Origin of the sequence: Helicobacter sp. 12S02634-8 (genome assembly GCF_002272865.1) — a bacterium.
Lineage (GTDB): Bacteria > Campylobacterota > Campylobacteria > Campylobacterales > Helicobacteraceae > Helicobacter_J.
The window spans coordinates 1-57,671 of sequence record NZ_MLAP01000010.1 but is presented as its reverse complement, the minus strand read 5'-3'; the positions used below and the strand labels follow the sequence as shown (position 1 = coordinate 57,671).

General features: G+C 41.6%; 53 protein-coding genes, 5 tRNA genes and 2 pseudogenes (1 of these 60 running past the window's edge). 30 read left to right on the top strand and 30 right to left on the bottom strand.

Features of this window, described 5'->3' with window-relative positions:
• From BKH46_RS07285 to BKH46_RS07265, 5 genes are all read left to right on the top strand, one after another.
• Positions 1–253: the final stretch of an RluA family pseudouridine synthase gene (locus tag BKH46_RS07285; protein WP_095226175.1), read on the top strand. Its footprint begins 473 nt before the window's first position; the window shows 253 of its 726 coding nt (coding positions 474–726); its start codon lies beyond the left edge, outside the window; it ends in the stop codon at positions 251–253.
• Positions 254–413: 160 nt separating this feature from the next.
• Positions 414–743, top strand: a complete 330-nt coding sequence (locus tag BKH46_RS07280; RefSeq protein ID WP_095226174.1) for a hypothetical protein — start codon at positions 414–416, stop codon at positions 741–743.
• Between the two features lie 12 nt (positions 744–755).
• Positions 756–1,601: a prolipoprotein diacylglyceryl transferase gene (lgt, locus tag BKH46_RS07275; RefSeq protein ID WP_095226173.1), complete on the top strand. Its 846-nt coding sequence runs from the start codon at positions 756–758 to the stop codon at positions 1,599–1,601.
• Positions 1,598–1,954 carry an SMR family transporter gene (locus BKH46_RS07270; protein WP_095226172.1) on the top strand — a complete coding sequence of 119 codons (357 nt, stop codon included), beginning with the start codon at positions 1,598–1,600 and terminating at the stop codon, positions 1,952–1,954. Before lgt ends, BKH46_RS07270 begins: the two co-directional genes overlap by 4 nt.
• Positions 1,955–1,956: 2 nt before the next feature.
• Positions 1,957–2,265, top strand: a complete 309-nt coding sequence (locus BKH46_RS07265) for an SMR family transporter (protein ID WP_253248332.1) — start codon at positions 1,957–1,959, stop codon at positions 2,263–2,265.
• A gap of 63 nt (positions 2,266–2,328) precedes the next feature.
• On the opposite strand, the gene BKH46_RS07260 is transcribed toward BKH46_RS07265, so the two are convergent.
• Complete coding sequence (locus BKH46_RS07260) at positions 2,329–3,153, bottom strand: DUF5718 family protein (protein ID WP_095226170.1); 825 nt, start codon at positions 3,151–3,153, stop codon at positions 2,329–2,331.
• A 141-nt stretch (positions 3,154–3,294) separates the two neighbouring features.
• Between BKH46_RS07260 and BKH46_RS07255 the strand changes: the two genes are divergently transcribed.
• Positions 3,295–5,235: an acetate--CoA ligase family protein gene (locus tag BKH46_RS07255; protein ID WP_343286601.1), complete on the top strand. Its 1,941-nt coding sequence runs from the start codon at positions 3,295–3,297 to the stop codon at positions 5,233–5,235.
• Between the two features lie 67 nt (positions 5,236–5,302).
• Here BKH46_RS07255 and BKH46_RS07250 read toward each other — a convergent pair whose 3' ends face one another.
• From BKH46_RS07250 to BKH46_RS07240, 3 genes are read right to left on the bottom strand one after another with little or no spacing between them, the layout of a single operon-like run.
• The gene (locus BKH46_RS07250) at positions 5,303–5,494 is read right to left on the bottom strand and encodes a hypothetical protein (protein WP_095226168.1); all 192 of its coding nucleotides are present in this window, start codon (positions 5,492–5,494) and stop codon (positions 5,303–5,305) included.
• On the bottom strand, positions 5,495–6,739 hold the full coding sequence (locus BKH46_RS07245; protein ID WP_095226167.1) for a HAMP domain-containing sensor histidine kinase: 1,245 nt from the start codon (positions 6,737–6,739) through the stop codon (positions 5,495–5,497).
• Complete coding sequence (locus BKH46_RS07240; RefSeq protein ID WP_095226166.1) at positions 6,714–7,385, bottom strand: response regulator transcription factor; 672 nt, start codon at positions 7,383–7,385, stop codon at positions 6,714–6,716. Before BKH46_RS07240 ends, BKH46_RS07245 begins: the two co-directional genes overlap by 26 nt.
• A 113-nt stretch (positions 7,386–7,498) precedes the next feature.
• Between BKH46_RS07240 and hisH the strand changes: the two genes are divergently transcribed.
• Both hisH and BKH46_RS07230 read left to right on the top strand, forming a co-directional pair.
• The gene (gene hisH, locus BKH46_RS07235) at positions 7,499–8,116 is read left to right on the top strand and encodes an imidazole glycerol phosphate synthase subunit HisH (protein WP_095226165.1); all 618 of its coding nucleotides are present in this window, start codon (positions 7,499–7,501) and stop codon (positions 8,114–8,116) included.
• A gap of 144 nt (positions 8,117–8,260) precedes the next feature.
• A complete protein-coding gene (locus tag BKH46_RS07230) occupies positions 8,261–9,541 on the top strand; it encodes an MFS transporter (protein ID WP_095226164.1) in 1,281 nt (426 codons plus the stop codon).
• Positions 9,542–9,602: 61 nt separating this feature from the next.
• Here BKH46_RS07230 and dnaG read toward each other — a convergent pair whose 3' ends face one another.
• Entirely contained in the window at positions 9,603–11,294 is a 1,692-nt protein-coding gene (dnaG, locus tag BKH46_RS07225) for a DNA primase (RefSeq protein WP_095226163.1), read from the bottom strand.
• A gap of 229 nt (positions 11,295–11,523) precedes the next feature.
• Between dnaG and groES the strand changes: the two are divergent.
• Together groES and groL are read left to right on the top strand one after the other, a co-directional pair.
• Positions 11,524–11,793 (top strand): annotated as a pseudogene (gene groES, locus BKH46_RS07220) (co-chaperone GroES); the annotation flags it as partial.
• A 36-nt stretch (positions 11,794–11,829) separates the two neighbouring features.
• Positions 11,830–13,473, top strand: coding sequence for a chaperonin GroEL (gene groL, locus BKH46_RS07215; RefSeq protein WP_095226161.1), 1,644 nt, complete (start codon positions 11,830–11,832; stop codon positions 13,471–13,473).
• Between the two features lie 191 nt (positions 13,474–13,664).
• On the opposite strand, the gene BKH46_RS07210 is transcribed toward groL, so the two are convergent.
• From BKH46_RS07210 to pstS, 8 genes are all read right to left on the bottom strand, one after another.
• Entirely contained in the window at positions 13,665–14,993 is a 1,329-nt protein-coding gene (locus tag BKH46_RS07210) for a sodium-dependent transporter (RefSeq protein WP_095226160.1), read from the bottom strand.
• 9 nt (positions 14,994–15,002) lie between these two features.
• Entirely contained in the window at positions 15,003–16,343 is a 1,341-nt protein-coding gene (locus tag BKH46_RS07205) for a sodium-dependent transporter (protein WP_095226159.1), read from the bottom strand.
• Positions 16,344–16,549: 206 nt separating this feature from the next.
• Positions 16,550–18,433 carry a site-specific DNA-methyltransferase gene (locus BKH46_RS07200; RefSeq protein WP_095226158.1) on the bottom strand — a complete coding sequence of 628 codons (1,884 nt, stop codon included), beginning with the start codon at positions 18,431–18,433 and terminating at the stop codon, positions 16,550–16,552.
• Positions 18,426–19,592 carry a hypothetical protein gene (locus BKH46_RS09830; protein ID WP_343286599.1) on the bottom strand — a complete coding sequence of 389 codons (1,167 nt, stop codon included), beginning with the start codon at positions 19,590–19,592 and terminating at the stop codon, positions 18,426–18,428. The genes BKH46_RS07200 and BKH46_RS09830 overlap by 8 nt, the downstream gene beginning before the upstream one ends.
• Positions 19,501–21,411 (bottom strand): DEAD/DEAH box helicase family protein, encoded by a 1,911-nt coding sequence (locus tag BKH46_RS09825; protein WP_343286598.1) that lies wholly within the window; start codon positions 21,409–21,411, stop codon positions 19,501–19,503. Before BKH46_RS09825 ends, BKH46_RS09830 begins: the two co-directional genes overlap by 92 nt.
• Positions 21,401–21,529, bottom strand: a complete 129-nt coding sequence (locus tag BKH46_RS09785) for a hypothetical protein (RefSeq protein WP_275542185.1) — start codon at positions 21,527–21,529, stop codon at positions 21,401–21,403. Before BKH46_RS09785 ends, BKH46_RS09825 begins: the two co-directional genes overlap by 11 nt.
• A 933-nt stretch (positions 21,530–22,462) precedes the next feature.
• Positions 22,463–22,636, bottom strand: a complete 174-nt coding sequence (locus tag BKH46_RS09520) for a hypothetical protein (RefSeq protein ID WP_172402594.1) — start codon at positions 22,634–22,636, stop codon at positions 22,463–22,465.
• A gap of 98 nt (positions 22,637–22,734) precedes the next feature.
• Positions 22,735–23,724 carry a phosphate ABC transporter substrate-binding protein PstS gene (pstS, locus tag BKH46_RS07190; protein ID WP_095226157.1) on the bottom strand — a complete coding sequence of 330 codons (990 nt, stop codon included), beginning with the start codon at positions 23,722–23,724 and terminating at the stop codon, positions 22,735–22,737.
• A gap of 146 nt (positions 23,725–23,870) precedes the next feature.
• Here pstS and BKH46_RS07185 point away from each other — a divergent pair, with 146 nt between their 5' ends.
• Positions 23,871–24,539 carry a response regulator transcription factor gene (locus tag BKH46_RS07185; protein ID WP_095226156.1) on the top strand — a complete coding sequence of 223 codons (669 nt, stop codon included), beginning with the start codon at positions 23,871–23,873 and terminating at the stop codon, positions 24,537–24,539.
• Positions 24,540–24,585: 46 nt separating this feature from the next.
• Positions 24,586–25,887: a HAMP domain-containing sensor histidine kinase gene (locus BKH46_RS07180; protein ID WP_172402593.1), complete on the top strand. Its 1,302-nt coding sequence runs from the start codon at positions 24,586–24,588 to the stop codon at positions 25,885–25,887.
• 23 nt (positions 25,888–25,910) lie between these two features.
• Here BKH46_RS07180 and pstB read toward each other — a convergent pair whose 3' ends face one another.
• The 3 genes from pstB to pstC are packed head-to-tail and all read right to left on the bottom strand — an operon-like array spanning position 25,911 to position 28,368.
• A complete protein-coding gene (gene pstB / locus BKH46_RS07175) occupies positions 25,911–26,675 on the bottom strand; it encodes a phosphate ABC transporter ATP-binding protein PstB (protein WP_095226154.1) in 765 nt (254 codons plus the stop codon).
• Entirely contained in the window at positions 26,672–27,514 is an 843-nt protein-coding gene (pstA, locus tag BKH46_RS07170) for a phosphate ABC transporter permease PstA (protein ID WP_095226153.1), read from the bottom strand. Before pstA ends, pstB begins: the two co-directional genes overlap by 4 nt.
• Positions 27,511–28,368 carry a phosphate ABC transporter permease subunit PstC gene (gene pstC, locus BKH46_RS07165; protein WP_095226152.1) on the bottom strand — a complete coding sequence of 286 codons (858 nt, stop codon included), beginning with the start codon at positions 28,366–28,368 and terminating at the stop codon, positions 27,511–27,513. The genes pstA and pstC overlap by 4 nt, the downstream gene beginning before the upstream one ends.
• A 163-nt stretch (positions 28,369–28,531) precedes the next feature.
• Here pstC and purM point away from each other — a divergent pair, with 163 nt between their 5' ends.
• The 8 genes from purM to rpsR all read left to right on the top strand — a co-directional run bounded on the left by purM (position 28,532) and on the right by rpsR (position 35,398).
• Positions 28,532–29,530: a phosphoribosylformylglycinamidine cyclo-ligase gene (gene purM / locus BKH46_RS07160; protein ID WP_095226151.1), complete on the top strand. Its 999-nt coding sequence runs from the start codon at positions 28,532–28,534 to the stop codon at positions 29,528–29,530.
• A 19-nt stretch (positions 29,531–29,549) separates the two neighbouring features.
• Entirely contained in the window at positions 29,550–30,350 is an 801-nt protein-coding gene (locus BKH46_RS07155; protein ID WP_095226150.1) for an SH3 domain-containing protein, read from the top strand.
• The gene (locus BKH46_RS07150; RefSeq protein ID WP_095226149.1) at positions 30,347–31,141 is read left to right on the top strand and encodes a shikimate dehydrogenase; all 795 of its coding nucleotides are present in this window, start codon (positions 30,347–30,349) and stop codon (positions 31,139–31,141) included. Before BKH46_RS07155 ends, BKH46_RS07150 begins: the two co-directional genes overlap by 4 nt.
• Complete coding sequence (locus BKH46_RS07145) at positions 31,142–33,094, top strand: ribonuclease R family protein (protein WP_095226148.1); 1,953 nt, start codon at positions 31,142–31,144, stop codon at positions 33,092–33,094. It abuts the gene before it with no gap.
• Entirely contained in the window at positions 33,095–34,129 is a 1,035-nt protein-coding gene (gene holA / locus BKH46_RS07140; RefSeq protein WP_095226147.1) for a DNA polymerase III subunit delta, read from the top strand.
• A 75-nt stretch (positions 34,130–34,204) separates the two neighbouring features.
• Positions 34,205–34,624: a 30S ribosomal protein S6 gene (gene rpsF, locus BKH46_RS07135; RefSeq protein WP_095226146.1), complete on the top strand. Its 420-nt coding sequence runs from the start codon at positions 34,205–34,207 to the stop codon at positions 34,622–34,624.
• 15 nt (positions 34,625–34,639) lie between these two features.
• Positions 34,640–35,134, top strand: coding sequence for a single-stranded DNA-binding protein (locus BKH46_RS07130; protein WP_095226145.1), 495 nt, complete (start codon positions 34,640–34,642; stop codon positions 35,132–35,134).
• 9 nt (positions 35,135–35,143) lie between these two features.
• Positions 35,144–35,398: a 30S ribosomal protein S18 gene (rpsR, locus tag BKH46_RS07125; RefSeq protein ID WP_095226144.1), complete on the top strand. Its 255-nt coding sequence runs from the start codon at positions 35,144–35,146 to the stop codon at positions 35,396–35,398.
• A gap of 324 nt (positions 35,399–35,722) precedes the next feature.
• Here rpsR and BKH46_RS07120 read toward each other — a convergent pair whose 3' ends face one another.
• From BKH46_RS07120 to uvrB, 3 genes and pseudogenes are all read right to left on the bottom strand, one after another.
• The gene (locus BKH46_RS07120; RefSeq protein ID WP_172402592.1) at positions 35,723–38,407 is read right to left on the bottom strand and encodes a DEAD/DEAH box helicase family protein; all 2,685 of its coding nucleotides are present in this window, start codon (positions 38,405–38,407) and stop codon (positions 35,723–35,725) included.
• A pseudogene (locus BKH46_RS09750) lies at positions 38,407–40,236 on the bottom strand (site-specific DNA-methyltransferase); the annotation flags it as partial. The pseudogene BKH46_RS09750 and the gene BKH46_RS07120, both read right to left, overlap by 1 nt.
• A gap of 253 nt (positions 40,237–40,489) precedes the next feature.
• A complete protein-coding gene (gene uvrB, locus BKH46_RS07105) occupies positions 40,490–42,472 on the bottom strand; it encodes an excinuclease ABC subunit UvrB (RefSeq protein WP_095226140.1) in 1,983 nt (660 codons plus the stop codon).
• A 95-nt stretch (positions 42,473–42,567) separates the two neighbouring features.
• Here uvrB and BKH46_RS07100 point away from each other — a divergent pair, with 95 nt between their 5' ends.
• Genes BKH46_RS07100 through BKH46_RS07090 form a run of 3 tightly spaced genes read left to right on the top strand, consistent with a single transcriptional unit; the run spans position 42,568 to position 44,872 of the window.
• Positions 42,568–42,789 (top strand): DUF904 domain-containing protein, encoded by a 222-nt coding sequence (locus tag BKH46_RS07100; RefSeq protein ID WP_095226139.1) that lies wholly within the window; start codon positions 42,568–42,570, stop codon positions 42,787–42,789.
• Positions 42,786–43,016 carry a hypothetical protein gene (locus BKH46_RS07095; RefSeq protein ID WP_095226138.1) on the top strand — a complete coding sequence of 77 codons (231 nt, stop codon included), beginning with the start codon at positions 42,786–42,788 and terminating at the stop codon, positions 43,014–43,016. The genes BKH46_RS07100 and BKH46_RS07095 overlap by 4 nt, the downstream gene beginning before the upstream one ends.
• Positions 42,998–44,872 carry a primosomal protein N' gene (locus tag BKH46_RS07090; protein ID WP_095226137.1) on the top strand — a complete coding sequence of 625 codons (1,875 nt, stop codon included), beginning with the start codon at positions 42,998–43,000 and terminating at the stop codon, positions 44,870–44,872. The genes BKH46_RS07095 and BKH46_RS07090 overlap by 19 nt, the downstream gene beginning before the upstream one ends.
• Before the next feature lie 16 nt (positions 44,873–44,888).
• On the opposite strand, the gene BKH46_RS07085 is transcribed toward BKH46_RS07090, so the two are convergent.
• The 4 genes from BKH46_RS07085 to der form a co-directional block, all read right to left on the bottom strand.
• On the bottom strand, positions 44,889–45,887 hold the full coding sequence (locus BKH46_RS07085; RefSeq protein WP_253248330.1) for a c-type cytochrome: 999 nt from the start codon (positions 45,885–45,887) through the stop codon (positions 44,889–44,891).
• Between the two features lie 103 nt (positions 45,888–45,990).
• On the bottom strand, positions 45,991–47,724 hold the full coding sequence (locus tag BKH46_RS07080; RefSeq protein WP_095226136.1) for an ATP-binding protein: 1,734 nt from the start codon (positions 47,722–47,724) through the stop codon (positions 45,991–45,993).
• Positions 47,721–48,695, bottom strand: coding sequence for a cation diffusion facilitator family transporter (locus BKH46_RS07075; protein ID WP_095226135.1), 975 nt, complete (start codon positions 48,693–48,695; stop codon positions 47,721–47,723). Before BKH46_RS07075 ends, BKH46_RS07080 begins: the two co-directional genes overlap by 4 nt.
• A gap of 87 nt (positions 48,696–48,782) precedes the next feature.
• On the bottom strand, positions 48,783–50,201 hold the full coding sequence (gene der / locus BKH46_RS07070; protein ID WP_095226134.1) for a ribosome biogenesis GTPase Der: 1,419 nt from the start codon (positions 50,199–50,201) through the stop codon (positions 48,783–48,785).
• Between the two features lie 109 nt (positions 50,202–50,310).
• On the opposite strand from der, the gene BKH46_RS07065 reads away from it, so the two are divergent.
• Entirely contained in the window at positions 50,311–51,048 is a 738-nt protein-coding gene (locus BKH46_RS07065; protein ID WP_095226133.1) for a cell surface protein, read from the top strand.
• On the opposite strand, the gene BKH46_RS07060 is transcribed toward BKH46_RS07065, so the two are convergent.
• From BKH46_RS07060 to BKH46_RS07035, 6 genes are all read right to left on the bottom strand, one after another.
• Positions 51,049–51,124: transfer RNA gene (locus tag BKH46_RS07060), tRNA-Glu, on the bottom strand.
• 64 nt (positions 51,125–51,188) lie between these two features.
• Positions 51,189–51,265: transfer RNA gene (locus tag BKH46_RS07055), tRNA-Asp, on the bottom strand.
• 11 nt (positions 51,266–51,276) lie between these two features.
• Positions 51,277–51,352: transfer RNA gene (locus BKH46_RS07050), tRNA-Val, on the bottom strand.
• Positions 51,353–51,396: 44 nt separating this feature from the next.
• A tRNA-Glu gene (locus tag BKH46_RS07045) sits at positions 51,397–51,471 on the bottom strand.
• Positions 51,472–51,490: 19 nt separating this feature from the next.
• A tRNA-Lys gene (locus BKH46_RS07040) sits at positions 51,491–51,566 on the bottom strand.
• Between the two features lie 106 nt (positions 51,567–51,672).
• Positions 51,673–52,164: a CinA family protein gene (locus BKH46_RS07035; RefSeq protein WP_253248329.1), complete on the bottom strand. Its 492-nt coding sequence runs from the start codon at positions 52,162–52,164 to the stop codon at positions 51,673–51,675.
• A 63-nt stretch (positions 52,165–52,227) separates the two neighbouring features.
• Between BKH46_RS07035 and ppk2 the strand changes: the two genes are divergently transcribed.
• Complete coding sequence (gene ppk2, locus BKH46_RS07030; RefSeq protein WP_095226132.1) at positions 52,228–53,067, top strand: polyphosphate kinase 2; 840 nt, start codon at positions 52,228–52,230, stop codon at positions 53,065–53,067.
• Here the strand turns inward: ppk2 and recO are convergent.
• A complete protein-coding gene (gene recO, locus BKH46_RS07025; protein WP_095226131.1) occupies positions 53,051–53,746 on the bottom strand; it encodes a recombination protein RecO in 696 nt (231 codons plus the stop codon). The genes ppk2 and recO overlap by 17 nt on opposite strands.
• An 84-nt stretch (positions 53,747–53,830) precedes the next feature.
• Here recO and BKH46_RS07020 point away from each other — a divergent pair, with 84 nt between their 5' ends.
• From BKH46_RS07020 to BKH46_RS07000, 5 genes are read left to right on the top strand one after another with little or no spacing between them, the layout of a single operon-like run.
• Positions 53,831–54,556: an inositol monophosphatase family protein gene (locus BKH46_RS07020; protein WP_095226130.1), complete on the top strand. Its 726-nt coding sequence runs from the start codon at positions 53,831–53,833 to the stop codon at positions 54,554–54,556.
• A gap of 2 nt (positions 54,557–54,558) precedes the next feature.
• Positions 54,559–55,434: an acetyl-CoA carboxylase, carboxyltransferase subunit beta gene (gene accD / locus BKH46_RS07015; protein WP_095226129.1), complete on the top strand. Its 876-nt coding sequence runs from the start codon at positions 54,559–54,561 to the stop codon at positions 55,432–55,434.
• On the top strand, positions 55,406–55,861 hold the full coding sequence (locus BKH46_RS07010) for a 23S rRNA (pseudouridine(1915)-N(3))-methyltransferase RlmH (protein ID WP_095226128.1): 456 nt from the start codon (positions 55,406–55,408) through the stop codon (positions 55,859–55,861). Before accD ends, BKH46_RS07010 begins: the two co-directional genes overlap by 29 nt.
• A 10-nt stretch (positions 55,862–55,871) precedes the next feature.
• Positions 55,872–56,237: an RNA polymerase-binding protein DksA gene (gene dksA, locus BKH46_RS07005; RefSeq protein WP_253248328.1), complete on the top strand. Its 366-nt coding sequence runs from the start codon at positions 55,872–55,874 to the stop codon at positions 56,235–56,237.
• Complete coding sequence (locus BKH46_RS07000) at positions 56,234–57,259, top strand: hypothetical protein (protein ID WP_095226127.1); 1,026 nt, start codon at positions 56,234–56,236, stop codon at positions 57,257–57,259. The genes dksA and BKH46_RS07000 overlap by 4 nt, the downstream gene beginning before the upstream one ends.
• The last annotated feature ends 412 nt before the right edge of the window (positions 57,260–57,671 follow it).

Here is a 57,671-nt window from a genome sequence, read left to right as displayed (position 1 = left end):
TGAGGGGCTTTATGCCCTCACAATAATCAAGCCTTTGAGTATCATCGGTAAAAAGACCTTGCTCCAAGCCATCATCAAAACAGGCCGCACCCATCAAATCCGAGTCCATCTCAAAAGCATTGGGTATCCCATCATCGGTGATACGCTCTATGGTGGCGCAAAAGCTAAGCGCTTGATGTTGCACGCACACAAGATTTCTCTACTCGGCTATGACTTCACCTCGCCTTTACCCAATGACTTCCCCGCCTATTGATTTTAGCCCCTTGACTCAAGCCCCCTTGATTCGACCTTGGGCTAATGCTTAGTGGGCGTTTATCACAATGCAAGCAAGACTTTGATGACAAATACTTCAGACTCAAAAGGTATAATAACCAATCAACTCTAAGCAGAACAAGCAATACCAAGGAGGGCTGATGGCACATATTGAAATTTCACAAACTCCCAAAAATGAGCCCTTTATCCGATGTGTGGGTAAAGTCAAGACAGATGATGAGTTTTTAGAATTCAAAGAAAAAATACGCCCCACAATCCAAGCCCTCAAAAATACCAACGGAGATAAAACGATTTTTATTTTTTTGATTGATTCCTACCCCATCAGCTTACCGATGATAGGCTACCTCCTCAAGCTCAAAGAAAACGATGGGCTAGACTTAAAACTCTATACCAACAGTATCAAACTTTTTGGGTTTTTTCAAACACTTGAGCTCAATGAAAAAATCGAAATTTCTATCAAAAATCTATAAAGGACTCTCTCAATGCCCCAGCTCAGCCAATGGAACGAAATCTACACACACTTTAATCCCATCGCTTTCCATCTCTTTGGACTCCCGATACATTGGTATGGGATTGCTTATGTGCTTTCCTTACTCACTGCCCTTTATATGGCAAAATATTTCATCAAATCCGACCCCAAACGATTCCCCATCACCACTAAAAACCTCGATAGCTATTTTATCTGGGTAGAGATTGGCGTGATTTTAGGGGCTAGGATTGGCTATATCGTGATTTATGAACCCAATAGCTGGTATTATCTCAGCCACCCTTGGCAGATATTCAATCCCTTTGATGCACAAGGCGCGTTCATAGGTATCCGTGGTATGAGCTACCACGGCGCATTGGTGGGATTTTTGATTGCTTCAATCATTTTTGCTTACAAAAAACACCAAAATTTCTTGCTCTATATGGATCTTGTAGCCCTTAGCGTGCCACTGGGCTATGTCTTTGGGCGTGTGGGGAATTTCTTGAATCAAGAGCTTTATGGTCGCGTGATCCCCTCTGATGATGCATGGGGGCAAAAAATCGGTATTGTCGTTGATGGGGCTTTGCGATACCCCAGCCAGCTCATTGAAGCGTTTTTGGAGGGCGTGGTGGTCTTTGTGGTGGTGTGGGGTGCTAAGAAAATCTTTAGGGCACAAGGTGCTTTGATTGTTGTCTATGGTATCGCATATGGGCTCATGCGCTTTCTTGCAGAGTTTTGGCGAGAGCCTGACCCGCAAATGGGCTATTATGTCTTTAGCTTGAGTATGGGACAGATTCTTAGCCTTGTGATGATAGGGTTTTCTTTGGGGCTTTGGGCTTTTATCTGGAGAAAAAGCAAATGATACCTTTGCGGGCATATATATTTTTATCCATCGCTATTTTTGCTGAACTCATCGCTACAATTTCGCTCAAAGCAAGCCTTGGGGCGCTATGGGGATATGGAGTGATGGGGGGCTTTATTATTGGATCGTATTATTTTATGGGGCTTTGCGTGCGGCATATGCCTATAGGGCTAGCTTATGCGATTTGGGAAGTTTTGGGACTTTTGGGGATTGCTGTGGTGGGAGTGTTTGTATTTGACGAAGTCTTGAGTGCGTATCAAAAAATAGGCATTGCATTGGGTATTCTTGGGATTATTCTTATCAACATAGGCACACACACAACGCATACAAAAACACAAGAAGAAATCAAATGAGTGTGTATCTTGTCTTTGTCATCTTAGCTGCGCTTTTAGATATCCTTGCTAATCTTGTGCTCAAAAAATCTGATGGCTTTAAAAATAAATTTCTTGGGATTTTGTGTATGGCTTTGGTGCTGTGTGCGTTTGTCTGCTTAGGTCTAGCGCTCAAAGAAATCCCTTTATCCATTGCTTATTCTACTTGGGGAGCGATTGGGGTGATAGGCACGATACTTGGGGGGTATTATTTCTTTGGAGAGCGTCTGAATCTCTTGGGTAAGCTCGGAGCGATACTTGTGGTGGTAGCTGTAGTTTTGCTCCATATTTGATTTGAGATTTACAAATCCATATCAAAGCCCTTTAAGGGCAAGGGAGTGCAAAAAGGGAGGGGATTATTTGACTGCTTGCTTGATGAGTGAGATACCCTCTAAATGTGCAGGGACACAATCTTGTGTGATGAGCTTTTGAATATCTGAAAGAGTGTATTTTTTGTGGTTATATACCACGATAGCGACCACATCGCCCTTTTGTAAAAATCTCGTTTCTGCAAGATGTGTATAACGCGTAGCGCCGATGGCTACGATGAGCTTAGTGGGATAGCCTGATTCTTTGAGGACATTAGGGAGGTCTTCTAAAACTTGGTGTTCTTTTTGAGTATTGAGCTTGTTTTTTATCCAATCGATGAGTTTTTGATAAAAATAACTATAGCCAACCAACTCGCTATGTTCGCCATATGCCTCTGCCTTGCCATTGATGATAAGAAAAGAAGCGATAGAATAATCATCACAGACCCCCCCTGCGTTGAAATAATCAATAGCAATCTTTTTACCCATTGCCTTAGAGCCGATAGAAAAATTTTTCTTTGCAGAGAGTTTTTTAGCATTTTTATCATTGCGCACTGAAGCGTCATTGAAAGCCATAAAATAATGCGGCACAACAGAAACAACCTTGCCATCTTTGTATTCTAAATCACACTCTAGCGCTACTTCTGGCTCAGCTTGCACCCACAAACTCGTATCTTGAGGCAAAATAATCGACTGATTATCAACACAATAGCGCCCCAATGGTGTCGAGCTCTTAGGAATATAAAAAGGAAAAATCCCCTTAGGGGCGTCTTTTTCCTCACCTACAATATCAGCAAAATCATTGGATTCCCCTGCTTGCTCTAAGTGGTTGGCAAAATTCCCTGCAACACCAAGCCCTAAATAATCTTTCATTATATATTCCTTCACACTTCCTTGAAATTTTGATGGAAATCATAGCAAATTAAAAATAAAATTTGATAAAAAAACGAATTTGATACAGCCAAACTTAAAACTTAATCTATAATATAAAGACACAAAACAAAACAAGGAGATATCATGACAGAGAGCGAACTTTATCAATGGCTTGCACAATATGGGATCCAAACTCCTGCATACAAGGTTGTGGGAATGGAAGAGGAGATTTGTGTGGATTTTTTCCCTGCAGTTTTAAAGATCCAATCCCCCAAAATCGTCCATAAAAGTGATGTAGGTGGAGTGCGGTTACATCTAGGGTCTAATGAAGAACTCACAAAAGCCAGAGAAGAAATGAAAAAAGAAATCCAAGAAGTCCATAAAATCCCTCTGGATCATCACGATTGTTTCATAATTACCCAAATGGTCAATGGAGAGGAATTATACATCGGTTCAGTCGAAGATCCTGCTTTTGGAAGTGTGATACTCTTTGGAAAAGGAGGGATTTATTTAGAGCTTTATAAAGATATTTGCTATATCGACTCACAAGCCAAAGAAGCAGAGATTATTCGTGCATTTGAAACGACCAAAATCTCCAAACTCTTTGCAGGCTATCGAGGGAGCAAGCACCCAATGAGCGAGGTTGTCAATTTAGTCCAAAATATCCAAAGGCTCATCTGTGAAAATCCCGATATCAAAGAGCTAGATATCAATCCATTAAAGCTCACTCCTAAAGGGCTTGTAGCTGTAGATGCTCGTATCAAAAGAGAAAGCACCCCCATCAGCAAACCCCACACCTCAAAACGCCCTGATTTTCTCACCAACCATCGTGTCGCTATCATCGGGGCTAGCACAGATAAAACCAAAGCTGGCTATGTGGTAGCAAAAAACTCTCTGGGCTTTAAGGGCGAATTATTTTTTGTCAACCAAAAAGGAGGCGAGCTCTTTGGCAAGCCTTTATTAAAAAGTATCGATGCAATATCTGGCGATATCGATACAGCTGTGCTAGCTATCCCCGCAAAATATGTAATCCCCACAATCCATGACCTCATCAAGCGCAAGCTCAAAAATCTCATTGTCATCACCGCAGGATTCAAAGAAAGTGGCCACGGAGATGAAGAAGAAGAAATCGGCAAACTAGCCTTAGCAAACAATTTCAATGTCCTAGGCCCTAACTGCTTGGGGTATTTCAACGATACCACAAACCTCAATCTCACATTTGGAACAGGCAATCTCAAAAGTGGCTCTTTGGCCTTTATCTCACAATCTGGGGCTGTGTTGGCTGCTTTGATGGATAGTGCTAATGCTTTGGGTATTGGATTTTCCCATATTTTCAGCACAGGCAATGCGATCGATTTAGAGAGCTCTGATCTCATCGCTATGCTCCAAAAAGCCCCTGAAGCCAAGAGTATCTCTATCTATCTTGAGGGTATCAGCAAGGGCAAAGAGCTACTCACACATATTCGCAACTCCCAAAAGCCGATATTTCTTTTCAAATCAGGCAAGAGCGCTGAAGCGGCCAAAGCGGCCTTTTCACATACAGGCAATCTGAGCGGGAATTATGAAATGTTTGCAGGTCTGATGAAAAGCCTTGATGTGCGTGTGGTCGATAATATCGAAGCCTTGATTTTAAAGCCGATATTCCATAATCACAGACAGATTGCTATCATCACCAACGCTGGAGGGCCAGGGACTGTGCTTACAGACGCTATCATCACAAAAGGCAAACAACTCTACACCCTAAAACCCCACGAAATCCAAGCCCTCAATGCAATCCTCCCTGAGCATTGGTCACACAACAATCCCATTGATATCATCGGAGACGCCCTCGCAGATCGCTATCAAGCCGCTTTAGATGTTGTTGATACTTTTGAGGGGATTGATTTTATTTATATGCTCATCACGCCCCAAGATATGACAGAACCCCTCCAAAGCGTGCAAATCCTTGCCCAAAATACCTATAAGCACAAAGTCATACCTATATTGATCGGTGGAGAGATGGTCGAAGAGGCTAAAAAATTCTGCAGAGAAAATAAAATTCTATACTTTGCAAGTATCACAGAAGCAACATCTTTCCTATGATATGCCCCCAATCACCCCAATAAGCCCCAAAGAAGCCCCCCCCCTAGAGAAGCTATAGAGAAGCCCTCTAGAGCCCCAAAGGCTCTAAGGCTTTAATTCTGAAAAACAAAAAATAGGGGCGTGGCGTGGCAAGCCCAAACAACGCCCCCCAAACCCTCATACCCCCACATATTCCCCAAATTCCCATTTGAACCACACTCGCCCAAACCCACATATTCCCACACTTGCCCAAATCCACATACTCGCCCAAATCCCCCATTTAAGCCCCGCTCCCATCAAAGTCCAAAATAAATGTGCTCCCAATACCTAGCTTGCTCACACAAGTGATCTTGATACCATAACGCGCGCACAGCTCTCCGACCAATGCCAAGCCGATACCAAACCCCCCTTGAGAGGTATCACAACGTCGATAACGATCAAAAATCTTATCTATCTCCCTTCCATCAATCCCCACCCCACTATCGCTGATACGCAGGCTTGAAGCTTGGAGTGTTACTTGGATTTTCCCGCCTTTTTTGTTGTATTTGATTGCATTACTCAAAAGATTATCGATAATACATCGGAGCGCGTCTTTGCTCGCATAAATACTTGCAGGCTTTAAGTCTGTGAGTAGCTCTAAGTTTTTATGCACAAGCAATGGCGTGAAAAACTCCAATCTCTGCTCTAAAATCTCTTTGAGGTCTATGTGCGTGTCTTGTCCGATATTTTTAGAAAAACTATAGAGCACGAGATTTTGATAGATATTAGCAATGGTTTTAGCTGCGATATGGATGCGTTCGATTTTTTTGAGATCATCGCTCTTTAGCCCCTCCTTACCCAAACGCTCAATACTCATCAAAATCACGCTTACAGGGGTATTGATCTCGTGTGTGCTGTCTTTGATGAAACGATTGAGCATAGTGATTTTATCTTTCAGCGGGCGCAAAGAAAGCCAGAGCAAGAAATAAGCGACCACGCCCACGCACAACAAGCACAATAAAAGCAATCCCGCAGTCATCAAGCGCAAACTCCAAATCTCAGGGACAATATAAGCGCCTTTCATCACGATCTGATAATCAAAAGATGGCGGGGGCGTGAAAGGATAGATATTTTTATGGTGTTTGTATCGGATCAGAGGATTAAAATCAATCAGCACATAGCCATCAACGACATATGCACCATTTTTACGGATCTTTTTGAATTTCTTTTTATCGAGCTTGAGCCCTAGCCCATCATAAAGCACCTTGCCCGATTTATCATAAATGATAAATTCTAAATTCAAGCCCAATGCCTGCACCTTTTTAAACACAGCCGTATCAAACTTACCACTCCGATCAATAATCCTTGTAAGCCCCACAAAATCCTCACGCAAGTCATTGGCCTTATCGTGGATAATCCCATCATACCCTTTGTTGTAATACAGCCCAAAAAGAATACTCAGAAAAATAAAAGTTGTCAGCAGATAAAGACTCAATATCTTAGTGATGACAGATCGTTCTTCAGCATTTGACATAACAATACCCATTGCCCCTTTGATTGATGATTTTATCCTTGCCAATTAAAAAACGTAAGTTTTTGATATACACACGCAAACTCATATCGCTAGGCTCTTCGCCATACTCCCAAAGCCGCTCAAAAATCTCTTGTTGGCTGATGAATTGATTGGGCTTTTGGAGCAAGATATTCAAAAGCTCGATTTCTTTTTTAGGCAAAAACACAATATCCTTGCCCCTATAGACAAGCTTAGTATGCAGCTCAAAGCGCACGCCATTTCCAAAGTCTTCAAAATCTTCACTGATATGGGCAAATTTGCGTTTCAAAAGCGCATAAATACGCAACAAAAGCTCATTGAGTTCAAAAGGCTTACGGATATAATCATCACAACCACTCTGATAGCCTGCTTGCAGATCTTGCATACTTGAGAGCGAAGTGATAAAAATCGCTGGCGTTTTCTTGCCCGCTTTACGCAGCATATCTAAGACTTCAAAACCATCACCCCCATCAACCATCACATCAAACAAATAAAGATCAAAGTTATTTTCATATCCCAAATCCAAAGCCTCCTTAGCCCCCTCACAATGGCAAACTTCAAGCTGATGTTCGCACAAAAACTCCCGAACAATCTCAGAAAGCAAAAAATCATCTTCCAACAAAAGTATCTTATGCCCCATCACAACCCCTCATCATAGACTCCATACAGACTCAATGATAGACTCAATATAGAAAATTATAGTAATTTACCTTATAATACACAAAAATCATCACAAATTTTAAAGTAAAACAAATGCAAATTGGTATCATCAACTACAATATGGGGAATCTCGCTAGTGTCCAAAACGCCTTCAATGCTGTCGGTGTCCAAGCACAAATCCAAGCCGATGCTGACAAAATCTCTCGATATGACAAACTCATCTTACCGGGTGTGGGGGCTTTTGGCGATGCGATGACAAATCTCAAAACCACAGGTATGCAAGAAGCTATCAAAGACTTTGCTGCTAAGGGGGGCTATATGATGGGGATTTGTCTGGGTATGCAGCTGCTTTTTGAAAAGAGCTTTGAATTTGGCGAACATCAAGGCTTAGGGCTTGTGCGGGGTGAGGTCATCAAATTTAGCGAGCAAAAAAACTTAAAAATCCCCCACATGGGGTGGAACACCTGCCATTTCTCCCCTCAAGGCAAAACACACCCCCTCTTAGCCCATATCCCTGATGGGAGCTATCTCTACTTTGTCCATAGCTATCACGCACTCTGTGCTGACCCAAAAGATCTACTAGCAACTTGCACATATGGCGACCCCTTCCCTGCTATCATCGCTAAAGACAATATCTTAGGACTCCAGCCCCACCCCGAAAAATCCCACCACATAGGCCTAAAAATCTTGAGTCAATTTGCTGCACTTTAGGGGTTAGTTTGAGAGTAAAAATGTTACTTTTTTACAAATAGAGCAATAAATTAGAATAAATTTACTCCTATCAGAAATATTTTTATGTAATAATCTCTGACTATTCAACCAACAAACTACCAAATCTATCAAAAAAGGTCTTCAATGCCATCACAAACTTTAAGCAAAAAACAAAAAATCACTTCTATCATCGCTGCGTCTTCAGGGAATCTCGTAGAGTGGTATGATTTTTATATCTATGCGTTCAGCGCGCATTATTTTGCCCACCATTTTTCTGCATCTTCTAACCCAACCATTGCACTCATTGCAGCGTTTGCTATCTTTGCACTGGGCTTTTTAATGCGGCCGATTGGGAGCTGGCTCTTTGGCTCGCTCGCTGATAAAATCGGTCGCAAAAAATCTATGTTATATTCGATCATCTTAATGGCTATCGGCTCTTTTCTCATCGCTGCCCTACCCACTAAAGCCACACTCGGTGATGGAGCGATTATCCTTTTGCTACTAGCTAGGCTGATTCAAGGCTTGAGTGTCGGAGGAGAATACGGTATCGCAGCGACTTATCTCTCTGAGCTAGGGAGCAAGGGTCATCGGGGATTTTATTCTTCATTTCAATATGTAACGCTCATCGGCGGACAACTGCTTGCTGTTTTTTCTGCTGTGGTGATGGAAATCATCTTTACTCCTGAAGAGCTCGGCGATTATGCTTGGCGGATTCTTTTTGTGTTTGGTGGTGTGTTAGCACTGCTCTCGCTGCTAGTCAGAAAAAATATGCACGAGAGCGCAAATGTGTATGAGGGCGCTCAAAATATCCAAAAGCACAAAGACAGAGGGAGTCTTAGGGCTTTATGGAAATATAAAAAGCCCTTTTTGATGATCTTGGGCTTTACAGCTGGTGGCTCGCTTTGTTTTTATACCTTCACAACCTACACAAAAACTTTTATGATCAACACAGCAGGTCTGCACTCTCAAACAGCAAATTATATTATGCTTGGTGCGCTCTTTTGCTATATGCTTTTCCAGCCACTTTTTGGCGCTTTAGGCGATAAAATCGGTCGCAAAAACTCTCTGATTTTATTCTCTGCATTGGGTATCATCGCTACCTATCCAATCTTAAGCACATTAGCAAATATCCAATCCCCTATGGGTGCGTTTTTAATCATCACACTTTCTTTGGTGATTTTGAGTTTTTATACTTCAGTCGCAGGGGTGATTAAAGCTGAGCTTTTCCCTGTGGAAGTGCGGGCTTTAGGGACGGGGCTTTCTTATGCTATTGGCAATACGCTCTTTGGCGGGACTGCGCCTTATTTTGCCCTGCAGTTCAAAAGCCACGGCATAGAAAATGGATTTTTCATCTATATCATCATCATGCTAGTGCTTTGCTTTGCCATCGCTTGGTGCTTGCCCAAAAAGACCCAACTCGATTGAGTATCGAGGGCTTTCAAAGCACAAGCCATCAAAGCCTTTTTATAAGGTTTTGATAAGGGTTTTATATCGGGATTAGCTCGCCTTTGCGTAAGCGTATGATATTGTCTTTAGTTTTTTGGATCCAAAAGCTCTTTTCTTCAAAGCTCAAATGAGTTTCTTGCAAGAAACTCGAGAGTTTGCGCTGCTGATAGGCCAGTAAAAGCAACAAAAGCTCTTGTTCAAACCCATCTTCTCGCAGCAATAACCCCTCATCAAGGGCAATGCCAATCAAGCCCTCATACTCAAAATCCCCTCTGCAAAGCGCGTCAAACTCTTTGCCCTTATGCACAAAAGCCCGCACATCAACATATTCTATTGCCCGATCTAAAAGCATTCTATCCTCTAAGATATATTTGATCACTAAGCTCTCAAGCCTTGAATCATCTTGCCTTAAAGGATAAGAAGACAAGGGGGATAGGGGTTTGCTAGAGGGTTTGATAGAGGGCTTGCGATAAGCTAGAGATTTAGCATTGCCTTTGTAATGTGTGGTGATAAGATGGGGAGGGACTTTGAGGATTTGGGCTATAAAGCCCTTATATTCTTCTTGCAAAAGTGGCGTGAGTGTGTGCAAAAATTTCAACGCCTCTTGGAGGGCATTTTGCTTTTGCAAAGGATCGTTCAAATCATACCTCTGACCGAGCTGAGTGAGCACAAACTCGATAAAAGGCATAGGCTTGGAAAAAAGTGCTTGGAGGACATCGGTCTTTTTTTGCACAACCATATCAGCAGGATCCAACCCACCCTCAAAAATCACCACACCTCCTGTCTTGCTTTCTTTAGCCAACATCTCTGAAGCCCTCAAGGCCGCATTTATCCCTGCCTTATCCCCATCATAGCTCAAAATAATCTTTGGAGAGCCTTTAGCCAAAAGAGGGAGATGTTCAGAAGTGAGCGCTGTGCCGAGTGTAGCCACTGCTGTATTGAAGCCTGCTTGATGGAGCAAAATCACATCTAAATACCCCTCAGTGATGATGATTTGATTGTATTTATAGATATGCTCTTTAGCGATATGATAGCCATAAAGGAGCTTAGATTTATTGAATTGCTTGCTTTGGGGGGAGTTGATATATTTTGCTAGCCCCTCTTTGAGCGTCCGACCACCAAAGCCCACAACCTTGCCATTGGGCGAGTGGATAGGGAACATAATCCTCTCAGCAAAACGCGCATACACCCGCGCTTGATCCTCACCAAGCACGCCTAATGCGACCAACTCATCTTTAGAAAGCCCATTATCTTGCACAAACCGCACACTCTCAAAACTAGCCCCGCAAAAACCCAAGGTAAATTTTTCAATCGAAGCCTCGCTCACACCCCTTTGCAAAAGATACTCCCTATAAGGTGCTAGCTCCAAAAGGCGTTTGTGATAAAACCTCGCCATTGCTTCTAATAACTTCGAATCATCTTTGCGTAAAATCGTGCTTTTTTCATACTCTAGGGGGTAGTTGCATATTTCAGCAATCTTTTCAACAGCTTCAGCAAAGCTTATTTTTTCATATTCCATCACAAACTTGATCGCATCTCCACCAACCCCGCAGCCATAGCAATGATACAGCCCTTTGGTGCGATTGACAATAAAACTAGGGGTTTTTTCATCGTGGAAAGGACAGCAAGCACTGAAATTACTCCCCACTCTTTTGAGCTCGATATACCCACCGATCACATCGATAATATCGATCACTTGTTTCAAGCCCTCTATAGATAATTGCGTGATCATTTTGTCCCTAGTTTTTTGGTCTAATTTTACCAAGAAATTCCCCTGCTTGCACGCAAAAACTTATCAGATATTGATATATTAATATTTAGTCATATAGACTAATGTTATTTTATATACTTGTTATAACATATTGACTTATTGGATAAAATCTATTATAATAATGGCACTTAAATTTTTTAAGTGCTAATTTCTGGATAAACTTAAATCTTGAATACACAAGGAGAAACACATGAAATTCAAACCATTGGGTGAAAGAATCTTGGTCGAAAGGCTTGAGGAAGAGAACAAAACAAGCTCTGGAATCATTATTCCTGACAATGCTAAAGAAAAACCTCTTATGGGCGTTGTCAAAGCTCTTAGCAAGAAAGTTAGCGATGAGTGCAAGTGCGTGCGTGAGGGCGATACAATTGTTTTTGGCAAATACAAAGGCAGTGAAATCAAACTCGACAACAAAGAATATATTGTGCTCGACTTAGAAGATGTCTTGGGCGTTTTGAGTAAATAAATCTAAAATTCAAATATTAAGGAGTAAAAAATGGCTAGCAAAGAAATCAAATTTTCAGATTCTGCAAGGAATAAACTTTTTGAAGGTGTGAAGCAACTCAGCGACGCTGTCAAGGTAACTATGGGGCCTAGAGGTCGCAATGTCTTGATCCAAAAAAGCTATGGTGCTCCTGCGATCACAAAAGATGGCGTGAGCGTGGCTAAAGAAATCGAATTGGCTGATCCTATCGCTAATATGGGTGCGCAACTTGTCAAAGAAGTTGCTAGTAAAACAGCTGATGCAGCCGGAGATGGCACAACTACAGCTACGGTATTGGCTTATAGTATCTTCAAAGAGGGCTTGCGAAACATCACTGCAGGGGCTAACCCCATCGAAGTCAAAAGAGGTATGGACAAAGCAAGCGAAGCTATCATTGCTGAGCTCAAAAAAGCCAGCAAAAAAGTTGGTGGTAAATCAGAAATCGCTCAAGTCGCTACGATCTCAGCAAACTCTGATGAAAAAATTGGTGCTTTGATTGCTGAAGCAATGGAAAAAGTCGGCAAAGATGGCGTGATCACAGTTGAAGAAGCTAAAGGTATCAATGATGAACTCAGCGTTGTAGAGGGTATGCAGTTTGATCGTGGGTATCTCTCTCCTTATTTTGTCACCAACCCAGAGAAGATGACTACTCAGCTTGAAAATGCCTATGTCCTTTTAACAGACAAAAAAATCTCAAGTATGAAAGATATTCTGCCTTTGCTTGAAGCGACAATGAAAGGGGGCAAGCCACTACTGATTATCGCTGAAGATATCGAGGGTGAAGCACTCACCACACTTGTAGTCAATAAACTTCGAGGTGTCTTAAATGTCGCAGCTATCAAGGCTCCGGGTTTTGGTGACAGACGCAAAGAAATGCTCAAAGATATTGCTGTCCTCACAGGCGGTCAAGTCATCTCTGAAGAGCTTGGCAAAACTCTAGAAAACGCACAAATCAGCGATCTTGGTCAAGCTGCGCGTATCGTTATCGACAAAGACAATACAACTATCGTCGATGGCAAAGGCAGCAAAAACGAAGTCAAAGATCGTGTCGCACAGATCAAAACTCAAATCGAAGCCACTACCAGTGATTATGACAGAGAAAAACTCCAAGAAAGACTTGCAAAGCTTAGCGGTGGGGTTGCTGTTATCAAAGTAGGTGCGGCCTCTGAAGTAGAAATGAAAGAGAAAAAAGATCGTGTCGATGATGCCCTCTCAGCAACTAAAGCTGCTGTAGAAGAAGGGATCGTTATCGGTGGGGGTGCAGCGCTTATCCGTGCAGCACAAAAAGTCAAGCTCAAACTCACAGATGATGAGCTCATTGGCTATGAAATCATCAAACGCGCTATCAAAGCTCCCCTTGCACAAATCGCTTCTAATGCGGGCTATGACGCAGGTGTTGTGGTCAATGAAGTGGAAAAAGGCAAAGAATCTTTTGGTTTCAACGCAAGCAATGGCGAATATGTCGATATGTTTAAAGTCGGTATTATCGACCCACTCAAAGTCGCTAGAGTAGCACTCCAAAATGCTGTATCTGTATCGAGCTTGCTCTTGACAACTGAAGCAACTGTCAATGAAATCAAAGAAGACAAGCCAGCCCCAGCAATGCCTGATATGGGTGGAATGGGCGGTATGGGTGGCATGGGTGGCATGATGTAATACCCCCTTGCTTACAAGCAAAACCACGCTCTTTTCAAACAAGTAGCACTCAAAGCTAGATACAAACTAGCCTTTGGGGCTGCTTTTCACTTCTTTTGATGACTCTTTTATTCCTCTGATTTGAATCTTTTTAATCTCTTATTTTATGCTTGTATCGTGGCTTGTCTATTGTTTATATATGTCTGAGATATTCACTGAAGATGTAAGAGCAAAATCGCTAAAATCACTATCGGAGCGATATAACGAACGATAAAAAACCATAATGCAAATAACCTTGGGGATAAAAAATGCTTACAAAAGCTATACGCCCTCTTCTTGCCTATCACCCAGCTAACAAAAACCATAGAAAACAACCCACCTAAAGGCATGAGCACAGAAGAAGTGATGAAATCTATCCAGCCAAATATATCGCGTCCCCAAAAGCTCAGCACACTCGCATACTGCGCATTGAGTGAAATAATCACCAAAAGCCCAATCACATACACGCCCAAGCTCACCCAAAAAGTCGCTCGAACACGGCTAAAACCAAAGCGATTGATGAGATACATCACAAAAGGCTCAAGCAAAGAAACCGTTGAAGTGATCCCTGCAAATATCAACGCAGCCAAAAACAGCACAGAAATAACATTACCCGCTAATCCCATGGCCGCAAACACCAAAGGCAGCGAAATAAACACAAGCCCCGCACCCTCTTGAGGTGTCCCACCATATTCAAAGATAAAAGTAAATATCATCAAGCCCGCAATCAATGAAATCAAAATCCCTGGCACGACCACCCATAGAGAGCTTTTTAAGAGGTTTTCATCAGATCGCGTGCAAGATGCGTAAGTGATAATAGTCCCAACACCAAGGCTGAGCGAGAAAAATACCTGCCCCAAAGAAGCAATCAAAACATTGAGCGTGATTTTTTCAGGCTGGAAGGCAAACATAAAATCAAAAGCCTTGCCAAATGAGGGCATACCCATCGCATACACCAGCAAACCGATAAAAATCACAAAAAGCAAGGGCATGAGCACAAAATTGAGCTTTTCAATGCCATCTTTGATACCTTTTGATACAATCCACGCCGTTACAAACAAGCACACGCTAAAGCCCCCCACCTGCCAAGCGATACTCTGGTCTTTGAGTGTGCTAAATTGCGCTTGTGATTGCTCCAAGCTCACAGGCAGGTTGAAACTCACGATAAAAAGATAATACAGCACCCAGCCTAGCACCACAGCATAAAACGATAAAACAAGAGGCCCACCTATCAAAAAAATCCCGCTGATCCTCCAGCATTGATAAGGGCTTGTATCGAGCTTTTTATAGCAACTCACAGCGTCTTTTCGCCCTTGATTGCCAATCATCATATCAGCTAAAAGCATCGATACGCCCACTGAGAGAGTCAAGAACAAATACAGCACCACAAAGGCACTCCCACCATTGCTCCCAGCCATATACGGAAAACGCCAGATATGCCCTAAGCCAATCGAGCTACCCAAAGTCGCTAAGATAAAACCAAATTTTGAAAAATTAGCCAAAACAGACCTTTATGCAAATATCTCTAAGATTTTAGCAAGCCAAATCACAAGCACCACCAAAGGCGCAATATAACGCAAGATAAAATACCACAACGCAAACATCTTCGGGGATAAAAAATGCGCACTCAAAGCATACACCCTCTCTCTGCCTATCACCCAGCCGACAAATACCACAGACAAGAACCCACCTAAGGGCATTACGATTGCTGAAGAAGAAAAATCCACCCAATCAAACAAGCTTTTATGGAAATATGTCAGAGAAGGCGCATAATCTTTATTGAGCGATAATATCAAAAGCAAGCCGCAGATATAAATCGCTAGCACCACAAGCCAAGTCGCACTAAATCGCTTGATTTTGAATCTATCGATGATATACATCACAGAGGGCTCTAGCAGAGAGATTGTTGAAGTGATCCCTGCAAAGCCCAAGGCACACAAAAACAGCACAGAAATGACATTACCCACCAAGCCCATCTTTCCAAACACCAAAGGCAGCGAAACAAAGACAAGCCCTGGTCCTTGAGAAACTTGTGCACCATATTCAAAAACAAAGGTAAATATCATCAAGCCCGCAATCAATGAAATCAAAATCCCAGGCACGACCACCCATATCGCACTTTTGAGGAGGTTTTGCTTTTTGTGTGTGGAGGCTGCATAAGTGATGATAATCCCCACACCAAGGCTGAGCGAGAAAAATACCTGCCCCAAAGAGGCGACCAAAACATTTGTCGTGATGTCTTCTAAGCGGAAAGCAAACATAAAATCAAAAGCCTTGCCAAATGAGGGCATACCCATCGCATACACCAGCAAACCGATAAAAATCACAAAAAGCAAGGGCATGAGCACAAAATTGAGCTTTTCAATGCCATCTTTGATACCTCTTGATACGACCCAGCCCGTAATCGCTAGCACGCCAGAAAAGCCCAAAATCTGCGACCAAAGCCCATCGCTCAAAAGATGATTGAAACGCATTTCAGACGCACTGATTTCTTGAGGCAAGTCAAAACTCACGACAAAAAGATAATACAGCACCCAGCCGAGCACGATCGAATAAAATGTCAAAATAAAAGGCCCACCAATGAGCGTGATACCCGCATAGCCCCATCGCTTTTTAGGGCTAGGATCTAGGGCTTTGAAGGCTTCTGTTGTGTTTGTCTTTGTGCTATGGCCAATCACCATCTCTGCAACCAACATCGCCACCCCGATACTCAAAGAGAGGAACAAAAACAAAATCACAAAGCCCCCGCCCCCACTCACACCAGCCATATACGGAAAGCGCCAGATATGCCCTAAGCCAATCGAGCTGCCTAAAGTCGCTAAGATAAAACCAAATTTTGAAAAATTACTCATTGTTGCTGCCCTAGATAAAATATCGTGAAAATAAAGTATAGTGAAAATGAAACAAATAGTATACAAAATTATGCGTGAAAACTCAGCATAATAGGCAAAAAATCAAAAACAAATGAGTAAAAACAACACAAATCCCATCAATGCGACTCTGTGCTTAGATTTATCCAACACAAAAGCCTTGTATCCCTCCTAAAAATTCAAACCCTTCAATACACAACTTGAACGCCCCCAGAGCCCATAGCGTGCAGATTCAAAAAGTCTTGGAGGTCAATATCCCCATAGCCATCGATATAAATCATCTGTTTGATTGACTCTAAATGCTCCCAAACAAGTGTATCCACACCCAAAAGATAATACGCACCATCACAAAAATATAATTTATCTTTGCATATCTCATCAAGTGGGGCGCTCAAAGGCTTGCCCGTGCCTAAAGCAAGATTTCTAGCGATGTCTTTTTTACTCAGACCTTGCCTTTGAGAAAAAAGTGCTAGCTGGTGTTCTCCTGATTGGATCAAATGGGGCTTAGGGGTCATCGCATAGACTTCAAAGCCCATATCCCCCACGCCCTCAAAAAGGCTAGATTTGCTTGTTTCAGAGAGCTTTTGGCTTGCGCGTCTAATGCGTTCGATCGTGATATCACTGATCACAGGGCGAGCTGATTTTAGCTCGTTTTTAAGAAAATCATAGGCTGTTTTAGACTTTTTCTCACAGATGGGCTCATCGAGCTGGACTAAGATAAACTGGCGATTTCCCCCATCAGCGATATTTTGCTCCATCACAGCCTGAGCTGTCGTCCCTGAGCCTGCAAAAAAGTCTAGGATAATATCAGTATCTTCTTTGTTTGTAGCGTGATTAATGATTTCACGCATAAAATTAACACCCTTTGGATATGTAAAATATTCACCTATACCCAATTCTAAAAGCTCTTTTGTGGCATTTTGATTCATGAATTCATTTTGCGTAAATTTCAGAGAATCAAAGGTAGTTAAAGTCGTTTTCAAATCCTTTAAATAGCGTTTATAAATAAATCCACGCTCATTTTCATTATGCTCTTTTTTAAAGCAAATCCGACCTTCATCGATATGTTTTTGGATTGTATTTTGTGAAAAAAGCCAAAAACGCCCTTCTGGGGGATAATCTACTTTTCCAGTATAAGGATTTTTGACTGCAAAATAACCATTTTCCATAGTTCCACTCTTGGCACTCGGATCACTTAATACCCACTCGCCATTTGGATCATTATCAGGATTTTTATATTTATCTAAATCTTTTTGACCACCAAGTAAATTTACATTTTCTTTATTTTTGGCATAACACAGCAAAAATTCGTGTTGATAATTAACGCCCGTTTTTGCATCATTTGTGGTGCTTTTTGTCTTACGGATAAAATCCCCCACAAAATTCCCCTCACCAAAAATTTCATCACAAAGTAGCTTCAAATTGGCCTGTTCGTTATCATCAATGCTGATAAAAATCACGCCATCATCTTTGAGCAAATCCCTTGCGAGCTTGAGCCGTGGGAGCATGAAAGCAAGCCAACCGCTATGACTCCTAGAGCCTGTGATATTTCTGAAAAACTTCAATGTTTCACTTTCGCGCTCCACCCCATCTTCAGAAATCTCTAATAACCCCACTCCGCGCAATATCTCTTGATAGTCTTCTCTGAAATTATCCGGATAGATGAAATCTTCATTTTTGGTGTTATAAGGAGGGTCGATATAAATCATCTTGATAGATTCGCTATAGGCTGATTTGAGGAGTTTGAGGGCATCGAGATTATCCCCGATGATAAGAGTGTTGCTACTTGTGCTGTTTTTGGGGTTTAAAGAGAGCTTGGGGCAGTGCTTGAGCTCTAGGGCAGTGGGGAGAGAATACAAAGCATTTGCCAAACCTTTGCCCGTGAAAGTCAGTTCATAACCTTGGTGGTTTGCCCTCTTGTTGATACCAAGAAGTGTAGCAATCGCAGACAAATCGGGCTTACCCTCTTTGATAGTTTGAGGGAAATGCGTTTGCAGTAAGGTCAAAAGCGGCTCTTTGGGTTGGGTATGGTCGATTTTTTGGCTCTCTTGTAGGGAAGTTTTATCAATCATGATTTGCTCCTTTTTCTTTGTCTTTTTTATTTGTATGGTCTTTGAGGACATTTTCTAGCACTTCGATGAGTTTTTGGGTGTTGAGCCTTTTGGCAAAAATCACTTTGACATCTTTCAAATGCTTATCTAGGGCTTCAAAAAATTTCTGAGCATAGTCAATCTTTTGCCTCTCAGACTCAGAAACATCTCCATAGTTTTCATAGCCCTTAGTTTCGCAGACAAAAAATATCTTGCTACCATCTGCTTCTTCTATCAAATAAGCAAAATCGGGTCGATAGGCTTTATAGGGCGTTTGGATCTCAAAGCACGGGAGTTTGGCAAATACCTTGATGGTCTGATGATTGATACTCTCAGGGTCTGTGGTGATGGCTTGCTTTTCTATTTGGCTGTCATAGACACATTTTTCATATAGATAGTTCTCTTGTGGGATCAGGACTTCATCAGTGAATCGCCCTAATTTACTGGCTTCTATCACTCCCCTAGGCTCTCCTTTGGTATCAAAGAGCAAGTCATCAGGGCTGATTGTGATCACAGAAGAAAAGTCATAAGAAACTGATTGAATAACATGAGTGTGGATCATCTGCTCTAAGGTAGTTTTTAGTAGTCTAAATCCCTTAAATGGGTATGCCCATAGATTTTGAAACGATTCATAACTCAAAGCATTGACTACAGAAATCACAAACCCCAAAGGGAGTTTATTTTCTTGAGCAAAGGCTAAAAGATGTTCTTCTATCAAAGAAATGCTGTATTTGTTGGTGTTCTTTTGGGGGAGGGATTTTTGGCTTTGGATAATGATTTTATCATTTAAGGCATCATAGATTTTAGACTCTAAATAAAAGGACTCACCATTAAAGCTTTCTTTTTGTGCTTCAAAGCCCTTGGCAATAGCGTCAATGAGTGGTTGTATAGAGAGATTTTTATAAGTGATTTTACAGGCTGCATTGATTGCTTGCCAAAGCTCTCTAAACTCTAAGGCACGATCTTTTTTGATAGCTATTGTTTGCGCTAGGGCAGCGGGCTTGACTTGCTCTTTTAAAGTGGGGGTAGAAAAATGTTCGAGGATATTTTCATACTGCTCGCCTAAAATCTCCTTGAATACCCCATCGGCTCTGATAAGCTCGCATATATGGGGGGGGGGGCGCAAGAGTGTATTTGCCATCTTGAGTGGGCTTGATACACATCATATCATCAAGTTTGGCGATGAATTTTACAGATTGGAGGTTATCTAGCCCCCAATTTTTAAGCATTTCTTGGCTGAATACCACTCCATTGAAGCCAAAACTAGAGTCTTGGATTTCTTTTTGCAAGGACTCGATAAAAGCTCTCTCTTTCGCAGAGATAACGACATCAAGATAATTGATATCAAAAAATTTATGTGTATGCTTGCCCAAATAGCTATGGGTAATGCGTCTGAGGTCATTATCAACACAAAGTCTTAGCCCGCGCCCAACTTGCTGGTGGCGTGAGATCTCACTTGCAGAGCTAGCAAGCTTAGTGAGAGTGAATATATTGGGATTATCCCACCCCTCTTGCAAAGCCCATACACTGAAAACAAATCGCAAAGGCTCATCTAAGCGCAATAATTTCTCTTTTTCCCTTAAAATCAATGCCACGCCATAAGCTTCCCTCTCCTCGCTATTTTTACCATCGCCACTGAAATACCCTTGATGGACGCGCAACTGACCATCAGAGTCAAAATCGCGTTCCAAATAAGCACGATAAGCTTCACTCAAATCTTGCTCCAAGACTTCTGCCCTTTTGGCTTTATAAAGCTCCTCAAACTGCTCTTTGATATAAGGCGACTCGCCTCTGAAATCATCAATATTTGGGATAAAAAACAAGCTCAAAGCCTTGATATTTTGTGCAAACAAATACTGCTCTTTGGCAAAATGCAAATCAATGCTTGTGGCTAAAAGCTCCCGTATTTGGTCTTTTTCTAGTCTGTAGTGGTTTTTATGAGGGGGTAAAGTCGTCTGATCGCTCAATATCGCCCCATCTTTAGCACTCACTCTCAAAAGCTCCTTGCCCTTATAGCCCTCATAGCCCAAACTCACACCCACATCTTCTCCATAAAACACATCTTTTTGTTGCGTAATGCCCCCTTTTGAATATTCAAAAGTCGCCTTTTTGCCCTTAGTATCGACGCTGATAAGCTCAGGAGAGGGGCTATGTGTCCCTTGAGTATGCACATGGATCTGCTTGACTAAAAACTGCCGAAAAGCTGCGATAGAATCCAAACAATACACGAGGTTGCTAAGCTTATGGGCAGCCTCTTTGGGGAAAGTCGCACCAAAACGGAAATGCAATGTGTTAAATCCACTAAAAGCTTGATAAAACTTCTCGCCCTTAAGGAGATGGGGTTCATCGATGATACAAATAGGCTTCAAGGACTCAATAGCCTGCAAAATACTCAAAGTCTTGGGTGGCTGATACGCCCCATCAGACAAAAGAGAGCTAGAACAAAGGGCTTCAGAGGGCTTGTGGAGGAGATTTTTATCACTTTTATCGATACTGCTATTGGTCAAAAGAAGTATCGAGAGTTCATCAGAGTTTTTGATATAGTGATTGATGATATTTGAAATGCTTGTTTTATCGCTGTAATAATAGGCTTTGAGGTGCTTTTTGTATTGGTGGTAAAAGTATTCTTTTGTGAGGGAAATATTTTGTTTGATAGATTCTAAAATCGCCTTACGAGGGACAAAAATAATGAATTTATTTTGTTTATAGGCTTGATTGAGTGCAAAAATCAGATTGAGATAAGTGAAAGTCTTGCCTGTGCCTGTTTCCATCAAAATATCTAAATTGAGCTTATCACTCATTTCTTTGAGTGGGATATTCTGCCCCTCTGGGCTATGGTAGAACTGATTCAAAGAATCTTTGAGAGTTTGTTTATCGTGCTTTTTAAAATCAAAACCTCTCAAAACTTCGATGATATTTCTGATACACTCTTGCTGGTATGCTTGCTCTTCAAAAATCACTGATTGACTCCTTGGACTCTGTGACAACATCTATGCACTGACTATCACACAAACTAGCACTCAAATGACTGCTTCTATACTCTAGGGCTTTATTACCCATAGCTTTGATGAGCTCCATTATACCAACTCTACTAGCTCAAGGGGCTTAAAAACAAAAAGTTATGCTAGGCATAGGCAGGCATATGGCTTATTGTGGGGATTTAAAAACTCCGATAGGTAGAAATTTCTGAAAAGTGAGGGTGTGAGGGAATATTGATGAGTGGTGCTTGAGCCAAATGAAAAAAAAGAGTCGGAGAGCTTGAAAACAAACTTAGATTTGGTTTAAATCCAAAGAAAGGAGTATCAAATGCTAAAAGCTCTCCAAATTTTAGTCTTGATGATTCAGTTGATTTACTGGATTTTAAAAATCAAAACTCTCCTCTAGGAGGGTGGAGGGGGACTAAAATGCTTTTGGATTTGATACTCTGATGATATTTTAACACAAGGAGTTAAAAATGTATGAAATATTTCTAGGTGCAGTGTGTTTAGGGCTTACTTGCTATTGTTTTTATTTGCATAGCGAGATAAACAAACTCAAGGAGTCAAAATGAGTTGATGAGAAGCAAAGCTTATCATAACTCTATCCTTTGAGGTTTGGGGTTCGCTTACCCTTGCGTTCTTTTAACAAAATGAATCAAAGGTTTTTCTTTCAAAAGGCTTTTGTTTCCTCTTTTCAAAAAAGGGGTTTATCCTCCCCTAACCCCTCCTTAACCCCGAAAAAACTCTTTTTTTCGGCAAACAAGGAGGGGAAGCTCGCTGTTACCTTGCTAGTTAAAAGAGGGCGATTGCACTTCTGCAATCTTGTATCCCTCTTTTAACACCACGCAAGGGCGAGCAAAGACAATTCAATCTGAGGTTTTAGTGTTGCATTTTGTATTTGCATTTGCCTTTGCCTTTAAGCGTGGCAGGGGTAAGGGGGAGTTTGAGGGGGAATTTTGACCCTCCCACCCAAGCTGCGGACTTCGCAATTTGAGCCCCCTTCCCCTCTCATAGAAAGAGTTTTTATTAATTCTTAAAAGTACGCAAACCCCTCTTTTGAAAAGTGTAAATCACTATCAAAGTTCAAAGCGATTTTGCGTATCATCGATTGATTGTTTGCATACCGAAATTGCGTTCCTGTTCCCGCTTCTAGGTTTGGTTTTAAGTCCTTAAGCGGGATCACACGATACACAATCGGTTCATGCATTGATGAGAGATCATCAACAACTAATCCCTCCTTGAGAAAAAGGGAGGAGAGATTTGAGTCGGTGCATAGAGAGTGTGGGAAGGGAATATGGTATGGCCTTAGGGGCGAGTGTTTGCCTGCCAATAAGCGCGTATTTTGTCTTTGAGTGCACTTGGTAGCGGGACAAGTCCCATTTGTATGGCTTCTTGATCGCCATTTTTAAACGCATAGTCAAAAAACTTGAGCACATTTTGAGTGTTTTTGCCTTTTTTAGGCAAGAGGACAAAAGTCGCGCTCGTGAGTGGATAGACCCCCTTGCCCTTTTGGTCGATGAGATCTGTATAAAAATCCTTGTGTGTATCCCAAGAGGCATTAGCGCTTGCAAGTGCGATACTTTTAGCGTTGGCTTCGACCCACTCTCCTTGAGCGTTTTGGATCTTAGCGCCAGTCAGCCCCATTTGCTCTTTATAAGATAGCTCCACATAACCGATGGAGTTTTTAGTCTGCTTGATGAGATGTGTGATCCCCTCATTGCCCTTAGCGCCAAAGCCCACAGGCCAAGAGATGGCTTTGCCATAGCCGATGGTGTCTTTCCATTTTTGAGAGATTTTAGATAAGAAAAGTGTGAAATTATAAGTCGTCCCACTCCCATCACTGCGATGGACAACTTCAATAGGGGCTTGGGGGAGCTTGAGATCGGGATTATCTTTGATGATTTTAGGGTCATTCCATTGTTTGATATGACCCAAGAAAATCTCTGCAAGCACGGCATTACTGAGCTTGAGTGCACCATCAGGGATACCATCGATATGATAAACAAGCACGATACCTCCTGTGAGTGTGGGGAATTGCATCAGTGCGTGTTGTGCGAGATCTGCTGAAGTGAGCGGCTCATCAGTCGCACCAAAGTCAATCGTGCCTGCCTTGATCTGCTTGACCCCGCCTCCTGAGCCGATGGATTGGTAGTTGATTTTATTGCCCGTGAGCTTTTGATAGGACTTGACCCAGACCATATAAGCGTGAGCAGGGAACGATGCCCCAGCGCCGTTGATGATGGGATTAGCATGAGAGAAAGCAAACAACAATGCTAAGATACTTAAAATTTTCATTATCTGTCCTTTTGTCTTGTTTTGTGGAACGCCAAAACTATAAAGCAAGATGATTACAAAACAATAACACACTCTTCAAGGGAGTTTTAAATAAACTTAGCTATATTGGGCGATTCAAAGCATTTATTTCTTGATAAGGGATCAATATGAAAGACTTGATTGTAGTGCTTGAAGATGAAGAGGATTTGCTTGAGCTTTTAGAATATCGCTTGCAAGCAGAGGGGTTTGAGGTGATCGGCTGTCTGAAATCTTTGAGCGCTCAAAAGATACTTTTAGAAGAAAATGTTTCTTTAATGCTTGTAGATAGGAATCTCAAAGGCGAGGAGGGGTCGGATTTTGTCAAAAAAATCCGTAAAGATGGGTATTGGTTTCCTGTGATCTATCTCACAGCCAAAGACTCTCAAAAGGACAAAATCAGCGGCTTTGAGAGTGGTGGGGACGATTATATCACGAAGCCTTTTTGCTTTGATGAACTGCTAGCTAGAATCAAATCTGCCCTCAGGCGCTATAAAGGCTTGAGCGAAAATCAAATCTGCAAGCACAAAGACCTCACTCTCTACCCCAAAACACATCTTTTAGAGCTTGATGGGGATAAGATTAGCTTGACGCCTTTAGAAACTAAAATACTGCTGACTTTTCTTAAAAATATCGGCGTAGTGCTCGATAGAGAAAGCCTTTTAGATGAGATTTGGGGGCGATTTGGTGAGCTAAAAAGTGTCAATGTCGCTATCAAGCGACTACGCAAAAAAATAGACCCCCTTGATGAAGAGCGCTATATCAAAACAATCCGTGGGGAGGGGTATATCTTTGTTTAGGATTTATCAAGTTTTTTTTCTATGGCTTTTGGGAGTATTGTGTGCTATGGGCTTGTTTTTGGGCGTTTTTGTCTATTTCAAAGACATCAAAGAAAGCGAGCAAATCGCTCATGAAAAACTGCATACACTTTTTGAAGTGGTGGATATTTCTCTTTTAGAGGGCAGCTTTGATACAAGGTTTTTAAAAGACTTGCAACGTCGCTCTGGCGTGGGGGTTGTGATTTTTGATAAAGACAACCAACAGATACATTACAGCCAAAAAAATCTGACAGAAATATCGCTTAATTTTCAAGACAAGCCCCAATTCACTCCCTTAAAACTCAACGACCAAGCATATCTGAGTCTGACTCAAAGCACGATCATTGATGGGCGCAATTATGATATTGGCGTGTTTTTGCCCTATACACACAAGATCAATCAAGGATTTTGGATTGATTTTTTGGTCTTGTTTGGTGTGTTTTTGTCTTTGGGCGTTTGCTTGGTTTTGGTGCTCAAAAGACATATACAAAATGAATTAGGCAAAATCGCAATGTATCTCCAAAAGCTCGGTAAAAAAGATTTCAAAAAATCCCTCCGACCTCCCCTTGTTTTCAAGGAATTTGCCGAAATATCAGAACGCATTGGCAAGCTAGGGCTTTGGCTGCAAAAACAAGAAAAAATCAGTAAAAAACGATCCAAAAAACTCCACCTCAAATACCTACAAAGCACCTCAATCATCGCAGCCCTCTCTCATGAATTCAAAAACCCACTTGCAGTGATTTCTGGGTATTGTGAGATGATCTTAAACCCTAAGGCCAAAGAGCTAGATAGCAAAAATTTAGAGCGATTTTTGAGCAAAATCTATGCACAATCCCAACGCCTCAATCAGCTTTTAGAGCGCTTGAATCTAGCGGTGCGATTGGATAATGACTTATTGCAGCTAGAAACAAGCTCTTTTGACCTCTCTGTCCTCACAGAAGAAATCACTATAAGTCTGCAAGCGCGCTACCCTGAGAAAAAAATCACACTCACTCTTAAAAACACCCCCATACAAGCCGATAGAGTTCTGATAGAAAATGTCATCATCAATCTAGTTGAAAATGCCTTGAAATATTCAAAAAGCAAGGTCGCTATCAGTGTGAAAAAAGGTCGCTTTGAAGTGTGTGATGATGGTTGCGGGATTGCAGAGGGGCAGGTGGGGCTAGTGACTAAAAAATTCTATCGCCTCCAAGAAAATTACAGCCAAAATTCCTTAGGGCTAGGGCTTTTTATCGTGAAATATATCTTAAAGCTCCACCACAGCGAGCTTGAAATCAAAAGCACCTTAGGCAAGGGGTCTTGCTTTAGTTTCAAGCTCCCTTCTGTGTGAATCAAGCGAGGGCTTGTATGGAATCAACCAAATTTACCATTGATATATTCTTTGGTAAGTTTTTCTTTGGGGTGTTGGAATATGTTTTCAGTTTTGCCCACTTCAATCAGCCTGCCTAGATACATAAACGCTGTATAATCGCTCACTCTTGAGGCTTGCTGCATATTGTGCGTCACAATGATAATACTCATATTTTTTTTCAGTTCTTTGATGAGCTCTTCAATCGCTTGTGTCGAGATAGGATCTAGTGCGCTTGTGGGCTCATCAAATAGCAAGATTTCAGGCTCTATAGCAATCGCCCTAGCGATACAAAGCCGCTGCTGCTGCCCGCCTGAGAGTGCTGTAGCGCTATGATCGAGCCTGTCTTTGACCTCGCCCCATAAGCTTGCGTTTTTGAGTGCTTTTTGGACTTTGGCTAAAAGTTCTATTTTGTTTTTGACCCCTTGGAGCTTGAGCCCATAAGCCACATTTTCAAAGATACTCATCGGAAAGGGCGTGGGCTTTTGGAATATCATACCAATGCGTGTGCGCAAGGTAATCAGATCGGTTTTTTTCTTTAAGATATTTTTGCCCTCAAAATAAATCTCGCCCTCATAGCGAGAATCCCCATAAAGACAATGGATACGATTGAAACATCTCAAAAGCGTGCTTTTCCCGCACCCACTCGGACCAATCAAAGCCAGAGTTTTATTCTGGGGGACTTCAAGATTGATATTTTGGATACTTGCTTGGCTTGCAGAGGGATAATAAAAGCTTAGATTTTTGACTTCTAGGGCGAGTTTGCTCATTTTTTTCCTTTGTTCCATAAGATTTTGCTTGTGATATTGAGTAACAAAATAAACAAAGCTAAGATAAAAGCTGCGCCAAAGCCTAGCTCTTGCCACTCTTTATAAGGTGAAGTGGCATACTGAAACATCGTGATTGTCAGACTAGGAAAAGGCTCATTGAGATTGAGGGTAAAAAACGCACTATTGAGTGAAGTGAATAGCAAAGGCGCTGCTTCACCGATGATACGAGAAAATGCGAGTAAAATCCCTGTGAGTATCCCTGTTTTAGCACTTCTATACACAACACTTGTGATGGTCTTATATCGAGGCGCCCCTAAGGCCATGGAGGCCTCTCGGAGGGTGTTTGGGACTAAAGAGAGCATATCATCTGTAGTTTTTAGCACAATTGGCATCATCAAGACAGCCAGAGCCACAATCCCTGCCCAACCACTAAAATGCCCCATCGGCACGACCATAACCGCATACACAAAAGTAGCAATGACAATCGAGGGAACAGAGAGCATGACTTCATTGATATTGCGGATAAATTCGATAAATTTTTGATTCGTGGCATATTCTCGCAAATAAGTCCCGCCCAAAACTCCCAAAGGCATACCAATCACCAAAGCCCCCACGCTCAAAATCAACTGCCCAACGATAGCGTTTCTCAAGCCCCCATTTTCCCAAGGCGAAGCTGTGTCTTTGGTAAAAATATCTGGCCCTAAAATATGGAAACCTTTATAAAACAAAACTGCCAAAATAGCAAACAAAATCACCAAAGCAAACCCCGCAAAGATACTAGAGATCCAAAGGACAAGGCGACTGATTTTTTGACGACGATGTAAAAGAGATTTTTTCATACGTTTTTGATCCTCTTTAAGAGATAGAATTTAGCTGTAGCGATGACAAAAAGACTCAAGCAAAACAACACCAAAGCCAGATAAAACAAACTAGAATAATAAAGGGGGCTATCTGCTTCAGCAAATTCATTGGCTAAAGTCGCTGGGATATTCGTGCCCGGGCTTGTGAGGGAAGCGATTTTGTGTGAATTGCCAATCACAAAAGTCACAGCCATTGTTTCGCCCAAAGCCCGACCCAAAGCAAGGATAATCCCCCCAATCACTCCGACTTTCACATAAGGCAATACCACATCTTTGATGACTTCCCATTTTGTCGCCCCTAGGGCATAAGCGCTTTCTTTGAGAATATCAGGCACAGTATGCATACAATCCCGAATAATCGCACTCATGAAGGGCAAAATCATCACGCTCAAAATAATTGCAGCACTCAAGATACCAAGCCCACTCCCACCAAATATCGCTCCAATGATGGGTGTGAGATAAAACAACCCCCACATACCATACACAATCGAGGGGATTGCAGCCAATAGCTCGATACTAGAACCGATAAAAGTTTTCAAGGATTGCGGGCAGATGTCATTGAGAAAAATAGCAATCCCTAAAGAAAGCGGGATTGCAAGCACCATTGCTAAAATCGTGCCGACCACACTGCCATAAATCGCTCCTGCCCCACCAAAAATTTCTTTATTGGGCGACCATTCCATCGAAGTGAAAAATGAAAAACCAAATGTTTTGATTGCAGGCAGGGCATAAATCAGCAAGACCACAAAAATCCCCGATAAGAGCAGCAAGCACACACAAGCAAATATTTTGCTCAAGTGGAAGAATAATTTTTCTTTGATTGTAGAGAGCATCGTATCCCTTTGCAACTTGTTTTGGTGCATTGTAAGGGGTTTTGATTACAAACAGATTACAGCTTTTAGCACCACTTAGCTAGGGCAATCAACTGCTTTTGAAGGCATTTAAGGTATAATCATTTTTGCTAAAAGACCAAAATAAGCACACTAAGGGGTGATGATGCGTAAGAGTAGCTATAAAGATTCAGGTGTTGATATCGATGTGGGGAATGCTTTTGTAGAAGCAATCAAGCCCTTTGTAAAGGCCACATTTGATAGCAATGTCATTGGAGGGATTGGGTCTTTTGCTGGGGCGTATGCACTCCCTAGTGGGCTCAAAGACCCTGTGATCTTAGCTGCTACTGATGGTGTGGGGACTAAACTCCGATTGGCTATTGACGCAGATAGGCTTGAGAGTGTGGGGATTGATTTGGTCGCAATGAGTGTCAATGATTTGATTTGTAATTTTGCTACACCGATGTTTTTTTTAGATTATTATGCTACAGGCAAGCTCGATAAAGCGCGTGCCATAGAGGTTGTAAAAGGTATCGCTAAGGGCTGTGAGATTGCTAAATGTGCGCTCATTGGTGGAGAAACAGCAGAAATGCCCGGAATGTATCAAGGGAAAGATTTTGATTTGTGTGGGTTTGCTGTGGGGATAGCCCAAAGGGCTGATTTGGATAAAAGTGCGCAAATTCAAGCCGGCGATATTATCGTAGCTTTCCCTAGCAGCGGGATACATAGCAATGGCTATTCATTAGTGCGTAAGGTATTGTTTGAAGAGCGAAAAATGCACTTTGATGATATGTTTTGTGGCAAGCCCTTGATCGATACACTTTTGACTCCCACAAGAATCTATACAGATATTTATCAAAAAATCAAAGACAAAGTCTTAGCCCTAGCGCACATCACAGGTGGGGGGATCATCGAAAACCTCCCTAGAGTCCTGCCTGATGGACTCAGCGCACAGATACAAAAATCCCTCATCAAAACATTGCCAATTTTTGATATACTAAAAGAAAATGTTGAGGAAAATGAGGTCTATAGAGTTTTTAATATGGGTGTAGGGCTTGTTGGAGTTGTTTCCAAACAATATTTGACCGATATCCTCACACATACAGATGGCTATTTGATTGGTGAAGTTGTCTGCTGCGATGGAAGTGGAGTAAAATTAATATAAACAGGAACAATGGGGCAAGATGAATATCAAGTCTTTTTTTAAATTATACACGATGCCTATTTTGGCATTGGTCTTTGGATTTGGTCTTTATTATCTCATCTTTGCAGGCACGAACAAACACGATGGATTTGCTGTTTCAGAGCCTTTTGCTACCCAAGCAGAGCTTGCAGGGATCACACAAACGCACGCAAGTAAAGACACACCCCAAACCCAAAGCACATCTGATGACACACCAAATACAAATGAATCGAGTGTATCAAGCACAATAACCACATCAATAGACACTACGCCAAATACCGCACAAACCTTAGAACCCCTAGAACCCGCACAGCCCTCCCATCAAGCACTAGAAAAATCAGCCCAACCTAGCCCAACACAACCTAGCTCAATCGACCAGCCCAACCAAATCTATATAGTCATACCCAAAAAAATCAATATTCGCTCTGCCCCTAGCACTGCATCAGACATCATAGGCACGCTTTTACAACATCAGAAAATATCTGTAGAGTCGATACAATCAGATTGGGCAAAAATCAAAAATGGCTGGGTGCTTTTATCCCTACTGCAGCCTGTCTCTTTGCAGTCTGCCCTTGATAATGACACCACAGCAGTGCACACACAAACTCCAAATCGCGCACAAGCCTATAGAGTGCGCGCACAAAGTGTGAATATCCGCGCAAAGCCTGATACATCTTCAAAAGTCATTGGCAAGCTCAATATTGGGACACACATTGAAGTCTTGTATGTCAAAAATGGCTGGGCAAAAATCAAAAATGGCTGGGTTTTAGAAAGTCTGCTACAAAAACAGAGTAGCCAATGAGGCAATTTTGTGTCTTTGGTAACCCCATCGCCCATTCCAAATCTCCCTTAATCCATAACTTTGCTTTTATGTCTTTTGCCAATGAAATTGGCTTTGATGGGGCTTATGGTCGGTATTTGCTTTCAAAAGGTGAGGCGCTGAAGGAAAAATTTTTTGATCTCAAACTCTTTGGGGCTAATGTGACTGTGCCTTTTAAAGAATACGCTTATGCACAAAGTGATACACAAAAAGGCATAGCCAAAGCCATTGGCGCTGTCAATACACTTGTGCTAGAAAATGGCTCTATGGTGGGGTATAACACCGATGCTGAGGGCTTTTATCAGACAATCTCTCCCTATGGTTTCCAATCAGCCCTAATCCTTGGGGCAGGCGGAAGTGCACGTGCATTAGCACATATTTTAAAAGCACAAGGCATACAAACCACCATCTATAACCGCACGCAAGAGCGCCTAAAGGATTTGATACAAGCAGGATTTACTTGCTATGCAATGCCTGAAGCAATCGATCAAAGCTTTGATCTCATCATCAACGCCACGCCCGCAGGGCTCAAAGACAATAGCTTGCCCTTGGGCGCAGACAGACTCCATCAATTATTTTTATCTGCAAAAATGGCTTATGACCTTATCTATGGCATACCTACGCCCTTTTTGGGGCTTGCTAAAGACCTAGGAGTGCCTATAAAAGATGGCAAAGAGATGTTGCTCTATCAAGGGGCGTTAGCTTTTGGGCTATTTTGTGGGCAATGCGTGCCACTTGAGGCAATCATCAGCAAAATGCGGCTTGTGCTATAGATGAAAAATTTTCTTTTCCAACTGGCCTATGGTATCAAAAGTGTCCCACGCAAGCACCAAAGATTTTTAAAACATCTCCAAGACAAAGGTTTTGTGCGAGAAAATAACGGCAACTATTGCTTGCAAAAGGGCTTTGTGATAGGGAGTGTGGATATTTCCAGAAACCATCGCGTGTTTTTCTGTCCCATAGGAGATACCCAGCATAAAGACTGGATTTTGCATAAACCCCCTACTTTTATCGCTCAAAATGACATCATACTTTGCAAAATTATCCGACTCAAAGGCCACCAAAAAGCACAATTCATCACAACACTCTACACCCCCAACAACCAAATCATATGCTATCTCAAGCAAATCAAAGGCACAATCTGTGCCATCGATCTCAAAAACCCACAACACAAGCCCATCACCCTCAAAGCTTCCAAAAAATCCCTGCAAGCCCTGCCGCGCTTTTGTGTCCTCAGTATCGATGCAAATTCCAAAGAGATTTGTGAAGTCTTGGGCCCTTTAGAAGACCCTTTGATTGATGAAAAAATATCTCTAGCCCTCTATGGGCGCAAGAGAGAATTTTCCCCTGCAAGCTTGCTTTGGGCTCAAAGCTTTGGCAAGCAAGTAGATCCTAAAATGTATCCTGAGCGCAAAGACCTCAGCGCCCTCCCTTTTTGCACCATTGACCCCGATGATGCCAAAGACCACGATGATGCGATTTATTATGATAGTTCTAGGTCTTGTTTGTATGTTGCTATCGCTGATGTGAGCGAATATGTCAGTATCGAATCTTCTATAGATATTGACGCAAGAAAGAGGGGCTTTAGCGTGTATCTCCCGCATAAAAGCTACCCCATGCTCCCTCCGAACTTGAGTGAAAATATCTGCTCGCTCAAGCAAGGGTGTATCCGCCTTGCCTTTGTCTGGAAAATGCGCTTACACCGCAGACACCACAAGGTGCTTGAAACCTCCTTGTTCCCCGCACTCATCTGCAACCATCAAAATATCAGCTATAGCGATGTAGATAAACTCCTCAAAGGAGAAAATATCCCCATAAATACGCAAGTCAAGCAGAGTATTTTAGATTTTTTACCCATCGCACGCGCCCTACGCACCAAACGGCTCAAAAAAGGCTATGAATTTTTCAACGATGAATTGAAGCTAGAGCTCAACACAGAGGGGCTTTTGCAAAAAGTAAATATCACATATCCTGGCCCATCACACACCATCATTGAAGAAGCCATGCTTTTGGCTAACAAACTCTCAGCTGAGCTTTTGAGCGCACATCTTGGCACGCAAGGGATTTATCGTATCCACGATAGCCCCTCTAAAGAGCGCATACAAGAGCTTTTGTTTGAACTGCGATCTTTGGGCTTTATCACCCCTGATTCTAGGGACTTACACCATTGTATCCAAGCAATCCAAAAGCAGGCCAAAAAGAAAAATATGCAAAAACAAGTCGATAAAATGATTATCAAAGCCCAATCCCAAGCCTCATACGCCTCTTATAACATCGGGCATTTTGGCTTAGGCTTTGAAGCTTATAGTCATTTTACCTCTCCGATTCGCCGATATGGAGATCTGATAGCACACCGCTTACTCAAAGAAATCATCAAAGACTCACCTGAATCCAAAAAAACCCTCTCTTATCTCGCAGCAAGCTTGAGTGCATCGTGTGCGCTCATCAATGAACAAGAAAAGCAAAGCACAAAAATAGAGCTAGATTTCAAAGACCGCAAATACGCAAGGTGGGCAGCGCAAAATATCGGCACAAAAATCCAAGGCGTCATCATCGATACAAACTACCCCCCACTAATCCACGCACTCGATGGGATTATGGGTGCGAGGGTATTTGCAGAGAGTATCGATATGGATATAGATAAGCTAGATTGCGTGCAAGTAGAAATCACAGATGCAGACATTGCCACAGCTAGGATATATGGCAAGATAACAAAGAGGCTCTAAATGTATAAAAAAGAACTCGATCACTTATTAGCAAAATGCTCCCTCTCCAATCCCTCAAAACCCACGCCCTTGCCTAGGGCTGTTTTGCTCTATGGTGAATCTGACTTTTTGATTGGATATTACGCACGCAAAATCGCAGAACTCACCACCTCTGACCCCTCCAATAAAACGACATTTTATTATAGTGATTATGATGAGAGTGTTGTCATCGAAACTTTATCCCAAAACTCGCTATTTGGCGATATGAATCTTGTGGTCTTAAAGCTAGACAAAAAACCGCCCAAAAAAGACATCGATACAATGCTAGAAGCACTCAAACGCAATCAAAACAACGCACTGATTATTGAATTTTATCGCGCTGATTCTAGGTCTAGCGCAGAATATGCACAAGATTTTAGAGCGCTCGCAGCAAGCTTTAAAACATCTATCCTAGGGGCTTTAGCGATTGAAGTTCGGTTTTTTATGCCTAGTTTTCAAGAATCCATCGCCTTACTCAAAGAAAGAGTAAAGACCTTAGAACTTCAGATCGATGAGCGTTTGCTTAGTGTGATTTTGAGTATGCAAAATAACGACCTAGGGATTGCATACAATGAGCTAGAAAAATTCACCATTACAGACACTCCCATCACGTTAGAAGATATTCAAAGGCTGTGCTATGGGCTAGGGAGTGTGAGTATTGATGATTTTTTAGGGGCGATATTTGATAAAAAAAATATATTTGAATATTATGAAAAAATCCAAGAAGAGGGGCTAGAAGAGCTAGGGCTTTTGAGAGAAATGGAAAGGTATTTTTACCAATTATTTTTATTTTTTGCTTATATCAAAAGCTATGGAACGCCCAATGCTAAGGAAATATTAGGCTTTAGCCCCCCGCAAGACATCACCCAAAAGCTCGCTTCACGTTCGATTCGCATCAAAGAAGAGGGCTATATGCAGATTTTCAGACTCTTTGGAGAATGGCGCACGAAAACAATGCGGGGCGAAAAACATATGGGCTTGCATGCTTTAATAAAATTGCAAGCATATATTCGATAATATAGCCTTTCTTTTTTTAAAAGAACCTTGCTCTTTTTGGACACAAAAAGGGCTATAAACCACAAGGAGAATCTTATGAAACATTATGAAACGATGTTTATCCTCAAGCCCACCTTGGTCGAAGAGGAAATCAAATCCAAGATTGACTTTTACAAAGAAGCCATCAGCAAAAATGGCGGTGTGATTGAAACTTGCTTGGATATGGGTATGCGTAATCTGGCTTATGAAATCGATAAAAATAAACGCGGTTATTATTTTGTCATCTATTTCAAAGCCCCTCCTGCCCTGACTTTAGAGCTTGAGCGACTCTATCGTATCAATGAAGATATTTTGCGCTTTATCGTGATCAAATATGAAAGCAAAAAAGATCAAAAATCTTGGCAAACACTAGTCGATAGGGCAAACAAAAAGCCTGAAGTCAAGCAAACAAGAGAAAAAGCAAAGCCCGAAGAGCCAAAAGATGTAGCTCCTGTGGTAGCTAGCGAGTCAGAATAGACAAAGGGATTATAGATGTATAATAAGGTGATTATGGTAGGGAACTTGACTCGTGATGTTGAGTTGAGATACTTGCCAAGTGGATCGGCTCTGGCTACATTAGGGCTTGCGAGCAATCGCAGGTATAAAAAACAAGATGGCAGCCAAGGCGAAGAAGTGTGTTTTATCGATGTCAAACTCTTTGGTCGCGCAGCAGAAGTGGCAAACCAATACCTCCATAAAGGCTCAAAAGTCTTGATTGAGGGGCGATTGACACTTGAGAGCTGGACAGATCAGAGCGGGACTAAAAAGAGCAAACACACAATCACAGCCGAATCCATGCAAATGCTAGATGGCAAGGCTTCTACTAGCACAGAAGACACTCCATACACACCTTATGAATCCAACTATAGCGCACCCCCATCTCATGCCTACACACCCAAAGAAAACGCCCAAGGTGGAATCAATGCTCCCAAATATGAGCAAAATATTCCTGAAATCAATATTGATGAAGACGAAATACCCTTTTAGGAGAAACATATGGAACGCAAAAAATATTCAAAAAGATACTGCAAATACACAGAAGCAAAGATAGATTTTATCGATTATAAAGACATTGAAATGCTCAAGCATTCATTATCTGAGCGATACAAAATTATGCCGCGTCGCCTTACAGGCAACACCAAAAAATGGCAAGAACGCGTCGAAGTCGCTATCAAAAGAGCTCGACAAATGGCCCTTATCCCTTATATCATCGATAGAAAAAGGGTCGTTGAAAATCCCTTTAAAATCTAACCTCCCCCTATAGGCAATATATCATTGCCGCCCCAAACTATCGTAATGGGGTTATCATTAGGCTCTATCATCGTGAGTTATCATAATGGGCTATCAAGCAAATTGATACTAGAGATTAGCCCGAGCTTTCAAAGCTAGCTAGTCCCTAGCCCCTCCATCATCTACTATCACATCTACCATTATTATCATCTACCCCCAAAAGCCCCAAAAATTCTAAAAATTAGAGTTTCCAAAAACTAGAGCCCCCAAAAAAACTAAACTTCAAAAACCCCAACCCCCCCCCCAAATTTCAAAAAAAATAGAGCACCCCAAAGCCCAAAAATACTAGCTCTTTGCTTGCGATAACAAACTCTCTTCAAGCGCCTCATTGAACTTATTTGTATCACTCTCTGTAAAAAATGGCAACCCAATGACTTTGACCCTAGAGAACTTGAATTTTTTTTCATTATTTTCTACTATCACAGGTGTGCTTAAAAGCCTTTTTAAAAACTTCTCTTTCCACTCATCTTTCTCGACAAACCCCTTACCCTTAGGCTCGATCAAACATTGCAAAATCTCAATCCCATCATCATCTTTAGGACAGCCCAAAAAGTAAAAATCAGGCTCAAAACGTCGGATATCATTTCTCTTGAGTGGATCGGACGAATTCTTATCGCTCTCATCGACATAAACAGCCATTTCAGGATTGCGCTCATTGCGTATCAGAAACCATTGTGTGTATTTTTCATCAAGCTTTGTAGCATAGCCACTGATAACCTCGACAAATCTCATTTCCTCAGATGTCCCTACAAAGTTTTTAAAAGCAAACCACTGAAACTTTGTGACATCTATAGCCGAACCTTGCTCCTCTTTTGAATTTTTCCCGTTTTTCCCATCTTGCGTATTTTGTTTTTTAGCGCGCGTGATGACCTTATCCCCCAAAAACTTCAATGGTATCAAATACCAGTCTTGGATCGATAGCGTTTGGATTTTAGCCTGAATTTGATTTTTGAAAGCTTCGCAAACAAACAGAGCGATTTCAAGCCTTGTCTGTGGAGAAATATGCGTTTGTCTTTTGTCTAATTCTAGCTTAATGGGCGCAAAATATTTTTCGATAAACTCCCCCCTACCCTTGATACCATCAAAAACTTGCTTGAGATTCTCAAAGGTAAAAAACTCTCCACTCTTATCCATCGCTTTTAAAATCACGCTCCCACAAAGCTCCTTAAAATCCCTATTTTGCCGATCATCTAAACCCTCTAGCTCCTCTTTTTGCTCCATATCTTCATCAAGCACCTTGATTTCTTGGATATAAGAGCTATTGACTAAACGGACTTGAAGAGGGCTTTTAAATATATCGATTGCTTCTTTGAGCGCCTTGAGGTCAAAATACCCGCCAACACAGGGATTTTCAGAGTGTGCATTTTTGATTGCGTTTTTGATTGTGCTGACCTTATTGGCCGCAAAATACCCCTCTCGATAGATTTTGCTTGCTTTAAACTCCTCTTTGAGCTTGAGTTCGATATACTCTCGATCATCATCGATAAGCCCCATTTGTTTGAGCTCTGCCCTCAAGCGATGGATCACTGCGTTTTCTCCCTCAGCGTGATAACACAATATCTCTAACGCCCTCAAAGGCACGCTCAAAGTATCAAACTTGCGTTTATATCTCTCTCCAATCCCCCGATACTCGCCCCCTGCCTCGAAAGGAAAATACCGCGCGCCTCTCCCAATAAGCTGCGCTTCTTTGGGCGTATCGTTGATAGCCCCCTCTGTGAGTCGGACAATATCAAAAAGATTCAAGACATCCCACCCCTCATTGAGCTTATCGACTGCAAAAATCGCGCGGATTTTATTGCCCCCATCTTCAAGCGTATTGATTAAAATCTGATTGGTTTCAAGCTCGGTCGTATCGTTGATATTGATGATAAAATGCGCTTGGAATTCTCTTTTAAGATCTCTTAAAACCTGCTCTAAACTCCTTTGTTGAAAAAACTTCTTCGCTTCATACAACACCCCAAACCCCTCAAGCACACCCCCAAAAAATTTCTCCAACTCCCCTACATCAAGCTCATCAAGCATTTTAAAAAACAACTCTTGATTTTCGTTGCTCTCTTTGATTGTCCTGCTTTTAAACAACACTACAGGCTTTAGGGCGATTTTATGCAGCCCTGCTATTTCTTGGCGATACAAACTACAGACCAAAGCCCCTAAAATCCTCTTCTCTCTCTGCGCCCCCTCGTATTTAATCAGATTGATTTCTTTAGAATACCCCTCGTGTCTGAAATCTTTGAGCGTATATTCATAAATAATCTTGTCTTCATATTTTTCTTGCACACTTTTTTCCCTAGGCAATGTCGCGCTGAATTCAAAAAGCATATTCTCGCTATGCGCTTTAAAAATCTCTTGAGAAACCCCCTCCCAGCTCTGCATATCTTGCTGGTCTTTTTGGGATTGCTTCTTTTTGGTCTGCGCGTTGAGATGATGGGCTTCATCAGCGATGACTACAAGCTTTTTGCCCTTAAAATCAGCAATCGTAAACGCATTTTCACGCTCACGATTCAGCAGAGAAAAAAGTCCTTGGATCGTATCAAAATAAATATTGATCTGCCCTGCTTTGCTCTCATTGAAATTCTTACACACATTGATAGCTATATTTTGCGCATCGATCACAATATCAGGCGCAAAGAGATATTTAGAGCTTTGCGGGTTAGAAAAATTTTGCTTGGTTTTTTCTAATATCGCACTAGAATGCACGAAAAATACAAAATTTTCATACCCCCTCTTGAAACACTCCAACATCAGAGCAGCCATCATCAGAGTCTTGCCACTCCCTGTAGCCATCTCAAACATCAAATGCATTTGAAGCTCTGGATTTTTCCTTGAAAACAAATAATATTGCAAAGCCTCTTTCTGATAAGGTCGCAGCTCAATATGGAGATTGAGATTTTCTAAGATATATTCAGGGATTTCACATCTCTCATTCGGTCTCATAACAAGTACATTTTTAATCTCTTCATACAACTTCATCATTTCCCCTTGCCATAAAATGCCCGATTCAAAGAAATCAGATCTTCTGATACTCCAAACTCATTATCTTCTATCTCGCTCAAAGGCACATACGCGAGGTTCTTATCCAAGCAATCGATCAAAACTCTCTTCTTTTCTTCCAAGCCCAAAGCCTCAAAATCCTCATTTTCCAACACATCTTTGACAAACTCCACCCGATAATCCAAAAACGCCCTTTCGCGTATCTCCTCCATCAAGCCCCCTAGCTCTTCAGCGCTTGCTTGCTTAATAGATTTTTCAAAACTCTGATTATAAGCCAAAAGCTCAGCATACAAAAACGCATTATTTCCCTCAAACCCCAAAAGCCCATTTGGATCATAGCCCACAGCCTTGCTAACGCCCCCTTGCTCGCCGGCAACGACCTTTTTCAAACGCTCTTTAGTGATCGACTCGATATAATCCATCTGCTCGATACCGACCCATTTTCGCCCCATCTTGTGCGCGACAGCGAGAGTTGTCCCAGAGCCCGCAAAAAAGTCCATCACCAAATCACCTTTTTGCGTGGATATTTCTATGATTCTTTTTAGCAATGCTTCAGGTTTAGGAGTGGAAAAAACTTCCACTGACTCTTGATCGGATTGCTTAAATAAAAAGGAAAGCTCTTCTTTTGCATTGAAAGAATTCCCTAAGTTTTCAAAAATACTCTTTGGGGTAACAGGTCTTTCTTCATTTAAAAAAATCTTTATTTGGGGAACAGAATCAAAATTTTTACCATAATAAATCCTACTATCTCTATCTAATGCCATAAATTCTTCTTTTGTGACTCTCCAGACTCTTCTATATACCTTGCCACTCGGAGTTGTTACTTCATAATACTTATTTGAATTTTTATCTCCTTTCATGCTTATAGAACCTGCTTTAAAATCTCCTCTAGGATCATTATCTAAATTTTTATAATTTCCCAAAAAATTAGGCAACTCCATATATTTATTAGATATAAACATATTTTTTATTTTTTCATAAATCAAAATATATTCATGATCTTTTCTTACAGTCTTGGTTACTTTCATAGTTCCTCCTGTAGATGCATTTTCTTCTATTTTCCTCCACACCAAGCACCCCACAAAATTCTCCCTACCAAAAATCTCATCGCAGAGCACTTTTAAATACGCCTGCTCGTTATCATCGCACTGAATAAAGATCACGCCATTTTCCATCAAAAATTCTCGAGCCACTTCAAGGCGATTTTTCATAAAGGTCAGCCAAGTGGAGTGATTGAAGCTATCGTTGTAGTTGAAGCTGTCATTGCCCGTGTTATAGGGTGGGTCGATATAAATGAGCTTGACACGCCCATAGATGGCTTTGATGGCCTTGAGGGAGTGGAGGGCTAGGAGGTTATTGCCTTTGAGTAAGAGATTAGGGAAATCGCTCTGGAAGTCTGCGCGGGAGAGGATTTGTTGGGGTTGTGTTTGGGAAATTATGTTACCATCATATGACTGACTGACTGACTGACTGACTGACTGACTGACTGACTGACTGACTGACTGAACGCAATGTATTCAAAGCTTTGCAACGCCTTAGGGGCAAAAAGCCTATCGATCTCTGCATACGCTAGCGTTTGGTTGAAAAATATTTCTTTGCTTTTCCCCTCATCTGCGCTCGCCCCGCCCAAAAGCACGCAATCTTTAAAAGGAAATCCCAGCACGACATCAGTATTTTGAACGATTCTGTGCGAGTTCGCATACAGAGCGATTTTGTTCGCAAATTGTGTCCAAGAATTACTCAAAAAATTCTTCGAGCTAATAAAATCCAAAAATTTATCTTTTTCAAACACAAAGCCTTTTGAAAATTTTTTAAAATACACATCGCTAAAATGTGTATACAAAAACTCCAAAAGCTCGGGCTTGAGTGCGTTAGCATCTGATTTTAGGAGGTTGTAGTTGATGGTCTTTTCCCCTTGTGATTCGATGATATAATGCTGCAAATCATGTGTCAGTATCGCTTCTTCGATTGGATTTTTCTTATTTTTCATTGTTCCCCTTTCATTAAATAATAGATAATCGATAATCGATAGCTAAAGCCCTCACGCCATAGCTTCAAACACTATAGGCTACGAATTTTAGCGATTTCATCGCGCAATCTTGCTGCTTCTTCAAAATCAAGCCGTTTAGCACTCTCGTGCATTTTTTGGCTCAATTCTTTGATGATAGCATCGCGTTCAGATTTAGGAATTTTAGCTTTTTTGAGAGCTTTTTCATAGAGCTTGGCTTGTGTGCTCGATTCTAGCCGCAGCTCTTCTTCGATATTTCTAGCAACGGACTTGGGCGTGATATTGTGCGCTTGGTTGAAAGCTTGCTGTTTTTTGCGCCGATAATCTGTGATATCCATCGCCCTCTGCATACTGCCTGTGATTTTTTGCGCGTATAAAAGCACACGCCCATTGACATTGCGCGCTGCCCTACCCATTGTCTGGATTAAGCTTGTTTCACTCCGTAAAAAGCCCTCTTTATCAGCGTCCATAATCGCCACTAAAGACACTTCAGGGAGATCCAACCCCTCGCGCAGCAGATTGATTCCAATCAGCACATCAAAATCCCCCATACGCAAGCCCCTGATGATATGGTTGCGCTCGATTGCATCGATTTCACTATGCATATACTGCACCCGAAGCCCTAGCTCTGTATAATACTTACTGAGCTCTTCAGACATCTTTTTAGTCAATGTCGTAACAAGCACGCGTTCATTGCGAGCAACGACCTTTTTGATCGCATCATAGAGGTCTTGGACTTGGCTCTGACTATCGCGCACTTCATAGATAGGGTCTAGCAAGCCCGTAGGCCGGATAATCTGCTCAGCAATATTCCCTTTAGAGAGTTCTAGCTCCAAAGGAGCAGGCGTGGCTGATACAAACAAATAATGTGGCGCTTTATGGATAAATTCATCAAACTTCAACGGGCGATTATCTAGCGCTGAGGGCAAACGAAATCCATACTCTACCAACACATTTTTGCGGCTCATGTCCCCTGCATACATACCTCCAAATTGTGGCAAGCTCACATGGGATTCATCGACTATCACCAAATAAGGGCGGTCTTTTTGCGCAAAATAATCAAGCAAACTAAAAGGCGTTTCCCCCGGTGCTTTGCCTGTGAGATGGCGCGCATAGTTTTCAATGCCTTTACAAATCCCACTAGCAGCTATCATCTCTAGGTCAAATTCTGTGCGACTTTTGAGTCTGCTGTATTCGATCATTCGATTTTCTTGCTTGAAAAATGCTAAGCGACTAGCGAGCTCTTCTTCGATACTCTTGAGCGCTAAAGACAATCGGTCTTGCCCGACGATGAATTGATTGGCTGCATACAAGACATAAGAATCAAGCTTTTTGACCTCTGTGCGCTCGATACTATCAAACACCCCAATCCTTTCAATTTCATCGCCAAAAAACTCCACACGCACAAACTCCACTTCATTATACGCAGGGAAAATATCCACACTCTCGCCCTGCACTCTGAAATGCCCCCGTTCAAAAAAATTATCATTTCTACTATAGCCCATATCCACAAGCTTGAGTAAAAACTCCTTATAAGGGCGCCTTTGCCCCACTTCGATTTTTTCTATCATTGTTAGATATTCGCTCGGATTACCCAGTCCATAATTAGCCGATACACTCGCAACAACAATCACATCATCATAACCAAGCAATGAAGTCGTCGCTGCAAGGCGCAAGCGCTCTAAATCATCATTGATAGCGCTGTCTTTTTCGATGAATAAATCACGACGTGGGATATAAGCTTCAGGCTGGTAATAATCAAAATGTGAGATGAAATATTCGACACGATTATGCGGGAAAAATCCCTTGAATTCACTATAGAGCTGCGCGCACAAGGTTTTATTATGGCTCATGATTAAAGTGGGCATTTTGAGCTTTGCAATGATATTTGCCATCGTATAAGTCTTGCCACTCCCTGTCACTCCAATGAGCGTTTGATAGGGATTGCCTAAGGCGATACTCTTGCTTATCTTTGCGATTGCTTCAGGCTGATCCCCTGCAGGCGCATAAGCAGAGTTGAGTGAGAAATTTGCCATCATGATTCCTAAAAAATAATAAAATATTCGTTACAATTATACAAGAATTCATTGTTTGTATGGCTTCTTTATATCTGCTTGTTTGGAGGATTATAATGGCGCTGATTGATAAATTGAGTGAAAAAATCGACCTTTTGTTAGAAAAAATCACATCTCAAGAAAATGAAATCGAACAATTGCGATTGAAAATCACAACTTTTATGGCCCAAAATGAAGAAAAAGATCGTCAAATCTCTGCGCTTTATGAAGAAATCGCCAACAAAGACAAGGGCGTGCAAGAACTCTATGACAAAATCCAAGAAGTATGGGACAAATGACACAAGATCATATTGAAATCAAAATTTCTGGGAGAAAATTCCATATCAAACTCAATAACTTCACCCCAGAAGCCAAAGATGAAATTATTCAGACCTTTGACCAAAAAGACTTCGAGCTCACCGAACTCCTCAAAGCCCATCTAGGCAAGATACAAGACTATGCCAACCTCAACCAAAACCTCAAAAGCCTGCTTGCAAAACTCTCTGAATGCACTACTATAAAATAGCCCCTCTCAAGGCAAATTCCCCTGTTCTCACCTATGCAGGGACAGAAAAAATGCAAAAAGGCGATATCGCTATCATACCTATCAAAAATCAAAACAAACAAGGCGTGGTGCTAGAGTCTTGCTTAAAGCCTGATTTTGTCTGCAAACAAGCAATCAAAAGCACGCAATATTTCAACGCCCATCAAATCCTTTTGGCTGAATTCATTGCGCAATATTATTGCTGCAGCTATGGGCAAGCTTATGGGCTATGTGTGCCCTTTGAATCAACCCTCAAACCAAGCGTGCCCCCTACGCACGCCCCCATCTGCCCGCCCCATACCCTCAACACACTCCAAGCCCAAGCCCTCCAAAAAATCCAAACGCAAAACTCTAGCTTGCTTTTTGGCGATACAGGCAGTGGCAAGACTGAAATCTATATCCACGCACTCAAAGAAACTCTAGAAATGGGAAAAAATGCAATTTTTTTAATGCCTGAAATTGCGCTGACCCCTCAAATGCAAATGCGTTTAGAAAGTGTATTTGGCGAGAGTGTAGGGATATGGCATAGCAAAATCACTGCTAAAAAAAAGTCTCTCTTGCTCTCTTTGATACAAACAGGCCAGATAAGAATCATCGCAGGGGCAAGGAGCGCACTATTTTTACCTCTAGCAAATTTAGGACTTCTTATCATCGATGAAGAACACGATGACGCTTATAAATCCCAATCCACACCCAAATACAACGCTAGAGATGCGAGCCTTTATCTAGGGCATAAAGCCCAAATCAAAGTGATCTTAGGCTCTGCAACTCCAAGCTTAAACAGCTATTACAACGCCCAAAAAAGCAACACGCTCATTCGCCTCAAAGGCCGGCATTTCCACTCCCAAAAACAGATACTTTTTGAAAATACACCCACACAAATCACGCCCTTTGTGCTCGACCATCTCTCTGAAGTGCTAAAAAAAGGGGAACAAGCGATTATATTTTTGCCCACAAGGGCACATTTTAAAACCATCTTGTGCCAACAATGTTTTGAGAGCGTGCAATGCCCATTTTGCAGTATCGATATGAGTTTGCATTTGGATAAAAATATCCTCTCTTGCCACTACTGCAACCACGCAATGCCTATACCCTCAGTTTGCCCTAAATGCGGGAGTGATGACCTCTCATCACAGCGCCTAGGCACAGCACAAGCAGCCACTGAACTCAAAACCCTCCTCCCTCAAGCCTCTATTGGTGTCTTTGACAAAGACCATACCAGCACGCAAAACAAGCTCAAAAAAATCCTGACTGATTTCAATCAAGGCAAAATAGACATACTCATTGGCACACAAATGATCAGCAAAGGCCACGATTACCATAGTGTCAATCTGGCTATTATCCTAGGGATTGATTATCTACTCAAAAGCGGGGATTACAGAAGCTATGAAAAAACCATCGCTTTAATGCATCAAATCGCAGGGCGCAGTGGGCGAAAAGAAAATGGCAAAGTCATTATCCAAAGCACGCAATCTGAATTTCTAAAAAACTTTATCCAAGATTATGAAGATTTATTGCATTTTGAGCTCGAGCACCGCTCCCACTCTTATCCGCCATTTTCAAGGCTAGCACTCATTAGCTTTGCCCATAAAGAAGACGCAAAAGCAAAAAACAACCTAGAATCTGTCCTAAAAATCCTAGAATCGCACAAAACTCCAGAAATCACTATCATTGGAGCAGGAAAATGCGCGATTGAAAAAATTGCTTCCAAATACCGCTATCAAATATTCCTTCGCTCCCACTCTGCTATGACTCTCATCAAGCTCATGCATACCATCAGCCCATACGCACAAAAGATGGGGTTTGAGATCGACATAGACCCCATCTTGATTGCTTAATTCTAAGATCACCCAATCAGTGCATCATTTCTTGATAAGGCCCAAAGAGATGTTGTTTTTGTGGGAATTTATCCAAATAAGGCCCTGTAACAGCATCAACAGGCTTGACTCTTTTATCGGGGAAGTCTTTTTCGCCACCTTTTTTGATCGGGCGAGGTTGTGAGTTGATATAAGCTGCGACATCATAAGCTTCTGCATCGCTCAAATCAGGATTGCCTTGGGGCATATTGGCCTTGATATAAGCTGCGGCTTTGAGCTCTCTATGCATACCCGCACCTGTATTGTAGCTGTCTTTGCCCCAAAGTGGTGGGAACATGTAATACGCCCCTGTTGTATCGGGATTTTTTAGCCCTTGCCCATCAGCTTGATGGCAGGCCACGCATTTTTCTTCATAGACAAGCTTGCCTTTCTTAGGATCAGCTGCGCGATCGAGCAAAGCCATCTTAACAAGCCCTTGACCCTTGACCTTTGCTCCCACGGGGATACCTTGAGAGAGCCACTGCATATAAGTCAGCATTGCGAGCATTTCTTTAGAATCCAAAGGCAATGGCTTGCCTGCTAGACTCCTTTGCATACAGCCATTGATACGCTGCTCTAAGGTATTGATAGAATCGCTCCGACTTCTGTATTCAGGGAAACGCCCCCATATACCCACAAAAGCAGACTGATAAGGCTTAGTCCCCCCTGCGGCGTGGCAGCTCGAACAAGAGAGATTATTGCCTGCAAATCGTTTTTTAGGATCTTTGGCTTGTGGGCCAATATACTTTGTGGTTTCATTGAGTATTTGATTACCCAAGATCACCATTTCAGCATATTTAGAATCTTTAGGCATTTTACTTGCATCAATATAGCCATCTTCTTGCATAGCTGCAGGGAGCTTCCACTCAGCCACAGGCAAATCAATCCCTGTCGCTTCTTTGCGTTTTTGCAGTTCTTTATCAAAGCCAAAGCCCACAACTCCCAGCAATGGCAAAATCATCAGAACTCTGAGTCCTTTCAGTCCAGCTCGTTTCATCATATCTCCTTTTAGATTATATGCCTAATCTTACTACTAAATAATTAAAAAATAATTAAAAAATAATTAAAAATTTATAGTAAATATGGAGGTATCTTGATATTTATGATTGAAAGCCCATATTTTTCTCCCCATCAAAATTACCATTTTGCTCTTTCTTGATCTCTTCGACAAAATCTTCTTTACTGAATACAGCATTATTGCGTGCTGCGACCTTGTATGCAGTGTTTTTGACTACCAATGAAATCTGCCCCCCACTCAAAGAATACACAGCGAGCTCTTGGGCTAAAGATACGATATCATGGGCTTGATATTGGGCATTTTTGGGGAGATATTTTTGCCATAATAAAATCCTTTGCTCCAAAGAGGGCTTTTTGAATTCGATTTTGTAATTAAAGCGCCTAGAAAAGGCTGAATCAATCGTTTCTAAGAGATTAGTCGTTGCAATCAAAATCCCCTCAAATTTTTCAATTTGCTCCAAAAAGATATTCTGCATTTGATTATGCATTTTTTCGACCCCGCTCCCTGAACTCACGCGTGTGCTTAAAAACTGATCGGCCTCATCGAGCAGCAATATCGGATTATTTTTGAGCTTTTTGGCAATTTCTTTATAACCATCAAAGATTTTGCGGACATTTTTTTCTGATTCACCAACATACATAGAAAGGATTTTAGAGCAATCAAAGCTGATTACGGGCTTTTTAAGGCTTTTAGCAATACCTAGCGCACTCAAAGTCTTGCCTGTCCCAGCAGGACCATAAAAAATAATCCGCGCATCAATCCCCTTGCCCCTTTCTTTGATCCCCCATTTTTTCAATCGTGCGATCACTTGGGTATCCACTTGTCGGAGCAAGCCATCTAAGGTTTCTCTAGTTTTAGGGTATAGCACCACTTCTTCAAGCCCGATTTTAGGCTCTAATATCTCAAAAATCTCTTGTTCTTTAACGAGCGATTCGAGCGTGATTTTGGTGCGCTTTTTCTTGCGATTGGGGTGTATGATGACTTGCAAAATATCTTCAGGGATAAAAAATGTTCGGCTGATACCACCAAATGGATTGAGCATTTCATCATAATCAACAAGGTTTTTTTCTACTAAGGTGCTTTTTTCATCTAACAAAGAGCGATTTTTAATGCGGTCATATTCATCTTCGCTCACCAAATCAATCAAGCTATTCATATCCCGCAGATTGTCATCACTGCCTGCATATTCTTCTTTGAGCAAGGCAAAAAATATAATCTCTTCTTTGGCATTTAAGCCATTTTCTTTGATGAGAGTCTGGACTTGCATTGGAGTTTTGGTGATTTGCAAACGCGAGATGATACGCTCTTCAAGGAGCTTTAGGCGATATTTGGTGCGAGAGAGGGAGGTGGGGGGCATTTTTTGGAAACTATAGCCAAGCTTTTGGAGCAAGTCAATACGCAAAAACTGATCTTTGAGGTATTCAAGATGGTCTTCATAGGGGATAATTTCTGGAAGTTCTAGGTTGAGCGAGCCATCTTCTAGGAGCTTTAAAAAGCTAGGACTCAAAGCGATATTAGTATTCAAAAGCTCCAAAATAGCCATTTCATTAGTCCTTGTGGCGATAAATCCACTCTGCACCACCCAGCCCAGGTCTAAGAGATTTTTGATAGCAGGCAAATATGCAAGCAAAGCCGTGTCTTTCTTTTTAAACACACCCTCAAGCAAACCAAGCACAACAAATTCATCATTACCCCCTAGCAGGGCTTCTGCCATATAGCGCAAAATCTGTGCTTCGAGTATGTCGCATTTGAGATAAGCATAAATAGCTGTGCGTTTGATGTCTTTTGTCTGGATAAAATCAATATAATATTTCAAGTATCTTTCCTTTTTGTGAAGCTAAAAGGGTAGTTGGCAAAATGCTCAATGGGCTCTAAATGGATAATGATCTCCCACTCTCTGCTGCGCTCTAGGGCTTTGATTTGTGCTTCTATCTGATCAGAGATACTATGGGCAGTGCATAATGTGATACCCTCTTCAAAGATAATATAAACAACCACAAATGCGCGATCACCGACAATACGCGTCTTGAGATTATAAAATCCAACAATCTGACTTGCGTGCAAAATATCAGTAATCTGTACTTGCATGACTGGAGGCAAAGCCCTATCAAGCAACATCAATGCCCCATTTTTGATAATCCTCAAAGCACCATAAGCAATATAAATACTAATCAATATACCCAAAATAGGATCTAAGAGATAAAATCCCCAAAAACTCATCACTAGCAATGAAAGCAATATCGCACCATTGCTAAAAAGATCACTTTTATAATGCAACATATCTGCTGCAATCACTGCATTGCCACTGCTTTTAGCGACCTTACCTAGCACCCACACCAAAGCCCCCACCATCACAATACTCAGCACCATCACAAAAATAGCCATATCTGTATAGCTCAAGCTCTCTTGATGGCTAAGATTCCAAAGGGATTGATAAAAAATATACACTGCTGACCCTAAAATCACGATCCCCTCAAGCAAAGCAGCGATATACAAGAGCTTGCCAAAGCCATAATTAAAATTTTGATTCGCAGGTTTCTCAGCATTTTTAAGGGCAAAGTAATTAAACAGCGACATACAAATATCCAACAAAGAATCAATCGCACTCGCTAGCACCACGATAGACCCACTAGAAAATGCTACGATAAATTTAATAACAACCAAAAATCCCGAAGTCAAAGCAGCGATAATTGTCGCTCTTTTGGGAGTAAGAAATTCCATAGACACTACCCCACCCAAAACACACCCCCAAAATACGCCCCCCTCGATATATATACACAAACACATACACTTACACAAGCTTTTACACAAACTCTTATAGCGCACAATTGCATCAGTTCATTGAGGGCTTGCTTGGCTTGGTATGTATCCATCTTATTCTTGCACTCCATCTGGTTCTTGCATTGTATCTTGGTCTTTAGACACCCCTCTACCTCTGGGGGTAAAGATGATAGGAGAACCGATAAAATCAAATTTTTCCCTCATAAAGTTAACCAAATATCTTTTATAGCTAAAATGCAATGATTGGGGGCGATTCATCACAAGGGCGATCTGAGGGGGTCTTGTGTCATATTGAGTGGCATAATAAATTTTGACTATCTTGCCGTGATCGCTAGGGAGAGGGTGGCGCCTTGTCGCTTCAGCGATACTTTCATTGAGTAAGCTTGTGGGGATACGATAAGAAAAGTGTTCATAGACTTCGAGTATCTTTTCTTTGAGTTCTTTGATATGGCGATGATTCAATGCACTCACTGTCAGCACAGGGGCGTATTCTAAAAATCTGAATTTGCGCTTGAGCTCTGATATGATCTGCTGGTATTGCCCACATCTAATATCCCATTTATTGAGAACTAAAATCGTGCCCAAAGCATATTTATCAACCAAAGAGCTGATTTTTTCATCAAGCTCAACAAAGGGTCTGCTCGCGTCCAAGACAAGCAAGGCGATATGGGCTTTTTCTAAAACCTTGCTTGTCCGATCGAGGGCATATTTTTCAATCCCTGAGGTTTTGCCTCGGCGTCTGATACCTGCAGTATCAACAAAACAGACATTTTTATCCCCGATATTGATCCTCTCATCTACAGGGTCAATCGTTGTCCCCTCTATCGCAGATACTACGCTCCTTTGCTCTCCAATCAATGCATTGAGTAAGGAGCTTTTTCCGACATTGACCCTACCGATAATCCCCACTTGAATACTCTCTCCATCTAAAATGGGTGCTTTGGCTTCAGGGACTTTTTGGAGAAAATCTATCAAATCTTCTGACCCATCATCTGCTTGTTTTGTTTCGATGATTGTCTTTGCGCCCAATCCTAGCTCAAGCAACGCTCCATTGATAAGGGCTGCAATCCCTTTATTATGGCTCACTGAGATAAAATACATCGCTTGAGTCCCAAAGCAAACAAATTCATAAGCCAATTGCTTTTCTTTGTCATTGTCAATTTTATTGATAACCAAAAAACATTTGGCATTGATTTTGCTAATCTCTCTGAAAAGCTTTTTGTCATCATCTTGCGCAAGGGCTTTGCCATCGACAACATAAAATACCAAATCAGCCTCACTCGCGGCCTTAAGACTGAGCTCTCTGACCTTGCTAAAAAGCAAAGAACTCGTATCAAGCCCGCCAGTATCGCAGATTTGGATATCATTGCCCTCTAAGGCGATGACTTTTTTATTGACATCTCGAGTTGTCCCTGAGATATCTGAAGTGATAGCAATCCTCTCTTGGGCTAAGCGATTGAATAAAGAGCTTTTTCCGACATTTGGTTTTCCTAAAATTGCGATTTTTTTCATAAATTTGCTTCTCTTTAATGATAATTTTCTTATAATTTTTAGGATTCAGAGTGTAACTATATTTGGGTGATGCAATCATAACCAAAAGTTGAAGATTATAGGAGTTTTAATGAAAAAAGTTTTATGGGGAATCGTCTTTCTTGCTAGTCTTTCTCATCTAAACAGTGCACAAACAGACCCAAGCCCTGCTATCCAAAAAGAAACGATCCACTTTCCCATAGCCGATGTGGCCAATGCTCCTAAAAGTCCCACTCCCACCACACAACCCCAAAACACGCCCGCACCAAAAGTCCCTAAAGACACTCCTAAAGACACGCCCCAACCCCCTAAGACCGACAAACTCCTACAAGAAACTTCTAAGCCCAAAAAAGTCATCTTTATCCAAGAAGAATTTTATGAGCCCAAAAATGATGAAATCTCCTTAGAAAAGACAGACAAAGGGCTATTTTTAATCTTCCACTCCAAACAACTCCAAGACTTTGCCAAAGGAGGGATATACAAGACCAAACAGCAAGTCCAGACCTTTGCCCTTGAAGATTCCTTCACCCAAATCACTAATATTGATGGCAAAATCTATGAATACAAATACGCCCAAAAATCTATCGATAGATATTCTGCCATCGCACCTTATCAAAAATACGCCCTCAAAGAAATCTCTGCTGCTAAATATCAAATCCCTCTCAAAAAAATCCCCCAAATCTTTGACATCAAAGAATGCAAAATCGTTATCAAAAAGCAACTCACTGGGACACTCAATCAAAAAAAAGAAGTGATCATCAATTTAGATACCAAAAGAGAACTGCGGAATAAAAGCTATTTTGATTTGTTTTTAGAATGCCCAAAATAATGGCGACCCCTGAAAGATTTGAACTTCCGTTCCCACCTAGAAAGGGTGGTATCCTTGGCCACTAGATGAAGGGGTCAAATTGCAAGCAACAATCAAAATTCAAATAACAAAGTTAAAAATGTGGTTTAAAAGAAATGAAGTGGCGGAGCGGACGGGGCTCGAACCCGCGACCCCCTGCGTGACAGGCAGGTATTCTAACCAGCTGAACTACCGCTCCAAAATACTCTATGGTGGTCGCTACAAGGCTCGAACTTGTGACATCTACCTTGTAAGGGTAGCGCTCTACCAACTGAGCTAAGCGACCAATGCGAGTGTTATCAAATAACTTGGGGAATCAAAATTAAAAAGTGGTGACCCCTAGGGGACTTGAACCCCTGTAGCCACCGTGAAAGGGTGGTATCCTAACCGCTAGATGAAGGGGCCACTTATAACTTTTCAAATATGGTGACCCGTGTTGGATTCGAACCAACGGCCCATTCCTTAAAAGGGAATTGCTCTACCAACTGAGCTAACGGGTCAAACATCTTAGCTTCTATAAATGATCAATCTAGTTGTTTGTTTTTTGGAGATAATCTCTACAAAAGAGCGAAATTATATTTTTTTTATGCTCTTTTGTCAAGCTTTTTAGCAAAATTTAGAGATTTTTGCCAATCGCTCTAAGGCTATCTGGCAACTTTGGTGCTGGATCTCTTTGCGCTCTCCTGTCAATAAATGCCGCTCCACTATAGGCTCTAGCCCATATCTTTGCACCCCTATATAAACCGTTCCTACAGGATTTTGCGCACTCCCTCCACTTGGCCCAGCCACCCCAGAAGTCGCCATGGCATATGTAACCCCAAAGACCCTAAAAACCCCCTCAAGCATAGCACGCACCACAGGCTCGCTCACTGCCCCATAGCACTCAAGCAATTCTTTTGGCACGCCCAAACATTGATGTTTGATCTTATCTGTATAGCTGACTATCCCCCCTAAAAAGACTTCTGAAGCGCCTGCTATGGCTGTGAATTGATAGGCCAAAAGCCCGCCCGTGCAGCTCTCTGCTGTCGCAATGCTTTGATGATTTGTTTGTAGAGTTTTGATGATACCCTCACTCAAAAAAGTCATTTTATCTTGCATACTACCCCCCTTGTTTGGTTATAATCATTATACAATAGCCAATCAATGCCAAAAGGAGATACAATGCCAAAACACAAGCCCATCATCACAACAAGACCAGAATCTCAAGCAAGCAAAAAGCCCATATACAGCAAGCAAGGCAAACTCAAAGAGTGGTTTTATGAACAAGAAATCATCAAACTCCAAATCGAGCTCGTGAAGTTGCAATATTGGGTCAAAAAGACCCATCAAAAAATTGTCATCATTATGGAGGGGCGAGATGGCGCAGGCAAAGGAGGGACAATCAAAGCACTCAGCGAACATCTCAACCCCCGAGGGTGTCGTATCGTAGCTCTCCAAAAGCCCACAGAAACCGAAAAATCACAATGGTATTTCACCCGATACATCAGCACGCTCCCCTCTGGCGGGGAAATCGTGTTTTTTGATCGGAGTTGGTATAATCGTGCTGGTGTTGAAAAAGTGATGGGCTTTTGCACTCAAGAAGAATACAAGCAATTCATCTATCAAGTCACTAACCTTGAACAAATGCTTATCTCAAGTGGCACAATGATTTTTAAATATTTTCTCAATGTCAATCAAGCCGAACAAAAGCGCCGTATCAAAAGCCGCAAAACAGACCCACTCAAGATGTGGAAACTCAGCCCCATTGACTCTAAATCCCTTGATTTATGGGAAGAATATACAGAAGCATTTGAAAAGATGTTTTCACGCACGCACACCCCTTATGCCCCTTGGATTATCGTTGATTCTAATGACAAAAAATCTGCTCGACTCAATCTATGCAGAGATCTATTAAGCAAAATTGATTATGAAGACAAAGACCCTAGCAGTGTCTGTCTGCTCGCAGACCCTAAAATCATACACCCCTATGCACAAAATACAGCTATCAAAAGCCCTTTATAAGCACTTCCCATAGCCCCTCCACCTCCCCATCAGGCACATGCAAGGCAGATTTAAGGGCTAAAAACTCTAAAATCATATCTTTCACAAACACCCTCCCTCCTATGCAATAGGGATGTGCGAACAAAAACGCCCTCCCAAGGCTGATACGCGCTCCCAACCTCTCCCCGCACACAAAGCAAGTTTCTCCCCCTCTCTCGCTCTCATTTTTAGCTGATGGTGTATCAATGCCGATAGATTGGTATCGCTCTCCTTGGATATATGGGCTTGTATGCTCTGCCCTACCCTCAAACCCCAAAAGCTCTGCATACATCTCAAGGCCTACGCGCAAAGGATTTTGTCTATGCATTTTCTCCCCCCCTTTTTGGAGCATTTCAAAATAAAAGCTATCGAGTGCATACACCTCCCATAAATGCTTATGCAAAAGCCCGATAAATCTCTGCCAAACATAAACCCGATCCAAGCTCTTTTCCCAAGCAAAGCCCAAATGCACCACATTGCGTAATTTAGGTAAAAATAAGCCATTGCCCTCTTCTTCAAAATCGATTTTTTTACCCCGATGGACAATGCTATGCCTACTCCCATAGAATCGATAGAGCCGCTTGATAGAAACAGGCGTCAAAATATGCACAATCAAATCTTCGTTTTTTACTGGGGCTGTATTCAAGATATAGCCTTGCACATCTCCTCCTGCCTTTAAGGTTTAGCTTACAAGAAATCATTTATAATACTCGCTTGATTCCAAAGGAAGCACCAAGGAAAACTTGTGAGCGATTTTATCCAAGCAGCGATTCAAGCGAGTCGGGAAATTATAGAAATTCTATCACAACGAAAGCCAGAATATATGCAAAAGCATCAAGTGGGTGCGGGGGGCGATGTGAGTTTGGGGGCTGATCTTATCAGTGAGGCGACCTTTGCTCGTTATCTCTTACCCATAGCCAATATCGATTCTGAAGAATCTGGCTATATGCAGGGCTATGGAGAAAATATCATCATCTTAGACCCCTTAGATGGCAGCGATAACTACATTTCAAATATCCCATATTATGGAGCTTCTATAGCCTTATGTGGTGCAGATGGCACAACCCAAGAGGCCATGATTGTTAATTTTTGCACAAAAATGGCTTATTATCACGACTCTCAAGGCATTGTTTGCCAAGATCTCATGAGTGCTAAAATCTCACGAGAAGCACAAGAAAATACGGCTACAAGGTGTGGGATTTTTGAAAAAGCTTATTCTAATCCCAAGCTCGCTGCCAAGCTCTTTTCTCAAAAAATCAAATTCCGATCATTAGGCGCTAGTGCTATCTCTCTTGCTTATGCGCCTTATGTTAATTTTATGCTTTTTGGGGGTAAAATCAGAAAATACGACTCCCAAGCAGGGTTGTTTTTATGCAAAAACTTATGGATAAAAAACACGCCAGACTTTTTGCTTGTAAGTAGAAATAAGCAAATCTTTGATATGATTTCAGAAATTGCCAAAAAGGACTAGAAATGGGCTTTGCCGATTTTTTAAAAAATCTTAAAAAAGATGAAAGCAAATCAGCACAAAAAGACACTTCTAGCCATTGGATCAAATGCCCTGGTTGCTCAGCTTTGATGTATTATAAAGAAGTCTTTTCTCAATTGCAAGTCTGCCCAAAATGCAATTATCACTTCAGGATTTCAGCCACAGATCGTATCGCTCTTTTGTGTGATGAGGGGAGTTTCACAGAATATGACAAGACTTTAAAGCCCATCGATCCACTGAATTTTGTCGATAAAGAAAGCTACAAACAGCGCATCAAAAAATACGAGAGCAAGACAGGGCGCCCAAGCGCAGTCATATCTGGAGAAGCTGCTATCTGCCATACTCCTATGCAAATTGTGGTGTTTGATTTTGCTTTTATGGGTGGGAGTTTGGGCTCTGTGGAGGGCGAAAAAATTGTACGCGCTATCAATCGTGCGATAGCCAAAAGACAGGCTTTGCTGATTGTTTCTACTAGTGGTGGGGCGAGAATGCAAGAATCAACCTATTCGCTCATGCAAATGGCAAAAACAAGTGCAGCCCTCAATAAACTCAGTGAAGCCCGACTGCCTTTTATTTCCTTGCTCACAGACCCTACTTTTGGAGGTGTAAGTGCTTCTTTTGCCTTTTTGGGCGATCTCATCATCGCAGAACCTGGTGCAATGATTGGCTTTGCAGGAGCAAGAGTCATCAAGCAAACAATTGGGGCTGACTTGCCTGATGGCTTCCAAACGGCAGAATTTTTGCTCGAACACGGGCTGATTGATATGGTAGTCCATCGGAAAGAGCTGAAAAAAACCTTGAGCGATTTGATCCATATGCTCACCCCTTGCCATGAAATGCAACCTATATTCGATCACTAAACCACACGATGGTATCGATATTTTCATCAAACACTATCAAAAGCAGTGCCAGCAATTCAATACCCAACTCTGCATCCATGACACCCATAATGCCCACATCGCCCACGCCCAAAAAATTTCTGAAAAATCTGCCCAACAAGCCTATAGCAAGGTCTTGACCCCTTATATCTCAGAGGGTAAAAATATCGCCTTACACCCTGCAGGCAAGGCAGTAGACAGCCTAGAATTTGCTGCCTTACTCCAAAACAACAATCAGATTAATTTTTTTATCGCGGGGGCTTATGGCTTTGAAGAGAGCTTTATCAAAAAATGTATCGCTATCAGTCTTAGCCCAATGATTTTTAGCCATCAGATCGTTAAGATTATCTTGTGTGAGCAGATTTATCGGGCTTTGAGCATTATCAATCATCATCCATATCACAAATGAGGAGGGGACATTGGATAAGAAAAATTTGAAATTTTTTGAAAATATGCTACAAAAGAGGCTTGAAGAAATCACTTCAAATATCAATCTGAGAAATACTAGCTTGATGGAGCTTTATACAGCTAATCTCAAAGACCAGAGCGATATTGTTTCAGCCACTCTCCAAGGGGAGCTGGATTTTTTGATGTTGCAAAAATATGGATTAGAATTAAAAGATATAATACATTCATTGCAAAAAATCAAAGACAAAGCTTATGGGATTTGCGAGATGTGCGATGATGAGATCGATATACAAAGGCTTAAAATCAAGCCACACGCCAAATATTGTATCCGCTGCAGGGAGTTGCACGAAAAATCTAAAAACAGGATCAAAAAATGAAATTTAAGTATTACATTGCCTTTGCCATTTTGTTCATTATTGGCACAGCTCTTTATATCTATAGCCTTGATTCGAGCACTTACACACTCTCTACCCCCCATCAAGCCCAGTCTTTCAATCTCCCTGTGGCTATTTGGGTCGCCATAGTGATTTTGATATTTTTTATCCTGTCTTTGGTATTTTTCTTGGGTGAGTGGATCCGAGGTCTAGTGGCTAAATACAACAACAATAGAGATTTTGACAAAATCACCCAGCAAATCATCGACCAAAGTATGCAACAAAGCTTTACCAAGCAAAACTACAAAAACTATCATTTTGACCTTATCGCAAAAATCCTAGCTCGCTTTAGACTCACTCCCGACCTCAACACGCCGCTAAGCTCTGCATATAAAATCGATAAGCTCTTTGATATTTGCACCCAAATCGAGGGAGGCAATGAACAAGATCTGAAAAAATACAACCCCTCAGAGGACAATGAATTTTTTATCAAAAATATCCACAACAAAATCCAAAAAGACCCTAAATCTGCCCTAGAAATCCTCAAAAGCACACACAATATCCCACTCAAAAAATACGCCTTTATCCATATCGCACAAAAAGGCAAGGACAAAGATATCCAAAAAGCCCTAGAACTCTCTAAAGATTTTTTGGATAAAGAAATGCTCAAAGAAGTCTTTATTGCCTATTCTCAAAATCGCACCACACTCCAATATCAAGACATTGCCACACTCTGCCAAAACGCCTGCTATGATCCAAAAAACTACCTCAAACTCGCTCAAGCTTCCAAGCCTTTCCTCTCTCCAGATGAGTGGCTCAAGCTCTTTGAATACCTAGCTGACAAAGATGAAAACGCCGAAAAAAGCTACCTCTACACCCTCTTAGACCTAGAGATGATTTCTGAAGTCAATGAGCGTCTGCATATTCGATCGCAGAGTGAATTTATCGTCATCAAAGCTTATCTTGACCTCAAAAAAATAGGCAAAAACTACCCACTTGAAGTCTTTTTTGCCTTGGATACATAAACTTATGCCTTAATGATTCTTTTTGTCATCAAAACTATGCACTTTAAATAGCTAGTATTATCCAATCATCTAGTGATAATCAGAATATAATATACACAATGGGGCAGCCCTTCATCATAGAATCCAAAAGATCTCTCACCCATTATCTTTCCAAACAAAAGACACTGCAAATCCAGCAGACCAATCCTCCCATTTTAATATCCATTAAAAGGCTAGCCACCCTACTTGGGATATTATCAGATAATTCTTTTCCCATTTTTCCACACTCCTCATTATTTGTATTAAATAAATGATAATTTAGTGCAGATGGCAAAGACTATTTACGACTATTGGTTTACACAATTTGACTTTCCCGACGAAAACGGCAAGCCTTATCGTTCCTCAGGTGGTCAAATGGTGTGGAATGAGCAGT

Excerpts from the sequence above, each read along its gene's own strand:
- BKH46_RS07280 (WP_095226174.1), top strand. The coding sequence starts at position 414 with ATGGCACATATTGAAATTTCACAAACTCCCAAAAATGAGCCCTTTATC.
- lgt (WP_095226173.1), top strand. The coding sequence starts at position 756 with ATGCCCCAGCTCAGCCAATGGAACGAAATCTACACACACTTTAATCCC.
- BKH46_RS07270 (WP_095226172.1), top strand. The coding sequence starts at position 1,598 with ATGATACCTTTGCGGGCATATATATTTTTATCCATCGCTATTTTTGCT.
- BKH46_RS07260 (WP_095226170.1), bottom strand. The coding sequence starts at position 3,153 with ATGAAAGATTATTTAGGGCTTGGTGTTGCAGGGAATTTTGCCAACCAC.
- BKH46_RS07250 (WP_095226168.1), bottom strand. The coding sequence starts at position 5,494 with ATGGGGGATTTGGGCGAGTATGTGGATTTGGGCAAGTGTGGGAATATG.
- BKH46_RS07245 (WP_095226167.1), bottom strand. The coding sequence starts at position 6,739 with ATGGGTATTGTTATGTCAAATGCTGAAGAACGATCTGTCATCACTAAG.
- BKH46_RS07240 (WP_095226166.1), bottom strand. The coding sequence starts at position 7,385 with ATGGGGCATAAGATACTTTTGTTGGAAGATGATTTTTTGCTTTCTGAG.
- hisH (WP_095226165.1), top strand. The coding sequence starts at position 7,499 with ATGCAAATTGGTATCATCAACTACAATATGGGGAATCTCGCTAGTGTC.
- BKH46_RS07230 (WP_095226164.1), top strand. The coding sequence starts at position 8,261 with ATGCCATCACAAACTTTAAGCAAAAAACAAAAAATCACTTCTATCATC.
- dnaG (WP_095226163.1), bottom strand. The coding sequence starts at position 11,294 with ATGATCACGCAATTATCTATAGAGGGCTTGAAACAAGTGATCGATATT.
- groL (WP_095226161.1), top strand. The coding sequence starts at position 11,830 with ATGGCTAGCAAAGAAATCAAATTTTCAGATTCTGCAAGGAATAAACTT.
- BKH46_RS07205 (WP_095226159.1), bottom strand. The coding sequence starts at position 16,343 with ATGAGTAATTTTTCAAAATTTGGTTTTATCTTAGCGACTTTAGGCAGC.
- BKH46_RS07200 (WP_095226158.1), bottom strand. The coding sequence starts at position 18,433 with ATGATTGATAAAACTTCCCTACAAGAGAGCCAAAAAATCGACCATACC.
- BKH46_RS09830 (WP_343286599.1), bottom strand. The coding sequence starts at position 19,592 with ATGGCAAATACACTCTTGCGCCCCCCCCCCCATATATGCGAGCTTATC.
- BKH46_RS09785 (WP_275542185.1), bottom strand. The coding sequence starts at position 21,529 with ATGGAGCTCATCAAAGCTATGGGTAATAAAGCCCTAGAGTATAGAAGC.
- BKH46_RS09520 (WP_172402594.1), bottom strand. The coding sequence starts at position 22,636 with ATGCATGAACCGATTGTGTATCGTGTGATCCCGCTTAAGGACTTAAAA.
- pstS (WP_095226157.1), bottom strand. The coding sequence starts at position 23,724 with ATGAAAATTTTAAGTATCTTAGCATTGTTGTTTGCTTTCTCTCATGCT.
- BKH46_RS07185 (WP_095226156.1), top strand. The coding sequence starts at position 23,871 with ATGAAAGACTTGATTGTAGTGCTTGAAGATGAAGAGGATTTGCTTGAG.
- BKH46_RS07180 (WP_172402593.1), top strand. The coding sequence starts at position 24,586 with ATGGGCTTGTTTTTGGGCGTTTTTGTCTATTTCAAAGACATCAAAGAA.
- pstB (WP_095226154.1), bottom strand. The coding sequence starts at position 26,675 with ATGAGCAAACTCGCCCTAGAAGTCAAAAATCTAAGCTTTTATTATCCC.
- pstA (WP_095226153.1), bottom strand. The coding sequence starts at position 27,514 with ATGAAAAAATCTCTTTTACATCGTCGTCAAAAAATCAGTCGCCTTGTC.
- pstC (WP_095226152.1), bottom strand. The coding sequence starts at position 28,368 with ATGCTCTCTACAATCAAAGAAAAATTATTCTTCCACTTGAGCAAAATA.
- purM (WP_095226151.1), top strand. The coding sequence starts at position 28,532 with ATGCGTAAGAGTAGCTATAAAGATTCAGGTGTTGATATCGATGTGGGG.
- BKH46_RS07155 (WP_095226150.1), top strand. The coding sequence starts at position 29,550 with ATGAATATCAAGTCTTTTTTTAAATTATACACGATGCCTATTTTGGCA.
- BKH46_RS07150 (WP_095226149.1), top strand. The coding sequence starts at position 30,347 with ATGAGGCAATTTTGTGTCTTTGGTAACCCCATCGCCCATTCCAAATCT.
- BKH46_RS07145 (WP_095226148.1), top strand. The coding sequence starts at position 31,142 with ATGAAAAATTTTCTTTTCCAACTGGCCTATGGTATCAAAAGTGTCCCA.
- holA (WP_095226147.1), top strand. The coding sequence starts at position 33,095 with ATGTATAAAAAAGAACTCGATCACTTATTAGCAAAATGCTCCCTCTCC.
- rpsF (WP_095226146.1), top strand. The coding sequence starts at position 34,205 with ATGAAACATTATGAAACGATGTTTATCCTCAAGCCCACCTTGGTCGAA.
- BKH46_RS07130 (WP_095226145.1), top strand. The coding sequence starts at position 34,640 with ATGTATAATAAGGTGATTATGGTAGGGAACTTGACTCGTGATGTTGAG.
- rpsR (WP_095226144.1), top strand. The coding sequence starts at position 35,144 with ATGGAACGCAAAAAATATTCAAAAAGATACTGCAAATACACAGAAGCA.
- BKH46_RS07120 (WP_172402592.1), bottom strand. The coding sequence starts at position 38,407 with ATGAAGTTGTATGAAGAGATTAAAAATGTACTTGTTATGAGACCGAAT.
- uvrB (WP_095226140.1), bottom strand. The coding sequence starts at position 42,472 with ATGGCAAATTTCTCACTCAACTCTGCTTATGCGCCTGCAGGGGATCAG.
- BKH46_RS07100 (WP_095226139.1), top strand. The coding sequence starts at position 42,568 with ATGGCGCTGATTGATAAATTGAGTGAAAAAATCGACCTTTTGTTAGAA.
- BKH46_RS07095 (WP_095226138.1), top strand. The coding sequence starts at position 42,786 with ATGACACAAGATCATATTGAAATCAAAATTTCTGGGAGAAAATTCCAT.
- BKH46_RS07090 (WP_095226137.1), top strand. The coding sequence starts at position 42,998 with ATGCACTACTATAAAATAGCCCCTCTCAAGGCAAATTCCCCTGTTCTC.
- BKH46_RS07085 (WP_253248330.1), bottom strand. The coding sequence starts at position 45,887 with ATGAAACGAGCTGGACTGAAAGGACTCAGAGTTCTGATGATTTTGCCA.
- BKH46_RS07075 (WP_095226135.1), bottom strand. The coding sequence starts at position 48,695 with ATGTGTTTGTGTATATATATCGAGGGGGGCGTATTTTGGGGGTGTGTT.
- der (WP_095226134.1), bottom strand. The coding sequence starts at position 50,201 with ATGAAAAAAATCGCAATTTTAGGAAAACCAAATGTCGGAAAAAGCTCT.
- BKH46_RS07065 (WP_095226133.1), top strand. The coding sequence starts at position 50,311 with ATGAAAAAAGTTTTATGGGGAATCGTCTTTCTTGCTAGTCTTTCTCAT.
- BKH46_RS07035 (WP_253248329.1), bottom strand. The coding sequence starts at position 52,164 with ATGCAAGATAAAATGACTTTTTTGAGTGAGGGTATCATCAAAACTCTA.
- ppk2 (WP_095226132.1), top strand. The coding sequence starts at position 52,228 with ATGCCAAAACACAAGCCCATCATCACAACAAGACCAGAATCTCAAGCA.
- accD (WP_095226129.1), top strand. The coding sequence starts at position 54,559 with ATGGGCTTTGCCGATTTTTTAAAAAATCTTAAAAAAGATGAAAGCAAA.
- BKH46_RS07010 (WP_095226128.1), top strand. The coding sequence starts at position 55,406 with ATGAAATGCAACCTATATTCGATCACTAAACCACACGATGGTATCGAT.
- BKH46_RS07000 (WP_095226127.1), top strand. The coding sequence starts at position 56,234 with ATGAAATTTAAGTATTACATTGCCTTTGCCATTTTGTTCATTATTGGC.